This window comes from Tersicoccus sp. Bi-70, from assembly GCF_001968825.1.
Lineage (GTDB): Bacteria > Actinomycetota > Actinomycetes > Actinomycetales > Micrococcaceae > Tersicoccus.
This window is the reverse complement of record NZ_MIEU01000002.1, coordinates 114,132-171,802: the sequence shown is the minus strand read 5'-3', so window position 1 is coordinate 171,802 and position 57,671 is coordinate 114,132. Positions and strand designations below refer to the sequence as shown.

Here is a 57,671-nt window from a genome sequence, read left to right as displayed (position 1 = left end):
GGCGGTGCCCTCGAAGACGTCGGAGTCGAACCCGGCGGACTTGACGACGGCACCCTCGGGGGCGAGCGAGCCCTTGAGGATGGTGATGCCGCCCGTCGGGTGGATCGGGTTCGAGAGCGCCCGCAGGATCTTCCCGTCCGGGTCCGGCGGGTTGATGTCGGCGAGGTTCTCGGCGACGGTCTTCCCCGTCACGGTGAGGCAGTCCCCGTGCAGCAGGCCGGCGTCGAGCAGCGCCTTCATGACGACGGGCACGCCGCCGATCTTGTCGATGTCGTGCATGACGAACCGGCCGAAGGGCTTCAGGTCGCCCAGGTGCGGAACGCGCTCGGCGATGCGGGAGAAGTCGTCGAGGGTCAGATCGACCTCGGCCTCACGGGCGATCGCGAGCAGGTGCAGCACCGCGTTGGTCGAGCCACCGAAGGCCATCACCACGGAGATCGCGTTCTCGAACGCCTCCTTGGTCATGATCTGCCGGGCGGTGATGCCCTTCCGCAGCATCTCGACGACGGCCTCGCCGCTCTTGCGCGCGAACTGGTCGCGCCGGCGGTCGGCCGACGGCGGGGCGGCGGAGCCGGGCACGGACATGCCCATCGCCTCGGCGACGGAGGCCATGGTGTTGGCGGTGTACATGCCGCCACAGGCGCCCTCGCCCGGGCAGATAGCCCGCTCGATGCGGTCCACGTCGTCGCGGCTCATCAGGCCGGCGGCGCAGGCGCCCACGGCCTCGAACGCGTCGATGATCGTGACCTCCTTCTCCTGGCCGTCGGAGAGCTTCACGAATCCGGGCATCGTCGAGCCCGCGTAGAGGAACACCGAGGCCAGGTCGAGGCGGGCCGCCGCGATGAGCATGCCCGGCAGGGACTTGTCGCAGCCGGCCAGCAGCACGGAGCCGTCGAGGCGCTCGGCCATCATGACGGTCTCGACCGAGTCGGCGATGACGTCACGGGAGACGAGGGAGAAGTGCATCCCCTCGTGCCCCATGGAGATGCCGTCCGAGACGGAGATGGTGCCGAACTCCAGCGGGTAGCCGCCTCCGGCGTGCACGCCCTCCTTGGCCGCCTGCGCGAGCCGGTCGAGGGAGAGGTTGCAGGGGGTGATCTCGTTCCACGAGCTCGCGATGCCGATCTGCGGCTTGGCGAAGTCGTCGTCACCCATGCCGACGGCGCGGAGCATGCCGCGCGCCGCCGTCTTCTCGAGACCGTCGGTCACGTCCCGGCTGCGAGGTTTGATGTCCACCGTGTTGTCAACGCTCATGCTCGGAGTCTATGCCGCGCGGACCTGCGGCCCCGCGCCTGTGCGGCTCCATGACGGGCCGGCGCACCGCCTCGGATCGAGCACGTCGACGGGCCACCGGACCGGGCGACGGAACTCCCGCGGATCGCTCCCGGACTCGGCCGGCCCGGCGGGCGGCGGGAATTATCCTGGCCCGCAACTGTTCGCCACGGTATGGACACCACCACGAGCACGACCATGAAGGCCGTCGGCGTCGACACCTACGGCGGCCCCGAGAACCTGACCATCCACGAGGTCACCGCGCCCCACGCGGGCCCCGGCGAGGTGCGGATCCACGTCCGGGCCGCCGCCGTGAGCCCCACCGACACCAACGTGCGCGAGGGCGCCTACGGCGAGAGCGAACTGCCGTTCCCGGTGGTGCCCGGCATGGACGCCGCCGGTGTCATCGACGAGGTGGGCGACCCGGACACCGCGCGCGGGCTGGACACCTCCGGCTGGTCCGTCGGTGACGAGGTGATGGCCATCGCGCTGCCGCGCCAGGGTCACGGCGGCGCGTACGTGGAGTACCTGATCGCGGACGCGGACTCCCTGACCCGCATCCCGGCCGGTTCCTCGCTCGAGGAGGCCTCGACCCTGCCGATGAACGGTCTGACCGCGGTCCAGGCCCTCGACGAGCTGGCCATCCCCGCCGGCGGCACCTTCGCCGTCACCGGTGCTGCCGGCACGCTCGGCAACTACGCCGTGCAGCTGGCCAAGCAGCGCGGCCTGACCGTGATCGCCGACGCCGCCGAGAAGGACCGCGACCTGGTCGCCGGGCTCGGTGCCGACCACATCGTCGAGCGCGGTGACGACGTCGCCGAGCGAATCCGCGCGATCGTGCCCGAGGGCGTCGACGGGCTGCTCGATGCCGCCGTGATGAACGAGAAGGCCCTGCCGGCGGTCCGGTCCGGCGGCGGCTTCGCGACGGTGCGCAACTGGGGCGGCGTCGAGGGCAGCGACGTCACCGTCCACCAGATCTGGGTGTTCCGGGAGTACCACTCGGCCGCGAAGCTCGACGCCCTGCGTCAGGCGGTCGAGGACGGCGTCGTGACGCTGCGGGTGGCCGACACGCTGCCCGCCGAGCAGGCCGCCGAGTCCCACCGTCGTCTCGCCAGCGGCGGCGTCCGCGGACGGCTCGTGCTCACCTTCTGAGCGCACCTGCGCCCTGACGAGGGCTGATACCGGCGGTCGGTCCCCCACGGGACCGGCCGCCGCTGTCGTCCCGCCCGGTGCGGCCCCGCGCCGCGCTCGGACCACCCGTCACACACCGTCTTCCGGGCAGCGTTCTTTCCTACACTGGGAGCATCCCCCACACCCACGGAGTGCGGCCGGCGCAGCCTGTCCGGACCGCGATCCGGAAAGGCGCGATGACTGCCGACGACGGTGCCCGGCTCAAGGCCGACCTGCACCAGATCTTCGACCGCCAGGTCTCCACGTTCGGGTCCTACAACCTGATCTACGGGTACGGCTCGGCGGAGTATCCCGAGCCCGGATCCGGAGCGCGGGGCTCGCGGCGGGACTTCATCGTCGGCTACTGCATGAAGCCCGTGGAGGTCGTGTTCGCGCCGTTCCTGCTGCCGGACCTCGCGCCCGTCGAGCGGGCGACCGCCGTCAACGCCACCAACCTCGCCTTCGCCGAGATCGGCACCGACTCCTGGTACGCGGTCGAGACCAACATCGGCGCCCGCTTCGGCGTCACCGTCCGCGGCCGCGTGCGGCTGACCGTCGGCGGGTCGACGACGTGGCTGGAGCAGGATGCCGATGCCGAGGACTTCGCTCGGTTCATGGCCGACGAGTTCGCCGTCCTCTAGGGACCCGGCGGGGCCGGCCGAGCCGGGCGTGTCCTGATTCGATCCATCCCGATCCGTCAGTGCGAGGCGCGCCGGACCAGGGTTGCCGGCTCCTCGCCGCGTGCCAGCTCGCCGAACGTGCGCCGGAGATGCTCCACGATGCGCGGTTCGAACGCCGAGGCGTTGCCGCCCACGTGCGGGGTGATCAGGGCGTTCGGGGCGGACCACAGCGGGTGGCCGGCCGGCAGCGGTTCGGGGTCGACGACGTCGAGGGCGGCGTGCAGCCGTCCCGCGGTCACCTCGGCCGTCAGTGCCTCGGTATCGACGACGGCGCCGCGGCCGACGTTGACGACGAGCGCGTCGTCCGGCAGGGCGGCCAGTACCCGCGCGTCCACGAGGTGGTGCGTCTGCTCGCTCAGCGGGGTGATCGCGATCAGGACGTCGTGATCGGCGGCCAGGTCGATCAGCTCGTCCGTGCCGTGCACCGGTCCCCGCTCGTCCGTCCGCGCGTGCGAGGCCACCCGGGTGAGCGTGACCTCGAAGGGGTCCAGCCGGCGGGCGATCTGCTCGCCGATGCCGCCCACGCCCACCAGCAGCACCCGGCGGTCCGCGAGCGAGCGGCGGCGCTGCGGGCGCCACCGTTCCTGCGCCTGGTCCCGCGCGGCGACGTCGATGCCGCGCAGCGAGGCGAGGACGAGGGCGACGGCGAGCTCGGCGGTCGCGGCCGCGTGCACACCGGCGGCGGTGACGATGGCCGGCCCGTCGCCGACCTTCTCCGCGACGCCGTCGTAGCCCGTCGTGGTGGTGAGCACGGTGGCCAGGTGCGGCAGGGCACGGACGACCTCCCCGTCGTAACCGCGGGCATAGGGCAGCACCACCGCCTCGAGCCGGTCCGCGAGGTCCTGCGGCGCGGGTCCGGTGACGTCCCACACCACCACGTCCGCGCCGGGCACATCGCCGATGCTCTCCTGCATCCAGCGTTCGGGGACGGAGACGGTCAGCGTGCGCGTCGGGCTCATGTCGTCCACCCTAGCCATGGCCGCCGCCCGTCCCCCCTCGGCCCGGGCTCCTCCGGCGATGTCCGCCGGAGAAAACGGATCGGCTCGGGGAACGGTCGGGGACGCCGCGTACCATCGCCGTACCCGAGACGGAGGACTCCCATGGGACCCCACGCGTCGACCCGCTGCAGCACCCACCCGGGCACCGGCACGCGCGCTCGCCCCTCTCCCGCCCGCGACTCCCGGGCTTCCGGGGCCGCCCTGGCGGCCTCCCTCGTGCTCGTCTCGCTCCTGCTCGGCGGGTGCACGGCCGGCAACACCGCGACGTCGCCCGTCACGTCGACACCGTCCTCGTCGTCGTCCGCGTCCCCGGCCTCCTCGCCGTCGCCGTCGTCATCAACCGGTCCCGCCCGGACGGCCGAGCCGCAGGTCAGCACCGTCGTCGACCGGATCGAGACCCCGTGGGCCGTCGCCTTCCTGCCCGACGGCGGCGCCCTGGTGACCCAGCGGAACCCGGCGACCGTGTCCCTCGTGCGGGACGGCGCCGTGACGGAGGTGGGCCACATCGACGCCGCGCGGCCGGCCGGCGAGGGCGGTCTGCTCGGCATCGCCCTCTCCCCCACGTTCCGCACCGACCAGCGCGTCTTCCTCTTCTACACGGCAGCCGAGGACAACCGGGTGGAGTCCTTCCGGTACGCCGACGGCCGGCTCACGGACGGCCGCGTCATCCTCTCGGGCATCACGAAGAACACGACGCACAACGGCGGTCGCCTCGCGTTCGGGCCGGACGGCTTCCTCTACATCGGCACCGGCGACGCGCAGGATCGCAGCGCCCCGCAGAACCGCACCGCCCTGAACGGCAAGATCCTGCGCGTCACGGCCGAGGGGCAGCCGGCGCCCGGCAACCCCGTCCCCGACTCCCCCGTGTACAGCTACGGGCACCGCAACGTGCAGGGCCTGGCGTGGGACACGGCCGGGCGGCTGTGGGCCACGGAGTTCGGGCCCACGGTGGACGACGAGGTGAACCTGATCCGGGCGGGCGGGAACTACGGCTGGCCGGAGGTGACCGGTGCCCCGCACCGGTCGGAGTACCTCGACGCGGCCGTCGTGTGGCCGTCGACGGCGGACAGCTCGCCGTCCGGCGCGGCCATCGTGGACGGCGCGCTCTGGGTCGGGGCTCTGCGCGGGGAGCGGCTGTGGCAGATCCCGCTCGACGGGGACCGGGCCGGCGAGCCGGTGGCGCACCTGCAGGGCCGCTACGGGCGGATGCGCGACGTGGAGCGCGCACCGGACGGGTCGCTGTGGGTGCTCACCGACAACGGCACCGAGTCGGCGATCCTGCGGGTCACCCCCTCCTGACACCGGTCGGCGGCGCCGCTGCCGGAGTCGGGGACGAGGAGACGGACACCGGTCGCCGGTCCGGGATCGAGCGCCGGGTCAGAGCAGCCGGGCGAGATCGCGGACGGCGTCCCCGGCCGGGCCGGTCCGCGCCTTCGTGTACCCGGTGCCGGCCCACAGGTGCACCCGGTCCGGGTCCCCGGCGTCCGCCGCGGCCCGGCGGAGCGGCCGAGTGAGGTGATGGATGGCCGGGTATCCCAGGGGGGCCGCCGACTCGTGCGCGTCGATGAAGCCGTTGCGCAGGCCGCGGGCGGGCCGGCCGGTGAAGGCGCGGGTGATCACGGTGGGGCCGAGCGCCGGGTTCGTCAGGGCGTTCCGGTGGGTGGGCGTGGTGCCGGCCTCGTCGGTGCGCAGCAGGAGCGTGCCGACCGCGACGGCCTCGGCGCCGGCGGCCCGCAGGTCCCGGACGGCGTCGGCTCCGTCCACACCGCCAGCCGCGATCACGGGCAGGCCGGCGGCCGCCACCACGTCGCGGACCAGGTCGGCCGTGCGCACCGGGGTGATCGTGCGGGCCGGGTCCCAGGTACCGCTGTGACCGCCCGCGGCCGGCCCCTGCACGACGAGTCCGTCCACGCCGGCGTCGCGCGCGGCGCGGGCTTCCTCCGCAGTGGTCACGGTGGCCAGCACGCGGGAGCCGGCCCGGCGCAGCGCCGCGATGTCCGCGGTCGCGGGCAGGCCGAAGGTGAGGGAGACGACGGTTACGGGGTCGGCGAGCAGCTGCTCGAGCTTCTCGGGCCACGCGTCGCGGTCGCCGGTGACCGGTCGCGGGTCCAGGGTCAACCCGTGGCGTCCGGCCTCGGGTTGCAGCCGGGCGGCGTACGCGGCGAAGGCCGCCATGTCGAGTTCGTCGTCGGCGGCATCCGCGGGCACGAAGAGATTGACGCCGAAGGGGACGCCGAGCGCCTGGACGGCGCGCACCTGCTCGGCGAAGGCGGCGCCGGTCAGGTAGCCGCCGGCCACGAACGGGAAACCGCCGGCCGCCGCGACCGCACCGGCCAGCGCCGTCGAACCCGGACCGCCCGCCATCGGCGCGGCGACGATCGGCAGGTCGGTGGCGAGGAGATCGGAGGTGTCGGCCATGTCGCCGATCCTCTCATCGTCGTGACCCGGAGATCCGTCGTGCACGGACAGAAGGATCCGGACAGCAGAACACCCCCCGGCCCGATGGACCGGAGGGTGTTCCTGGTGGGGTGCGCCCCCTCGGACTCGAACCGAGAACCCATTGATTAAGAGTCAATTGCTCTGCCAATTGAGCTAGAGGCGCATGTTCCGTGCGGCGTCGCGAGCGGTTCCCGGCCCCGTCAGGGCCGCCGTCCGACGTCGTCGGCAACAGCATGAAAGCCTAGCAGCAGGTTCGTCCGTTCACGAAATCGGCGGACGACCCGGGCGGCAGGGCCTCAGGATCCGGCGACCGACGAGAGATCCTCGTCGTCGGGCAGCATGCCCGAGTTCTGCCACCGGGCGTCGCCCAGACTCGCAATGATGTCCACCAGCTGGCCGCGCAGCTCGTCGCTCGTGCGGTCGCCCCCGGGCAGCTGCTCGCGCTCGATGCGCCGGGAGCGCTCGAGGGCGGTGCGACCCGCGTCGGTGATCGTGACGACGTGACTGCGACGGTCCTGCTCGTCCCGCTGCCGACTCACGTGTCCGTGGATCTGCAGGCGGTGCAGGGTCTTGCCCATGGTCTGGGCCTGCACCTTCACGAGCGAGGCGAGACGCGCCTGCGTCATGGGGCCGTAGGTCGCCAGGACGTCGAGCGCGATCACACCGGCGTGCGTGACGCCGATGGACGCGAGATTTTCATTCCAGGAGTGTTCGACCAGACGGGCCGCCGTCGACAGAAGGCGGCTCGTCGGCCAGAGTGACGGCTCAGGCATGCCTAGAATTATAGCGTTTGTCAGCCGACTGATGGTTCACGACGCGCGGACCGCCCTCCTTCCCCGCGATCACGCGGGATACGCTGGTCGCGGCGACGTCGCCACCTCCCGCCCGCTCCGGCCGAAAGTGCGCAACCATGCAGCGATTGAGCAATGGCGACTCCGCCCCCGAGTTCACCCTCACCGATGCCACCGGCACGGACGTGCGGCTGAGCGACCTGCGCGGACGCAAGGTCGTGGCCTACTTCTACCCGGCCGCCGGCACGCCCGGGTGCACGAAGGAGGCATGTGACTTCCGCGACAGCCTCGCCTCCCTCACCTCGGCCGGCTACGCCGTCGTGGGCATCAGCCCCGACCCGCCCGCGAAGCTGGCGTCCTTCACCGACAAGGAGGCGTTGACCTTCCCGCTGCTCTCCGACGGCGATCATGCGGTGGCCGAGGCGTGGGGCGCATGGGGCGAGAAGAAGAACTACGGGCGGACCTACGAGGGGCTGATCCGCTCCACCGTGGTCCTCGACGAGGACGGCGTCGTCACCAACGCGCAGTACAACGTCCGGGCCACGGGCCACGTCGCCAAACTACGGCGCGACCTCGGCATCGACTGAGGTCCGGGCCGGTCGGCGGTCCCCGACGAGAGCGCCGTCGGTAGACTGACGGCGCTCTCCGAGCGCGCGAGTGGTGGAACTGGTAGACACGCAGGATTTAGGTTCCTGTGCCCCTGGCGTGCGGGTTCGAGTCCCGCCTCGCGCACCCTCTCCCGGTGCCCGGCCGTGTTGCCGGCACGTGAATTCCTCCGGCGCAGCCGTGGCGGTCGTCCGCCGAGCGGCGGCGCGCGGGTTAGGCTCCTGACCAACGTGAGGCGCGCCACAGCCGCCCACGGGGCGGGCCGCAAGGGCGGACGCCATTCACTCGCATCGGAGGAGATGCCATGTCAGCAACACCCCCGGCCAACCGCCGGAGGCGCTCGGGTGCCCGCGCGGTGGGGGCCACCGCGGTCCTCGTCGCCAGCGCTCTCGCGCTCTCGGGCTGCGTGCAGAGCCAGCGGACGGAATCCGGCAACGGCGGCGGCTCCGTCAACTCGACGTTCGTCTTCGCGGCGTCGTCCGACCCGAAGACCCTCGATCCCGCCTTCGCGAGCGACGGCGAGTCGTTCCGCGTCAGCCGGCAGGTCTTCGAGGGCCTCGTCGGCACCAAGCCCGGCACGGCCGACCCCGCGCCCCTGCTCGCCGAGTCCTGGAAGACGTCGGCCGACGGCCTGACCAACACCTTCGAACTGAAGAAGGGCGTCAAGTTCCAGGACGGCACCGCGTTCAACGCCGCGGCGGTCTGCGCCAACTTCGACCGCTGGTACAACTTCAAGGGCATCCAGCAGTCCGAGAACCTGGCGTACTACTACACGTCGCTGTTCAAGGGCTACAAGGACAAGCCGCAGAACGCGGTCTACAAGTCCTGCACCGCCTCGGGCGACAACCAGGCCACGGTCACCCTGGCCAAGCCGTTCGCCGGCTTCATCGCCTCCCTCTCGCTGCCCGCGTTCGGCATGCAGAGCCCCACCGCGATGCAGAAGTACAGCGCCAACACCGTGGCCGGCACCGCCGATTCGCCGCAGCTGAGCGAGTACGCGAAGGGCCACCCCGTGGGCACCGGGCCCTACAAGCTGGACAAGTGGGACGTCGGCCAGCAGATCGAGCTGTCCTCCTACGACGGCTACTGGGGTGACAAAGGCCAGGTCAAGAAGATCATCTTCCGGGTGATCGACGACGCGAACGCCCGTCGTCAGGCCCTCGAGTCCGGCAGCATCGACGGCTACGACCTGGTCGCGCCCGCCGACACGCAGTCCCTGAAGAACAAGGGCATGAAGGTCATCCAGCGCGACCCCTTCAACATCCTCTACCTGGGCTTCAACCAGGCGAAGAAGGAGCTGAAGGACGTGCGCGTGCGTCAGGCCATCGCCTACGCGATCGACAAGGATGCCCTCGTCAAGCAGACCCTGCCCGAGGGCACCAAGGTCGCCAACCAGTTCGTGCCCGAGTCGGTCAACGGCTACAACAAGGACGTCACGACCTACCCGACGGACAAGAACAAGGCCAAGGAGCTGCTGAAGGAGGCCGGGTACCCCAACGGGTTCACGATCGACTTCAACTACCCGACCAACGTGTCGCGGCCCTACATGCCGACCCCGGAACAGACGTTCACCAACCTCAGCGCCCAGCTCGCCGAGGTGGGGATCAAGGTCAACCCCAAGCCGCTCAAGTGGTCCCCGGACTACCTGGACAAGGTGCAGGGCACCGCGGACCACGGCATCCACCTGCTCGGCTGGACCGGTGACTACAACGACACGGACAACTTCGTCGGCGTGTTCTTCGGCCACGAGAAGCCCGAGTTCGGGTTCACGAACCAGAGCCTGTTCGACGAGCTGACCAAGGCCCGCGGCGTCAGCAAGCTGGAGCAGCAGACCCCGCTGTACGAGAAGATCAACGACGACATCATGAAGTACGTGCCGGGCATCCCGCTGGCGCACCCGGCGCCGTCGCTCGGCTTCGCGTCCCGCGTGGAGTCCTACCCCGCCAGCCCCGTCCAGGACGAGGTGTTCAACGAGATCAAGCTGACCAGCTGATCCGCACCGTGGGCCGCCGGTGGTCATCCGCCGGCGGCTCACGGCCGTCCTGTCTCCGTGGCCCGGGCTCCACCCGGGCATCCGTCCCTGGCCGTCGGCGGCCGTCCTCGTGACGCCGCCGCCCGCCGTGCCCCGAGGAGCACCGTGCTTCGAGTCATCGGCAAACGCATCGCGCTGCTGATCCCCACCCTCATCGGGTTGTCCATCCTGCTGTTCGCGTGGGTGCGGTCCCTGCCCGGCGGGCCCGCGACCGCCCTGCTCGGCGATCGTGCCACCCCCGAGGCCGTCGCCCAGATCAACGCCGCGTACGGCTTCGACCGGCCGATCCTCGAGCAGTACCTCACCTACGTCGGCAAGCTGCTCTCCGGCGACTTCGGCACGTCGATCACGACGAGCCGTCCCGTCCTGGAGGAGTTCGCCACCCGGTTCCCGGCGACGATCGAGCTGACCATCGTCGCCCTCATCTTCGCGATCGGCATCGGCATCCCGCTCGGCTACGTCGCCGCGCGTCACCGTGGCCGCGTCGTCGACCACGGGTCCGTGGTGCTCAGCCTGCTCGGCATCACCGTGCCCGTCTTCTTCCTCGCGTTCATCCTCAAGTGGATCTTCGCCATCCAGCTGCACTGGCTGCCCACCGACGGGCGCCAGGACCCGCGGATCGACGCGACGCACGCCACCGGGTTCTTCGTGCTCGACGGTTTCCTCACCGGCGAGTACGACTCGGCCTGGAACGCCTTCACGCACCTGATCCTGCCCGGCATCGCGCTCGGCACCATCCCGCTGGCCATCATCGTGCGCATCACCCGCGCCTCCGTGCTCGAGGTGCAGAACGCGGACTACGTGCGCACCGCGCGCGCCAAGGGGCTGCGGCAGTCCACCATCCGTAACCGGTTCGTGCTGCGCAACGCGCTGCTGCCGGTGGTGACGACGATCGGTCTGCAGCTCGGCCTGCTGATCTCCGGCGCGGTGCTCACCGAGACCGTCTTCGCCTTCAGCGGCGTCGGCCGCTTCCTGCGGGACGCCATCTTCAACCTCGACTATCCCGTGCTGCAGGGCTTCATCATCCTGATCGCGATCATGTACTCGCTGATCAACCTGATCGTGGACGTCAGCTACGGCCTCATCGACCCCAGGGTGCGTGTGCAATGAGTGCGACTCTTCCCCCGTCCTCCACCCCCACCTCGGGCCTGGCGCCCGAGACGACGCCCGGCTCCCCGGTCGACGCCCGCGGCGGCGGCAGCCTGTGGCGGGAGGCGTACCTGCGGCTGCGGCGCAATCCGGCCGCGATCGCCGGCGCCGTCATCGTCGCACTGTTCATCCTCGTCGCGGTGCTCGCACCGGTGCTCGCCCCGCACGGTGGCGACGACCTGCCGGGCCGGCAGTACATCACCCCGACCCACATCCCCGGCTTCGGGGAGGTCGAAGGCTTCCCGCTCGGCCTGGACCGGTTCGGCGGCGACGTGCTGTCCAAGCTGATCTGGGGCGCGCAGGCATCGCTGCTGATCGGCATCGTCTCCACCGCGCTCGGCCTGGCCGGCGGCATGCTGCTCGGCCTGCTCGCGGGCGGCTTCGGCGGCTGGGTGGACAGCATCATCATGCGCGTCGTCGACGTCCTGCTCTCCGTGCCGAACCTGCTGCTCGCCGTGAGCATCGCCGCGGTCCTCGGCCAGGGCTCCGCCGCCGTCATGATCGCGATCGGCGCCTCGCAGGTGCCGATCTTCGCCCGGCTGCTGCGCTCGTCGATGCTCTCGCAGCGCGGCGCGGACTACGTGCTCGCCGCCCGGACCCTGGGTCTCTCCCCCGGGCGCATCACGATCAGCCACCTGCTGCCCAACAGCATCGGGCCCGTGATCGTGCAGGCGACGCTGACGCTGGCGACGGCGGTCATCGACGCGGCCGCACTGTCCTTCCTCGGGCTCGGTGGCGGCCGACCGGAGACCGCCGAATGGGGCCGCATGCTCACCTACGCGCAGAACGAGCTGGCGGTCGCGCCGCAGCTGGCGTTCCTGCCCGGCATCTGCATCGCCATCACGGCGCTGGGCTTCACGCTGCTCGGTGAGGCACTGCGGGAGTCGCTGGACCCGAAGACGCGCAGCGTCTGAGGCCCGGTCCCGCCGGGCTCCGCCTTCAAGCCGCCGAATTAGCGGGTTCGTCACGAATGCCAGGGATTTTCCCGGCCTCTTCGTGAAGAACCCGCTAACTCGCTGCCCGGGAGCTCCACGGGGACGACCTACGCCGGCCGTCGGGACCGCGCGAGCGCCGAGATCAACCGCGCGCGCAGGGCTTCCGGGCGTCGGTTCACCTCGACCCAATCGGTCCTGATGACGGTCCAGCCGAGGGCCACCAGCGCCTTCTCGCGCTGCCGCTCCTGGAACAGCACGTCCGCGGTCGGGGTGTCGCCGAAATACTTGACCTTCCCGTCGAACTCGACGATGACCATCGCCCCGGGCCAGGCGAAATCAGCCCGGAAGAGTCCGACCGGCGTCATGATCTCGAACTGGCCGGTCGGCAGCGGGATCGCCCACTCGTGGAAGCGGATCCGGGTCAACGTCTCTCCCGCCGATTCCGCCAGCGGGTCGGCGCGCTCGAGGACGAGCCGCAGCCGGGCCACGCCTCGCCACCCCGGATGCGAGATCGCCCAGGCGTGGACCGGGGCAAGATCCAGCCCGTCGGCGACCAGCTGATCGGCGATCACCAACGCGTCACGGTGCGGCAGATGCCGGGCACAGTCGGTGAACGTGCGCACCGCGTCCGTCGCGCGCAACCCGCTGGACAACAGCACCGCGGGGCTGTCCTCGTCGGCGGCGTGATATCGCAGACCCGCGTGACGAAGCTGCGTCGATCGAGCCGAAGGACAGAGGACATGGACAGCGGTGTCGATGCGCAGCGGGCTCACGCCGTGGGCCAGCGCCGCACTGGCCCGGCAGAGCACGCGGGGGCCCGCCACGGTCGACCCCTGCGCACAGAACAGGCGGACCAGTTGTCGTTCCCTCTCCGGCATGGCCGACCAGGCGGATGCCCGCAGGTAGTAGCCGCGCCACACGCGGACGAGGACCCCGGAACGGACCAGACGGTCGACCCGATTGGCGCTGTAGCCGCTGTTCTCGAGCTGGCTAAGTGACCGGAGACCGAGTTCCGTCGACGTCGGGACCGCGCGGAGAATAGGCATGGCTCACTGTGCCGGAGGACACCGTCACCGCGGAATGGATCGGTCCGAGTTGTGGACAACGGCGGCGTCATGGCAGCCACCGTACCGGAGAAGCCATCGGGCACCGCTGACCTAGCGGGTTCTTCTCGAAACACGCGGGAAGAACATGGGCACGTCGTGAAATGGCCGCTAACTCAGCGGTCGGGCGCCCGAACGCTACGACGCCTCGGCCTCGATGCCCAGCTCGTTGCCCGGGATGGAGGCCAGCAGCGTGCGAGTGTACGGGTGACGGGGGTTGAGGAAGATCTCCTCCGACGTGGCCGCCTCGACCAGCTCGCCGTCCTTCATCACGCACACGTAGTCCGAGATCAGGCGGACGACGGCCAGGTCGTGGGAGATGAACAGGTAGCTCAGCCCGAACTCGCGCTGCAGGTCGCCGAGCAGGCGCAGGATCTGGTCCTGCACGAGCACGTCGAGCGCGGACACCGGCTCGTCGCACACGATCAGCTCCGGCTGCAGGGCCAGTGCCCGGGCGATCGCCACGCGCTGCCGCTGACCGCCGGAGAGCTCCGCCGGGTACCGGCTGATCATCGACGCCGGCAGCGCGACCGCCTCGAGCAGCTCTCGCACCCGCGCACTCCGTTCCGACTTCGACCCGCGGTGGTACGTCGACAGCGGCTCCTCGATGATGCGGCCAATGGTGAACATCGGGTTCAGCGACGAGTACGGGTCCTGGAAGATCGGCTGCACACGCTGCCGGAAGTCCTTCTCGGCGGCCCGGTCCAGCGTCGTGATGTCCGCGCCGTCGAAGGTGATCGTCCCGGCAGTCGGCTCGATCAGCTTGAGCAGCATCCGGGCGGTCGTCGTCTTGCCGGAACCGGACTCGCCGACGATCGCCACCGTCGAACCACGCGGGATCTGCAGGCTGACCTCGTGCACGGCGCGGAAGTCCTCGGCCCCGGCGCGGCCCTTGAAGATCTTGGACAGCCCGTCGATCTCGACGATGTTGTCGGTCGGCCCGGTCGCGGGGGACGACGCAGCCGACGCAGCCGACGACCCGGCGGCGGGAGACGACGCAGCCGACGCGCCGGAGGACGCGGCCGAGGAGAGGGCCGAGGGAGACGCGGCCGACGCTTCAGCGGCGGAGCCGGCATTAGACCCGGCGCCCGACGCCACGGACGCCGCGGGAGTCCCGTCCGCCTCGACCGCCGTCAACCCGTGGGCGAACGCCGCCGGCTGCAGCCGGGCGACGCTCACCGACGGCGCGGCCTTGACCAGCTGCTGGGTGTAGGGATGCTGCGGGTCCTGCAGGATCTGCTGCGCCGGCCCCTGCTCCACGACCCGGCCGCGGTGCATGACGACGACGTCGGAGGCGCGTTCGGCGGCGAGCCCGAGGTCGTGGGTGATGAGCAGCACCGAGGTGCCGAGTTCCTCGGTCATCGCGCCGATCTGGTCGAGGATGGTGCGCTGGACGGTGACGTCGAGCGCACTGGTCGGCTCGTCGGCGATCAACAGCCGCGGGCGGCAGGCCAGCCCGATGGCGATCAGCGCCCGCTGCCGCATGCCCCCGGAGAACTCGTGCGGGTACTGCTTGGCCCGCTCGGCGGCGTTGGGCAGACCGGCCGCCTCGAGCACCGCGACGACCTTCGCGTCGACGTCCTTGCGCGTCGCCAGCCCGTGCACCAGCAGCGTCTCGGCGACCTGGGTGCCGATCTTCGTCACGGGGTTGAGGTTGGACATCGGGTCCTGCGGCACGAGGCCGATCTGCCGGCCCCGGATGGAACGCATCCGCGACTCCGGCAGGCCGACCAGTTCCTGACCGTCGAAGGCGATCGAGCCGCCCGTCACCCGCCCGTTGCCGGGCAGCAGGCCGATCACGCTCATCGCCGTCGTCGACTTGCCGGACCCCGACTCGCCGACGATGGCCAGCGTGCGTCCACGATGCAGCGTGAGCGAGGCGCCCTGCACGGCCGCCACCGGCCCGTGCGCGGTGCCGAAACTGACCGAGAGGTCGGTGACGCTCAGCAGCGGGGAGGCGGTCGGATCCGTGTCGGCCGTCGTCGGCACCGTGTTGTCCATGTCACCATGCTGCCTCACAACCGCGCCGACCCGCCGCATCAGTCCGTCTCGGCGCCCTCGTGCCGGTCCGCGGACACCGCGGACAGCACCGGTCCGGACGGCCTCGGCTGCCCCGGACGAGCCGGTCCGCTGGGCTAGACTGGCGCCTTGTTCCCCCCGCTCATCCGCACGCGCCGGTCCCGGCCGTCTGCCGGTCGAGCGACCCCCGACGCGAGAGGAGACGGACGGTGACGCGCCCGCCTGCTCGACGCCGTGCGCGAGGACACCTGGCCGTCGCCTCCGCCGCCGTCGCCGCGCTGCTGCTGACCGGCTGCACGGGGGGCCAGCCCGCGCCGAGCCCGACGTCCTCGACGACGACCGCCGCCGGCCCCACCGCCTCGTTCGTGTTCGCCACCCCGGCCGCGCCGTCGAGCCTCGACCCGGCGTTGACCCGGGACGTCGAGGCCACCCGGGTGAGCCGGCAGGTGATGGAGGGCCTGGTCACGGCCGACCCGAACACCGCCGAACCCAAGCCGTCGCTGGCCCAGTCGTGGACCACGTCACCGGACGGACGCACCTGGACCTTCACCCTGCGGCCCAAGGTGGTCTTCCACGACGGCACCCCGCTGACGGCCGCCGCCGTCTGCACCAACTTCCAGCGGTGGTACGGCCTGCCGGTGTCCCTGCGCTCGGACCGGGCGAGCCTGACCTTCAAGAACGTGTTCGCCGCGTACTCCGACCAGGCCGACCTCTCGACCTACCGGGGCTGCCGGGCGCAGGGCGCGACCACGGTGGTGCTGAGCCTGAACGACCGGTTCCCTACCCTGCTCAAGGCGCTGAGCGCTCCGGCCTTCGCCGTCGCCTCTCCCGCCTCCCTGACGTCGATGAAGGCCGACGAGCTGACGCAGCGGCGCAACGGCCGCCCCATCTCGGCCTTCGGCCAGCACCCCGTCGGCACCGGGCCGTACCGGTTCGTCTCCTGGACGGGACAGGACGTGGTGCTCGAATCCAACGCGTCCTACTGGGGCGAGCGCGGGCAGATCCGCTCGCTCACGTTCCGCACCATCCGGGATCCCCTGCAGCGGCTCGCCGCCCTCAGCGCGGGTACGGTGGACGGGTTCGACGGCGTGACCCGCGACGCCTTCGCGCCGCTCGCCCAGACCGGCCAGCAGATCATCCAGCGGGACCCTTACTCGGTGGCCTACCTGGGCATCAACCAGGAATTCGGCCCGCTCTCGGACCTGAAGGTACGCCAGGCCATCGCCTACGCGATCGACAAGCAGACCCTGCTGCGGAACTACTTCATCGACGGCACGGACTCCGCCTCGCAGTTCGTGCCGCCCCGACTCGCGGTGACCAGTGACGACGTGCAGGAGTTCAACACCGACATCACGAAGGCGAAGCAACTGCTCGCCGCCTCGAAGTACCGGGGTCAGGCCATCCCGTTCTACTACCCGCGCAACGTGACCCTGCCGTGGATGGCGTCCCCCGAGAAGGTCTACGCCGAGCTGGCGCGCCAGCTGACCGTCGTGGGCCTGAACATCAAGCCGGTGCCGGTCGCGTGGGCGGACGGGTACGCCGACGACGTCGTCGCGGGCGCCGGCCACGGGCTGCACCTGATGGGCCTGACCGGGGCCTACCGCGATCCCGACAACTTCCTCGGGCCGCTCTTCGGCGCCGCCACCCCCGAGTTCGGTTACCGCAGTGCGCAGGTGGTGACCAAGATCGCCCGGGCCCGCACCCTGCCCGACGGCGCCGACCGGACCGCCGCGTACCGCAACATCGCCGACCAGATCTCCTCGGACCTGCCCGCGGTACCGCTCGCCTTCCCCATCTCCGCCCTCGCCCTCTCCCCGCGGGTCGCCTCGTACCCGGTCTCGTCGACCTTCAACGAGGTCTTCAACGCCGTCCGGCTGAACTGATCCCCCGGCCCCGGACGCGGTCCGGTGCGGGGCGCGACCCGGGCTCGGTGCGGGTCCGATGCGCAGCAGCCGGTTCGGAGCGGTCGGTGCCAGACGGTAGTCTCGTCAAGCGAGCAATACTGCTGATGGAGGGTTGTCAATGTCCGGAGAACCAGGCACCGAGAAGGCCGACGTCGTCCTCATCGGGGCGGGCGTGATGAGCGCGACGATGGGCACCATGGTGCAGCAGCTCGAGCCCACCTGGACGATCCGGATGTTCGAGCGGCTGGACCGCGCGGGCAGCGAGAGCTCCGACCCGTGGAACAACGCCGGCACCGGCCACTCCGCCCTGTGCGAGCTGAACTACACGCCGCAGGCCAAGGACGGCTCGGTCAGCGCCGACAAGGCGCTCGTCATCAACGAGCAGTTCCAGCTCTCCCGGCAGTTCTGGTCCCACCTGCTCGACACGGGCGTGCTGCACGACCCGAAGAGCTTCATCAATCCCGTCGCCCACATGAGCCTGGTGTTCGGCGAGGACCACGCCCGCTACCTGAAGACCCGGTACGAGGCGCTCAAGCCCAACAAGCTGTTCGAGACCATCGAGCACAGCGACGACCCCGACGTCATCGCCCAGTGGGCCCCCCTGACCATGGCCGGTCGCGGCCGCGGTGAACGCGTCGCCGCGTCCCGCGTTGTCGGCGGCACGGACGTCAACTTCGGCGAACTGACCCGTCAGCTGACGGACAAGCTCGCCGGCAACGGCGCCGAGGTCGCCTACGGCCACGAGGTCACCGACATCACCCGCGGCACCAACGGCCGCTGGCAGGTCGCCGTCAAGAACCGTCTGACCGGCGCCCGGTCCACGGTCGACGCGCGGTTCGTGTTCATCGGCGCCGGTGGCGGCGCGCTGCACCTGCTGCAGCGGTCCGGCATCCCCGAGGGCAAGGGCCTGGCCGGTTTCCCGGTCTCGGGCGAGTTCCTGCAGTGCACCGACCCGGTGATCGCGAACCAGCAGAACGCGAAGGTCTACGGTCAGGCGTCCGTCGGTGCCCCGCCGATGTCGGTGCCGCACCTGGACACCCGTTTCGCGGACGGCAAGCGCTCCCTGCTGTTCGGGCCGTACGCCGGCTTCTCCACCAAGTTCCTCAAGACCGGCACCTACCTGGACCTGCCGCTGTCCATCCGCACCAACAACATCATCCCGATGCTCGCGGTCGCGAAGGACAACATGGACCTGACGAAGTACCTGGTCACCGAGGTGCTCAAGTCCCGCTCCGCGAAGAACGACAGCCTGCACCAGTTCTATCCCGAGGCCGATCCGGGCTCGTGGGAGCTGATCACGGCCGGTCAGCGCGTCCAGGTGATCAAGAAGGACGCGAAGCGCGGCGGTGTGCTCCAGTTCGGTACCGAGCTGGTGACCAGCTCCGACGGCTCGATCGCGGCACTGCTGGGCGCCTCCCCGGGCGCCTCGACGGCGACGTCGATCATGATCGACCTGCTCAAGCGCTCGTTCCCGGCCTACGCGGACCGCTGGGCCTCGAAGCTGACCGAGATGATCCCGTCCTACGGCCAGAAGCTCAACGACAACCCGCAGCTCGCCGACGAGGTGCTCGAGGCCACCAACCGCGCCCTGGCGCTCGCCTGACCCACCCGCCCCGGACGCCACCCGTGTCCGGGGCTCGGCCCCGCACCGAAGGGCACCACCGTGTTCCGCCTCGCCCATCTCTCGCTCGCCAACCGGGCGCTGATCGCGCTGGTGACCGTGCTCGCCTCCGTCTTCGGCGTGATCACGATGAGCTCGCTCAAACAGGAGCTCATCCCGTCGATCGAGTTCCCGCAGGTCTCGGTGATCACGTCGCTGCCCGGCTCCAGCCCCGAGGTGATCGACAAGCAGGTCAGCGAGCCGCTGGAGGCCGCGCTCAACGCCGTGGAGGGCCTGGACTCCTCGACGGCGACGTCGCGCTCCGGGGTCTCGACGATCAACCTCCAGTTCGTCTACGGCACCAACCTGGACCGGGCGCGCAGCCAGGTGGACCGGGCCATCTCGAACGCCCGTCAGCAGCTGCCCGACGACGCCGATCCGCAGTCCATCACCGGCAGCATCTCCGACCTGCCGATCGTCTACCTTGCGGTCTCCTCCGGCGACGAGTCGCTCAGCGCTCTGCGGCAGCGCCTCGCCACCAGCGCGGTGCCGAAGCTGCAGAAGATCGACGGCGTCCGGTCCGCCGACGTGGCCGGTGGCGCCACCCAGTCCGTGCGCATCCTGCCGGACAACGCCAGGCTCGCCCGCGCCGGCCTGTCCGTCACCGCCATCCGCGACGCGCTGCAGAACAACGGCGACCTGGTGCCCGCCGGCACCGTCCGACAGGGGAAGAACGCGCTGGACGTGCAGTTCGGCTCGCCCATCACCTCGCTCGCCGCGGTCAGGGCCCTGCCGGTGTCCGGTCGGACCGACCCGACGGTCGTCACGATCGGCGACGTCGCTTCCGTGGCCCTGACGGACGACACCGCCACGTCGATCACGCGCACCAACGGGGAGGCCACGCTGTCGGTGGCCGTCACCAAGAAGCCCGAGGGCGACGCCGTCGGCATCTCCCACGCGGTCCGGGACCTGGTGCCGGAGCTGCAGGCGGAGGTCGGTGGCAACGCCCGGTTCATCACCGTCTTCGACCAGGCGCCGTTCATCGAGAAGTCGATCAAGGACCTCACGACCGAGGGCCTGCTCGGCCTCGGCTTCGCCGTCCTGGTGATCCTCGTCTTCCTGCTCTCGGTGCGCTCGACGCTGGTCACCGCGATCTCCATCCCGCTGTCCCTGCTGATCACCTTCATCGGCATGGCGGGGCTGAAGTACTCGCTGAACATCCTCACGCTCGGGGCGCTGACGATCGCGATCGGCCGCGTCGTGGACGACTCGATCGTCGTGATCGAGAACATCAAGCGGCACCTCGAGTACGGCCAGCCCAAGCGCCAGGCCATCCTCGAGGCCATCCGCGAGGTGGCCGGGGCCGTGACCGCGTCGACGCTGACGACGGTCGCCGTGTTCGCCCCGATCGCCTTCGTCGGGGACCTCGCCGGTGAGCTCTTCCGGCCGTTCGCCCTGACCGTCACCATGGCGCTCCTGGCGTCCCTGATCGTGGCGCTGACCATCGTCCCCGTGCTCGCCTACTGGTTCCTCGGCGACAAGCCCGTCCGGGGCACCCGCGCCGAGCGCCGCGCCGCCCGCCGCGGACGGAACCGGCCCGCGACGACGGGCGCACCGGCGCACGCCGCTCCGGTCGCGGGTGCGTCGGCCGCGAACACGACGACGACCGCGTCGACGGCGACGACGTCCGTCGACGCGCCGGAGGACCGCGGCCGCGGGGGCCGGCTGCCCTGGCTGCAGCGGGCGTACCTGCCGATCCTCGGCGGCACCCAGCGCCATCCCGTCATCACGGTCGCCGCCGCCGCGCTGATCCTGGCCATCACTGCGCTGCTGCTGCCCATGATGAAGACCAACCTGCTGGGCGACAGCGGTCAGAACAGCTTCTCGATCAAGCAGGCGCTGCCCGCCGGGACCAGCCTGCAGGCCACCAGCGACGCCGCGAAGCGGGTCGAGTCGACGCTGCGCGGCATCGACGGCGTCCGCACCGTGCAGGTCAACATCGGCAACGCCAGCGGCGGGCTCTCCACCTTCCTGACCGCCGGCGCCTCCACCGCCCAGTACACCGTCATCACCGACGAGAAGCGGGACCAGACCGCGCTGCGGGAGACCGTGCGCCGGACGGTCACGGACCTGCGCGACGTCGGGACCGTGACGCTCTCGACGCAGAGCGGCGGGTTCGGCACCAGCAGCACCGTCAACGTCACGATCAGCGCGGCGACCTCGGACCTGCTCACCAGGGCCAACGACGTCGTCGTGAAGGGCCTGACCGGGGTCTCCGACGCGCGGGACGTCTCCAGCAACCTGGCCGCCAACCAGCCCGTCGTCCAGGTGTCGGTCGACCGCGCCGCCGCCGCGCGGCTCGGCGTGAACGAGAACGCCCTCGCCGGCATCCTCGCCGCCCGCCTCTCCCCCATCCCCGGCGGCACCGTGCGGCTGAACGACACCGACTACCAGGTCAAGATCGGCAACCCGCCGGCACTGACCAGCGTGGACACGCTGCGGAACCTGCCCATCCCGGCCGGCCCGACCACCATCCCGCTCAGTCGGCTGGCCGACGTCAGCGAGAAGCAGGTGGCCACGAGCATCACCGTCTCCACCGGTCGGCGCACCGCGGTCGTCTCCGTCACCCCGGCGGGCACGGACCTCGGCGCCGTCAGCCGCAGCGTCCAGGACCGGCTGTCCACCCTGACGCTGCCGACCGGCGCGGAGGCGACCATCGGCGGCGCGGCCGTGCAGCAGGCCAACTCGTTCCGGCAGCTCGGTCTCGCGCTGCTGGCGGCCATCGCCATCGTGTACGTGATCATGGTCGCGACCTTCAAGTCGCTCGCCCAGCCGCTGATCCTGCTCGTCTCGGTGCCGTTCGCGGCCACCGGCGCGATCGGCCTGCTGGTCGCCACCCAGATCCCCCTCGGCCTGGCGTCCCTGGTCGGGCTGCTCATGCTCGTCGGCATCGTGGTCACCAACGCCATCGTGCTCATCGATCTGATCAACCAGTACCGCCGGCCCGCACCCGGACGCCCGGCGATGAGTCTGTCCGACGCCATCTCCACCGGGGCCCGGCGGCGTCTGCGGCCCATCCTCATGACGGCGCTCGCGACGATCTTCGCCCTTATCCCCATGGCGCTCGGGATGACCGGGGGCGGCGGGTTCATCTCCCAGCCCCTCGCCGTCGTCGTGATCGGTGGCTTGGTCTCCTCGACCGCGCTGACCCTGGTCCTCGTTCCGGTCCTGTACCGGCTGCTCGAGGGCTGGCGTGAGCGCCGCGCGGCCCGGCACGGGCAGAGCGGCGAACCGGACGCGCTGACGAACGACGCCGACGGCACCACCCCCGGTGGCGGGGCAGCACCGGAGTTCGCCGGGGCGGCCGGAGCGGCCTCCACCGCCGCCGCCCACCGAGGACGCCATGCCGCCGAGTGACGGCGCGGCCGGAACGGGCGGCACCGGCCCTGACGGCCCCGGCGCTGACCACCCCGGCGCTGCTGACACGGGCGCTGAATCCGACGCGGCCGAATCCGGCCCGTCAGCGGACGGTGGGAGCGACCTGTCCGTGCCTCCCGGGCGACCGGCGGCCCGCTCCGATCTCCGATCGGCCGACCGGGCGTGGGAGTCCCTGTTCCGGGCCAAGGTCGAGGTGATGCGCCACCTGCTCGCCGACGACGCCTTCGCGACGTTGACGATGCGCGAGTACGACGTCCTCTACAACCTCTCCCGCTGCGACGACTGGATCCGCCAGCACGAGCTGAACGCCGGGCTGCTGATGAGCCAGCCGAGCCTGAGCCGGATGCTGGAGCGACTGGACGAACGCGGCCTGGTCGAGCGTCGCCGTGCTGCCGAGGACGCGCGGGGCGTGCAGGTCCGGCTCACGGACGCCGGCGTCCAGACGCAGCGTCAGGTCGGCCGGCTCCACCTGCGCACCATCGGCCGGCTGTTCTCCGGCGCCCTGACCCGCGACGAGATGGACGCCCTGGCCGACCTCACCGATCGGCTGCGGGCGGGACTGCCCGACCCGGGCTGACCGGGGCGGGCGCTCCACCGGCGGCCGCCCGGCGGTCATCAGGGCCGGCGTCCGGGCCGGCGTCTTTCCGCGTCCCGCCCGGCGCCCGGCCCCTTCTGTCCCAGCCCTCCGCGGCGTGTCAGCCGAGGACGACGTCGGGCGCGCCGGTGTCCGCCGGCCAGTCGCCCTCCGCCGTCGCCGTGACGTTCAGGTCCCCGAAGGTGAACGGCCCGTCGATCGCGGTGAGGAACGCGGTGTCCGCCGCGTCCCGGCCCGTCGAGATCCGCACCAGCTGGTGGCGCTGTGACATCCGCGTGGGGTCCAGCAGGTACCAGGCCCCGTCCAGGTACGCCTCGGCGACCGCGTGGAAGTCCATCGGCGACAGCCCCGGCGCGTACACGGCCACCAGCCGTGCGGGCACGTTCTTGCCCCGCAGCAGGGCGACCGCCAGGTGTGCGAAGTCCCGGCAGACACCGCGGCGCATGAGCAGCGTGGACACCGCGCCGTCGGTGGGGCGGCTCGACCCGGAGACATAGGCGAGCTCGCGGTGCACGAAGCGGGTGACGGCGTCGAGCAGCTCCGGGCCGCGCAGCTGGGCGAACTCCGCCCACGCGGTGGGCATCAGCATGTCCGACTCGCAGTACCGGCTGGGCCGCAGGTACTCGATCAGATCCAGGTCCCGCACCTCGTCCACGGTGGACCGGCCGGAGACGCTCGCCCGGTAGTCGAGCACCACCTCACCGGAGACGCCCGCGGTCACCGCGTGCAGGCGGCCGCCGTGGCTCTCGCGGATCTCCGTGACGTCCACCTCGTGCCCGTCGATGGTCACCGACAGCTCCTCCGCGAAGTGCTCGTACCCGGGGTTGTCGACGGCGGCCACGGCGAACACCAGCCTCGTGCCTTCCCCGACCCGACCGGTGATGTGGGCGGACACGTCGCGTTGCATGGAACCTCCGAAGGTCGTCAGCAGGGTGATGAGTGTGTACTAGCCTGAGACCACGATCTCACTGCTCGGGCGATCGCGGTCCCGCGGTCTCCCCCGATGGACCAGGAGCGACCATGACGACCACCACCTCGACCGCCGACGACGCGCACACCGCGCGCGGCAAGGCCGACGCACCGGACCCGGACGACGCACGCAAACCGGACTCCCCCACCGAGGTGTCCAAGCCCTCGTGGGGCTACGTGTTCAAGCGGACCATCAGTGAGTTCGGCAAGGACAAGTGCACCGATCTGGCGGCCGGTCTGACCTACTTCGCGGTCCTGTCCCTGTTCCCCGCCATCCTGGCCCTGGTCTCCATCCTCGGCGTCGTGGGTCAGGCGGAGACGACGACCAACGCGGTGCTCGACCTGCTGCGCCCCATCGGCGGCCAGGCGCTGGACACCATCGAGCCGACCATCAAGGAGTTGACCAGCTCCACCGGCGCGGGCTTCACGCTGGTCATCGGTATCCTCGGCGCCCTCTGGTCGGCGTCCGGGTACGTCGGTGGCTTCGGGCGCGCCATGAACCGCATCTACGAGGTGGACGAGGGGCGGCCGATCTGGAAGCTGCGTCCCGTGATGCTGCTGGTGACGCTGGTGATGGTGCTGCTCATCGCCGCCACCGGCCTCATGCTCGTCATCTCCGGCCCCATCGCTCAGCGTATCGGCGAGGTGATCGGCCTCGGCGACACGGCGGTCACGGTGTGGAACATCGTCAAGATCCCCGTGATGCTCATCTTCGTCATCGTGGCCATCGCCGTCCTGTACTGGGCCACCCCGAACGTCAAGCAGCCGAAGTTCCGGTGGATCTCGGCCGGCGCGATCATCGCCATCGTCGTGCTGATCATCGCGACCATCGGCTTTGCGTTCTACGTCGGGAACTTCGGCAACTACAACAAGACCTACGGGTCCATCGCCGGCGTCATCATCTTCCTGCTGTGGATCTGGATCGCGAACATCTCCCTGCTCTTCGGGGCCGAGTTCGACGCCGAGCTGGAGCGGGGCCGGCAGCTGCAGGCCGGCATCAAGGCGGAGGAGACCATCCAGCTGCCGCCGCGTGACACCAAGCAGTCCGACAAGCTGGCCGCCAAGACGGAGAACCTCGTCGAGCAGGGCCGTGAGCTGCGGGTGGAGAGCGAGCAGGACGGCACCGCGGGTGCAGGGTCGGACGGTCAGCGTGACTCCTCGCGCGATCACGGACACGACGCGCACGGCCGGGCCGGCAACGACGGGAAGAGCGACAAGAAGGCGAAGAAGGGCAAGGGTTCCGGCGACGACGAGACCGGCGCCACCGTGGTGCCGGAGGCGGTGCTGAAGAACCAGCCCGGCAGCCACCAGTACGGCACGCGCCGCGAGGACGTCTGAGCCGGGTGGACGACACGGAACACCCCGCCGGTCCGGACGCCTCGCGCGTCGGCACCCTCGACCACGAGCTGGTCGAGGGTGTCGACGCCGGGCTGCACGTCGAGCGGTTCGCTCCGGAGGAAGGCGAGGCGCTCGACGCTCCCCCGGTCCTGCTGATCCACGGGTTCGCCTCGTCGGCCGAGATGAACTGGGTGCGGCCCGGCTGGGTGCGCGAACTCACCCGGGGCGGGCGCACCGTCCTGACCGTCGACCTCCCCGGCCACGGTCGCTCCGCCGCGTCGACGGTCGAGGCGTGCCTGCCGTCCCGCATCCGGGCGGACCTGCTGCAGATCCTCGCGCAGGAGGGCGTCACCCCGATCGGCCCGGACGGTGGCGGCGCCGACCTCGTCGGCTACTCCTTCGGAGCGCGGCTCGCCTGGGAACTGGCGGCGGCCCAGCCGGAGCTGGTGCGCCGCGTGGTGCTCGGGGGCGCAGCCGCCGACGACCGTTTCGTCGAGCTCGACCTGGCCGACGCTCGCGCCAATCTGGAGTCCGGAGCGGACATCACCCACGACGAGACCCGGATGTTCGTCTCGATGGCCCAGGCGGCCGGCAACCCGATGGACCCGATCCTCGCGTTCATCAGCGCTGCCCAGCAGGAGCCCTACCACCCGGAGTCGATGGTGCCCCGCCAGCCCGTGCTGCTCGCCGCGGGGGAGAACGACGAGCTGGCCGCCGGGATGGACCGTCTCCTGTCCCTGCTCGAGGACGCCGGCGGCACGCCGGAATCGCTGCGGATCCCCGGCCGGGATCACCTCTCGACCGTCACGAGCCGTGCGTTCAAGGATGCCGCCCTCGCGTTCCTCGCCTGACTCGCGCCCGTCCCGCCCCCACTCCGCCCCGCACCACTGGCTCCTTCCCCCGCCAGCTCGTCATTTGATGTCTGCAACCGGCCGATTCTGGGCCGTTTCGAACATCTATCGACGAGCTGGCGAATTCGTTGCGCTGTCAGGGGTTGACAGTGGCGCCCGTCACGGCGACACTGGATCGTATACGATTTCATTGCTGATCTCGCCGACGCGTCCACCGCGCACGCGAGGCCGACGGGATCGGCCACCGATCGAGGAGGAGCGGATGCACGACGTCACCGACCAGGTGCTCCAGGACATCGGCACCGTGATCGCGGTGCACCTGAACTACCCCAGCCGCGCCGCCCAGCGCGGCCGCACCCCGGAGCACCCGTCCTACTTCCTGAAGCCGGCGTCCTCGCTCGCGCACAGCGGCTCCACGGTCGAGCGGCCGGCGGGCACCGAGCTGCTGGCCTACGAGGGCGAGGTCGCGCTCGTCATCGGCACCCGCACGTACCGGGCCACGCCCGAGCAGGGCTGGAACGCGGTCTCCTGGGTCACGGCCGCCAACGACTGGGGCCTGTACGACATGCGCGCCGCGGACAAGGGCTCCAACCTGCGGAACAAGGGCGGCGCCGGTTTCACCCCGCTCGGCCCCGCGCTCATCCCCGCCGACCAGGTGGACCCGGCGGGCCTGCGCGTGCGCACCTGGGTCAACGGGACGATCGCGCAGGACGACACGACCGACACCCTGCTCTTCGGCTTCGGCCGGCTGATCGCGGACCTCAGCCAGTGGATCACCCTGCAGCCCGGCGACGTGATCCTCACCGGTACGCCCGCCGGCTCCTCCGTCGCCCAGCCCGGCGACGTCGTCGAGGTCGAGGTCACCACGGCCGACGGAGCCCTCAGCTCGGGCCGGCTGATCAGCCGCGTCACCGAGGGCACGGTGCCGGCCGACCCGTCCTACGGCATCACCCCGACGATCACCGACGACCAGCGGGTCGAGGCGTGGGGCAGCGAGGAGGCCTGGCGCGCCGGAACGGCGAACGCCGCCACCGCGCCGGAGCAGGCCGCCCCGGAGCAGGCCGAGCACGCGGCACCGCCCGCGCCGGACGCGGCCCCGTCCGAGCCGGAGACCGCGGGCTCCGTCCTCTCCCCCGACCTGCGGCGCAGGCTCGAGGCCGTCGCCACCGCGACCCTGAGCTCCCAGCTGCGCAAGCGGGGCCTGAACAACGTCTCCATCGACGGGCTGCGCTGCACGCGCGACGACGCCAAGGTCGTCGGTCTCGCCCGGACCCTGCGCTACGTGCCCAACCGCGAGGACCTGTTCGCCGAGCACGGGGGCGGGTACAACGCCCAGAAGCGGATCGTCGACGACCTGCACGAGGGCGACGTGCTCGTCATGGAGGCCCGCGGCGAGAAGGGCGCCGGGACCCTCGGCGACATCCTCGCCCTGCGCGCCCAGGTGGCCGGCGCCGCCGCCATCATCACCGACGGCGGGGTCCGGGACGCGGCCGTCGTCGCCGGCCTGGAGCTGCCGACCTTCTACGCCACCGCCCACCCCGCGGTGCTCGGCCGCAAGCACGTGCCCTGGGACACGGACGTCGCCGTCGCCTGCGGCGGCACCACCGTGGTGCCCGGCGACATCATCGTCGCCGACGCCGACGGCATCCTCGTCATCCCGCCGGCCCTGGCCGAGGACCTGGTCGAGGAGTGCCTGCAGCAGGAGCACGAGGAGACGTTCATCTACGCGCAGGTCGAGGCCGGCGAACCCGTCGACGGGCTCTTCCCGCTGAACGCCGCGTGGCGCGCGGCGTACGACGCGTGGGCCGCCGAGCACCCGCGGGAGCTCTGACCGCCGTGACCACCACCGAGAAGAGCACGGCGACGAACCCCGAGAAGAACCCCGCGACGGCGAGCAAGTCCGAGACGGCGTACCAGTACGTGCTGGACCGGATCCGCTCGGGAAGCTACGGGCCGGGCTACCGGCTGGTGCTCTCCCGCCTGGCCGACGAACTGGACATGAGCGTCGTGCCCGTCCGCGAGGCGATCCGGCGGCTCGAGTCCGAGCGGCTGATCACCTTCGAACGCAACGTCGGCGCGACCGTCACCGGCATCGACCCGACCGAGTACCTCTACACCATGCAGACCCTCGCGCTCGTCGAGGGCTACGCCACCGCCCTGTGTGCGCCGCTCGTGACGCCGGCCGACCTGGACCGGGCCCGCGAGGTCAACCGGCAGATGCGCGAGCGGCTCGCTGACTTCGATCCCCGCACCTTCACCGAGCTCAACCTGCGGTTCCACGCGATCCTGTTCGAGAACTGCCCCAACCCGCACGTCCTCGACCTCGTCCACCGCGGCTGGAACCGGCTCGGCGCGCTGCGCTCCTCGACGTTCGCGTACGTGCCCGGCCGGGCCGCCCGGTCCGTCGACGAGCACGACGCCCTGCTCGACGCCCTGGCCGCCGGCGACGACGTCGGGACGATCGAACGGATCGCCCGGCAGCACCGCCTGGCCACCCTCGAGGCCTACCTGGCCCACGCCGGCACCTGAACACGACCGACACCACCCCTCCCGATCCTCCCCACCGACTCCCCGATCCATCCCTCGAAGGAGAGACCCGTGACCAGCCACGCCAAGCCCGACAACCTCCCCACCCTCCTGCAGCACTACATCGGCGGTCAGCACGTCGACTCGATCGACGGCGACACCTTCGACGTCCTCGACCCCGTCACCAACGAGCCGTACCTGAAGGCCGCGTCCGGAAAGGTCGCCGACATCGACGCCGCCGTCGCGGCCGCGAAGGACGCTTATCTGAACGGGCCGTGGCCGGGCATGCTGCCCCGCGAGCGCTCCCGCGTCCTCAACCGGATCGCCGACATCGTCGAGACCCGCGGCCACGAGCTGGCCGAGATGGAGTGCTTCGACACCGGCCTGCCGATCACGCAGGCCCTGGGCCAGGCCCGGCGCGCCGCCGAGAACTTCCGCTTCTTCGCGGACCTGATCGTCGCCCAGCACGACGACGCCTTCAAGGTCCCCGGCCGACAGGCCAACTACGTCAACCGCAAGCCGATCGGCGTCGCCGGCCTGATCACCCCGTGGAACACGCCGTTCATGCTCGAGTCCTGGAAGCTGGGCCCGGCGCTGGCCACCGGCAACACCGTCGTGCTCAAGCCGGCCGAGTTCACGCCGCTGTCCGCGTCCCTGTGGCCGGGCATCTTCGAGGAGGCCGGCCTGCCCGCGGGCGTCTTCAACCTCGTGCACGGCTTCGGCGAGGAGGGCTACGCCGGCGACTCGCTGGTCAAGCACCCGGACGTGCCGCTGATCTCCTTCACCGGCGAGTCCCGCACCGGTCAGCTCATCTTCGCCAACGCCGCTCCCTGGCTCAAGGGCCTGTCGATGGAGCTCGGCGGCAAGTCCCCCGCCGTCGTCTTCGCCGACGCCGACCTGGACGCGGCGATCGACGCGACCATCTTCGGCGTCTTCTCCCTCAACGGGGAGCGCTGCACCGCCGGGTCCCGCATCCTGGTCGAACGCAGCATCTACGACACGTTCGTCGAGCGCTACTCGGCCCAGGCGAAGCGCGTGAAGGTCGGCTACCCGCACGAGAAGAGCACCGAGGTCGGGGCCCTCGTGCACCCGGAGCACGCCGAGAAGGTCCTCTCCTACATCGAGATCGGCAAGGGCGAGGCGCGGCTGACCGCCGGCGGCGGCCGACCCGAGCAGTTCCCCGACGGGAACTTCGTCGCCCCCACGGTGTTCGCCGACGTCGCCCCCGACGCCCGCATCTTCCAGGAGGAGATCTTCGGCCCCGTCGTCGCGATCACCCCGTTCGACACGGACGAGGAGGCGCTCGCTCTGGCCAACAACACGAAGTACGGCCTGGCCGCCTACATCTGGACGAACGACCTCAAGCGCGCGCACAACTTCGCGCAGGACATCGAGGCCGGCATGGTCTGGCTGAACTCGAACAACGTCCGCGACCTGCGCACCCCGTTCGGCGGCGTCAAGGCCTCGGGCCTCGGCCACGAGGGCGGCTACCGCTCGATCGACTTCTACACCGAGCAGCAGGCCGTCCACATCAACCTCGGCGAGGTGCACAACCCGGTCTTCGGCAAGGCCGAGGACGCCGCCGCCGTCGACGACGCCTGAGCCACTCCCCTTCCCGACCTTTTCTCGACCGCTCTCTCGATGAGGAGAAGACCCATGAGCACCACCCCCCATCCCTCCACCGATCCCTCGGGCACCGGCCCGGCCGTCGTCGAGCAGGACGACGTGGTCCGGCCGACCGTCGCCAACCCCATCGCCACCCCGTCCGCTCCCGCGCCCGACATCCTGCGCTGCGCCTCCATGGAGTTGGTCGTCACCGACCTGGCCGCCTCCCGCGCGTTCTACGTCGACCTGCTCGGCCTCATCGTGACCGAGGAGGACGAGAACGCGATCTACCTGCGCACGATGGAGGAGTTCATCCACCACAACCTCGTGCTGCGCCAGGGGCCGGTCGCCGCCGTCGCCGCCTTCTCCTACCGGGTCCGCACGCCCGAGGACGTGGACCGGGCCGAGGCCTGGTACCAGGAGCTCGGCTGCCGCACGGAGCGCCGCAAGGACGGCTTCGTCAAGGGCATCGGCGACAGCGTGCGCGTCGAGGACCCGCTGGGCTTCCCCTACGAGTTCTTCTTCGAGGTGGAGCACGTGGAGCGCCTCGCCTGGCGCTACGACCTCTACGGTGCCGGCGCCCTGGTGCGGCTCGACCACTTCAACCAGGTGACCCCGGACGTGCCCCGGGCCTGCCGGTACATGGAGGACCTCGGCTTCCGGATCACCGAGGACATCTCGGACTCCGACGGCGTCGAGTACGCCGCCTGGATGCGGCGCAAGCCCACCGTGCACGACACCGCCATGACCGGCGGCAACGGCCCCCGCATGCACCACGTCGCGTTCGCCACGCACGAGAAGCACAACATCATCTACATCTGCGACAAGATGGGCGCCCTGCGGATGTCGGACCGGATCGAGCGCGGCCCGGGCCGGCACGGCGTCTCCAACGCCTTCTACCTCTACGTCCTCGACCCGGACGGGCACCGCGTGGAGATCTACACGCAGGACTACTACACGGGCGACCCGGACAACCCGGTGGTGCGCTGGGACGTGCACGACAACCAGCGCCGCGACTGGTGGGGCAACCCCGTCGTCCCGTCCTGGTACACCGAGGCGTCCCTCGTCCTGGACCTGGACGGTAACCCGAAGCCGGTCGTCGACCGGGAGGATCCCTCCGAGATGGACGTGACCATCGGTGCCGACGGCTTCTCCTACACCCGCGCCGGCGACGACGACGGAAGCTACCGCGGCGAGGCGGCCAAGGGCTTCAAGCTCGGGAACCAACTCTGATGCTGGAGGAGACGACGATCGCCGCGATCGCCGACGAACTGGTCGAGGCGGGACGGACCCGCACCCCGGTGCCGCTGCTGCACACCCGCCACCCCGACATGACGGTCGAGGACTCCTACGCCGTCCAGCAGCTGTGGTCCTCGCGCCTGCAGGAGACGGGCCGGACCGTGGTGGGCCGGAAGATCGGGCTGACCTCGAAGGCGATGCAGGACGCGACCGGCATCACCGAGCCGGACTACGGCGTGATCCACGACGACATGGTCCTGGACAGCGGCGTCGAGATCCCGTGGGAGCGCTACACCCACCCCCGGGTCGAGGTGGAGCTGGCGTTCCGGTTGGGCTCCGATCTGGGCAGCGCGGATCCGGAGGCGCCGCCCGTGACGATCTTCGACGTGCTCACCGCGACCGAGTACGTCGTCCCGGCACTGGAGATCCTCGACTCCCGGATCGAGATGAGCGGGCGCACGATCGTGGACACCATCGCGGACAACGCCGCAATGGGGGCCATGGTGATCGGCGGCCGCCCGGTCAAGGTCGATACGGTGGACCTGCGCTGGGTGTCCGCGCTGCTGTACCGCAACGCCGGGATCGAGGAGACCGGCGTCGCGGCCGGCGTCCTGGGCCACCCGGCGTCCGGCGTCGTCTGGCTGGCCACCAAGCTCGCCGCCCACGGGCAGCGGCTGCGGGCCGGGGACCTCATCCTGGCCGGCTCCTTCACCCGGCCGATGTGGGTGTATCAGGGCGACGCCGTGTTCGCCGACTACCGAGAACTGGGGACCGTGACATGCCGATTCGTGTAGAGGAACCGAGGCCGACCCTGGCCGCCGCGCTCGCCGCCGCCGACCGGCCGCTGACCGGCATGTGGGTGTGCTCCGGGTCCGCCCTGGTGGCCGAGATCTGCGCCGGCTCGGGCGTGGACTGGCTGCTCGTCGACGTCGAGCACGGGCCGAACACCCTGACCTCGACGCTCGCGCAGCTGCAGGCGGCCGCCGCGTACGACGTCGTCTCCGTGGTGCGGGTGCCGTGGAACGACCCGGTGCAGATCAAGCAGTACCTCGACGCCGGGGTGCAGAACCTGCTGGTGCCGATGGTCGACACCGCCGAGGCCGCGGCTGCCGCGGTGGCGGCGATCCGGTACCCCGGCACCGGCGGTGCTGCCGGAAACGGTGGCGCGGGCATCCGCGGCGTGGGTGCGGCGCTGGGCCGCTCCTCCCGCTGGGGGCGGATCCCGGACTACCTGGCCCGGGCGTCGAGCACCCTCAGCCTGACCGTGCAGATCGAGACCGGCACGGCGGTCGAGAACGTCGAGCAGATCCTCGCCGTGGACGGCGTGGACGCGATCTTCCTCGGCCCCTCGGATCTGGCCGCCTCCCTCGGGCTGCTCGGCCAGCAGGAGCACCCGGACGTGCTCGCCGCCGTCGAGCGGTGCGTGGCCGCGGGACGCGCGGCCGGCAAGCCGGTGGGCATCAACGCCTTCAACCCGGAGCGGGCCCGGGCGTACGCCGAGACCGGCGTCGCGTTCGTCTCCGTCGGTTCGGACGTCACCCTGCTCGCCCGCGGCAGCGAGGGGCTCGCCGCCGTCCTGGGCTGAGCTCGGTCAGGACGACGCCGCCAGGAACGGCAGCAGTTCGTCGAGCACCGGGCCGGCCGGGAACAGCGTGGTGCCGTGCGTGCGGCCGGGCAGCTCGACCACCCGCGCGTGCGGCATCAGCTCGGCCGCCCGGTGGGCGTCCGCGAGGCGCTGCGCGTCCCGCGTGCCGGCCATCAACAGCGCCGGCAGCGTCAGGGTGCGCAACACCGACTCGGGCAGGCCCGGCTCCTCCTCGGTCCCCGTGAAGCACGCGGCCAGGGCGGACGCGTCGTTGGCCAGGAACGCCTGCCGGGTGGTCGGGTCCAGTGACCCGGTCGCGGCCTCGAAGCCCTCGACGAATGTCTCGATGCGGCCGGTGCGCAGCGCGTCCAGGTAACCGGGAAAGAACAGCGCCTCGACCTGGCCCGCCTGGGGCCGGTGCGAGCCGCCGAGTGCCGTGAGGCTGAGCGCGCGCTCGGGCCGCTCGGCCGCGACCGCGAAGGCCGTCCGCGCCCCGAGCGAGTAACCGACCCAGTGCGCTGCGCCAATGCCCTCGGCGTCCAGGACGGCCAGGACGTCACTGACGTGCCGGGGCATCCGGTAGGACTCGACGTCGGCGGGCTTGCCGCTGCGCCCGTGCCCGCGCAGGTCGATCCGCACCGTCCTGTACCCGGCCAACGCCTTGACGTAGCCGAGCCCGCGCCAGATCGCCTTGGACAGGGCCGAGCCGTGCAACAGCACGACGGCGGGCCCCTCACCGGAGACGTCGTAGGCGATGGTGGTGCCGTCGGCGGGGTTCACGGTCGTGCTCACCCCGTCACGTTACCGGCCCGGCCGGTCGGCCAGGCCTTTACCTCCGGCACTCGACCCAATATCCTATAGGATATTGGACCCGTACACGGACTCGAAGGCGAGGACCCATGACCCGGCTCTGGAACGATCCCAGCGACTTCGCGGACGAGATGGTCGTGGGCTTCGTGCGCGCGAACGGCCGCTACGTCCGCCAGGTCTACGGCGGCGTCGCCCGCTCGACGGCCGGCCGCGAACCCGAGGTCGCCGTGGTGATCGGCGGCGGCAGCGGCCACTACCCCGCCTTCGCGGGGCTCGTCGGCCCGGGTCTGGCCCACGGTGCCGCGATGGGCAACCTCTTCGCCTCCCCGTCCGCGCACCAGGTGGAGTCCGTGGTGCGCGCCAGCGAGCGCGGCCGCGGCGTCCTGCTGAGCTACGGCAACTACGCCGGGGACGTCCTGCACTTCGACGAGGCGCAGGAGACCCTGCGCGCCGAGGGCATCGACTGCCGCACGGTCACGGTGACCGACGACATCTTCTCCGCACCGGCCGACGACCGGGGCAGTCGCCGCGGCATCGCCGGTGATCTGCCCGTGTTCAAGCTGGCCGGCGCCGCAGCCGCCCGGGGGGACGATCTCGACGGCGTCGAGCGCGTCGCCCGGCTGGCGAACGAACGCACCCGGTCGATGGGTGTGGCCTTCTCGGGCTGCACCCTGCCCGGTGCGGAGGAGCCCCTGTTCTCGGTCCCCGAGGGGCGGATGGCCGTGGGCCTCGGCATCCACGGCGAACCGGGGCTCGACGAGACCGACGTCCCCACGGCCGCCGGCCTGGCCGAGCTGTTCATCGACCGCCTGCTGGACGAGGCGGAGATCCCCGAGGGCGTCTCGCCGCAGGGCGCCCGCGTCGTTCCCGTGCTGAACGGGCTGGGCTCGGTCAAGACCGAGGAGCTCTTCGTCGTCTACGCCCGGATCGCCGACCTCGCGCAGGAGCGCGGGCTCACCCTGATCGATCCGCAGGTCGGCGAGTTCTGCACGAGCTTCGACATGGCCGGCGTCTCCCTGACGCTGCTGTGGCTGGACGACGAGCTGGAGCAGCTGTGGTCCGCACCCGCCGACACGCCGGCCTGGCGCTCCGGCGCCGTCGACACCGCCGCGCTGACCGCCCTGGATCCCGACGCCGACCTGGAGCCCGAGCGAACCATTCCCCCGGCGGGTGAAGCCTCCCGCGCCGCGGCCGGCCGCATCGCCGAGCTGTTCGTCGCCGTGCGCGACGTCATCGACGAGCACGCGGACGACCTCGGCCGGCTCGACGCCATCGCCGGGGACGGCGATCACGGCATCGGGATGCAGCGGGGAGCTCGCGCTGCCGCCGACGAGGCCGCGACCGTCGTCGACCTCGGCGCCGGAGCCGGCACCGCGCTGACCAGCGTCGCCGACGCGTGGGCCGACCACGCCGGCGGGACGTCCGGCGCCCTCTGGGGCGTGGTGCTGCGGGCGCTCGGCGAGCGCGTCGGCGACGACGAGTCGCCCACCGGCGCCACCCTCGCCGAGGCCGTGACCGCGGCCTCGGACGCCGTCAAGGAGCACGGCCGGGCCGAGATTGGGGACAAGACGATGGTCGACGCCCTGGCCCCCCTGGCCAGCACGTTCGCCGAGGCCGTCGGCCGCGGGGACGACCCCGCCTCCGCGTGGCGCGCCGCGGCCGAGGCCGCCACCCGGGCCGCCGACGAGACGGCCGACCTGCTCCCCCACAAGGGCCGCGCCCGGTCCCACGGGGAGAAGTCCCGCGGCACCGCCGACCCCGGCGCCGTCTCCCTCGCCCTGATCGCGACGACCATCGCCGACCGGCTCCCCCGTTCCTGAACCACTTCTCCCGAACCCACTCCACGAGACAGACAGACAGACAGACAGACAGACCTGGAGGTCACCATGGCACCGCAGTGGCGGATCGTCGTCGGCTCCGACGACGCGGGCTTCGACTACAAGGAAGCCCTCAAGAAGGACCTGGAGGCCAGCGACCTGGTCACCACCGTGACCGACGTCGGCGTCGACGCCGACGGGCACACCAACTACCCGACCATCGCCACGACCGCGGCCGAGATGGTCGCCCGGGGCGAGGCGGACCGCGCCCTGCTGATCTGCGGCACCGGCCTCGGCGTCGCCATCGCCGCGAACAAGGTGCCGGGCATCCGAGCGGCTACCGCGCACGACGCCTACTCGGTCGAGCGGGCCGTGCTCTCGAATGACGCGCAGGTCCTGTGCATGGGGCAGCGCGTCGTCGGCCTGGAGCTGGCCCGCCGCAATGTCGCCGAGTGGCTCACGTACGAGTTCGACCCGACGAGCAAGTCCCAGGAGAAGGTGCAGGAGATCACGGCGTACGAGGGCGCGTGATGGCGCCCCGAGTCCTCGGGGTCAGCCTGAAGATGTACTTCGGGCACGAGCGCGCGCTCGCCTGGTGCCGTGACGTGGCCGACCTCGCCCGGGAACATCCCGCCGTCCGATCCGGTGCGGTCGAGCTGGCCGTGATGCCGACGTACCTGGCGATTCCGGCGGCCCTGCGGATCCTCGACGGGGTCGCCGTCGTGGGCGGTCAGGACCTCGCAACGGCCGACGAGGGGGCGTACACCGGGGAGGTCAGCGGCGCCGAGCTGGCCGAGATCGGCTGTCGCGTGGTCGAGGTCGGCCACGCCGAGCGGCGCGCCCTGTTCGGGGAGACCGACGCGGTGGTCTGCGCCAAGACCGCCGCCGCCCTGCGCCACGGACTCACCCCGTTCCTCTGCGTGGGCGAGACCGACCGCGGCGAACCCGCGGACGCCGCCGCCGCGTGCGTGCGGCAGATCGACGACGCCCTGCGCGACGCCCCCGGCGACAGCAACGGCGGCGCCCCGATCGTCGTCGCGTACGAACCCCGCTGGGCCATCGGGGCCCCCGAACCTGCCGAACCCGCGTACATCCGCGCCGTCTGCTCGATCCTCCGGTCGCACGTGCGGAGCCTGGCCGCGCACCCGCGCTCCCGGGTCGTCTACGGGGGCAGCGCCCGGCCCGGCCTGCTGAGCGCGGTGGCCGACGACGTCGACGGGCTGTTCCTCGGGCGTTTCGCCCACGACCCCGCCGCCCTGGCGTCCATCCTCGACGAGGCGCACGCGCTCGCCGGTGTCCCCGACGCCCCGCTTCCCACCGAATGAGGTGCCCGTGATCCGCGAGGACGACCTGCACACCGCCTTTCCTGCCGACACCGAGGTGCCGGCGGCACAGGTCGCCGCGTCCTTCGCCGCCTCGGGTCAGGTGCTCGTGGTGCTCGACGACGACCCGACCGGCACGCAGTCCGTCGCCGGCCTGCCCGTGCTCACCCGCTGGGAGGTCGACGACTTCACGTGGGCCTTCGCCACGCCCGACCCCGGCCGGCCTGCGCCCGCCGTCTACGTGCTCACCAACACCCGCAGCCTCGACCCGGACGAGGCCGCCCGGCGCAATCGCGAGGTGGTGACCAACGCCCTCGCCGCCGCGCAGGGCAGCCGCGCCGTCACCTTCGTCAGCCGGAGCGACTCGACGCTGCGCGGGCACTTCCCCCTCGAGCCGGACACCATCGCGGCGACCGTGCAGGAACTCACCGGGCGGACGACCGACGGCGTCGTCGTCGTGCCCGCCTTCCCGGACGCCGGACGGATCACCGTCGGCGGCACCCACTACGCCCGCGGAACCGACGGCGCCCTGACCCCGGTCGCCGACACCGAGTTCGCCCGGGACGCCACCTTCGGCTACCGCACGTCGGTCCTCGCCGACTGGGTCGAGGAGAAGTCCGCCGGGCGCCACCGGGCATCCACGGTCCTCGGCATCGACCTGCGGGTGCTGCGCACCGGGTCCCCGGATCAGAGCGCCGTCGCGATCGCGGACGTCCTGGACGGCGCGACCGACCGGACGCCGGTGGTCGTCGACGCGGTCACCGAGAACGACCTGCGCCGGCTCGCGCTCGGCCTGGCCGAGGCCGAGCGCCGCGGCCGGAGCTTCATCCACCGGGTCGGGCCGCCGTTCGTGCGCGCCCGGATCGGGCAGGAAGTCGCCGCACCGCTGACCGCGGAGGTGATCCCGACGCCGCCGGATGCCACGGCGGGCGGCCTGATCGTCGTCGGCTCCCACGTCGGCCAGACCACCCGGCAGCTCGAGGCCCTGCGCCGGCGCCACTCGCGGCTGCGCGTCGCCGAGCTGGACGTGCAGCGCCTCCTCGCCGGTGCGGGCGATCCGGTGGCCGAGACCGCGCAGCGCATCTCCGCCGACCTGGGCGCGGGCGACGTCGTCCTCCACACCAGCCGCACCCTCGTGACCGCCGGGAACCCGGCGGGGAGCCTGGCGATCGCCCGGCAGGTCTCGGCCGCCCTCGTCGCGATCGTGCAGCGCGTGGTGGCGGACCGCCGTCCCCGCTTCGTCATCGCCAAGGGCGGCATCACCTCCTCCGACGTCGCCGCGCACGGGCTGGGCATCGTCCGCGCGATCGTGCGCGGCCCGATGCTGCCCGGGATCGTCTCCCTGTGGGAGCCCGCCGACGGCCCCGCCCGCGGCGTCCCCTACGTCGTCTTCGCCGGGAACGTGGGCGACGACGAGGCGTTGGCCGTCGTCGTCGCCACCCTGAGCACGACCATCGAACCGAGCAGCACCGCCGACGACGCCGACCTCTCCGACCCCGACCCCCACCCCCACCCCCACCAGGAGTGACCGCCATGACCGAGCACCCCTCCGGCTACACCGTCGCCGTCCTGGGCCTGGGCGCGATGGGCGTGCCGATGGCCACCCGCCTCGCGACCGGCCTGCGCGTGACCGGCTACGACGTCGCGGACGCGCGACTGGCCCTGGCTCGTGACGCCGGGGTCGAGACCGCCGGGACCGCCCGCGCCGCCGTGACCGGCGCCGACGCCGTGCTGCTCGCCGTGCGCAACGGCGCCCAGCTGGACGAGGTGCTGTTCGGCGACGCCGGGATCGCGGGCAGCCTCGCCCCCGGCGCCGTCGTCCTGGTCACCAGCACCGTCGGCACGGACGCGGTCCTCACCGCGGCAGCCCGACTCGGCGAGGCCGGCGTCGACATCGTCGACGCCCCACTCTCCGGCGGTCCGGTGCGGGCGGGCAGGGGCGACCTGCTCGTCGTGGTCGGCGCCACGCCGGCGGCCCGGGAACGTGCCCGCCCGGTGCTCGACCTGCTCGCCTCGACACTGACGGTCGTCGGCGACCGGCCCGGAGACGGGCAGGCGCTCAAGACCGTCAACCAGCTGCTGTGCGGGATCCACATCGCGGCGGCGGCGGAGGCTCTCGCCCTGGCGGAGGCGCTCGGCCTGGACCGGGAGGCCACGCTGGCCGCCCTCACCGCCGGTGCGGCCGGCTCCTTCATGCTCGGCGACCGTGGACCGCGCATGCTGCACGAGCCCGGCGAGGCGGCGGACGTGTTCAGCCGCCTGGACATCTTCGTCAAGGACCTCGGCATCGTCGGCGACGCCGCCCGGGAGGCATCCGTGCCCACCCCGGTCGCGGCGGCGGCCGAACAGCTCTTCCGGCTCGGAGCCGCCGCGGGCCTCGCCGCCGCGGACGACTCCGCGATCATCGACGTCATGCGTCCGGCTGATCGTCGCCCTTGACGGCTGACGTGATCTGCGCCACTCTATATCCTATAGGATTTACGATCGGCTGATCCGGCTCGAACGGAATCCGCGCTCCGGAAGGACTTCACGACCCATGCCGCAGACGCCGCCGTACATCGCATCGACGTGGCCCATCGCCACGTGCCTGCACGCGTTCCCCGTCAAGGACGCCGCGGGCGTGAGCCTGCACGATGCCGACCCGGCGGTCTGGGACGACATGTTCACGCAGGTCGCGGAGGCCGGCTTCACGCTCGCCGAGCTCGCCGACAGTCACGTCCGGCCCGCCGACCTCGAGCCGTCCCGGCGGGACGAGTTCCTGGCGATCGCCGCCTCGCACGGCGTCGGCATCCCCTCGGTGCACCTGCAGCGCCAGAGCGTGATCATGCCCGGGCACGAGGAGCGCAACCTCGCCTACGCCCACCGGACCATCGACGCCGCGGCGGCGTGGGGCATGCAGGTCTTCTCCACCGGCCTGCACCAGCCCTTCTCCGAGGCGCAGCGACGTGCCCTGTGGTTCTGGACCGCGGAGGGGCCGAAGGATCCCGACGACCCCGAGCGGTGGGACCTGGCGGTGCGCTCCATCCGCGAACTCGGCACGCACGCCGCCGAGGTGGGCCTGCCCGTTGCCCTCGAGCTGTACGAGGACACCTATCTCGGCACCGCCGACAGCGCTGTGCGCTTCGTCGAGGAGGTCGGCCTGGACAACGTCGGCCTCAACCCCGACGTCGCCAACCTGATCCGGCTGCACCGGCCGGTCGAGCACTGGCAGGAGCTCTACGCGAAGACCCTGCCGTATGCCAACTACTGGCACGTGAAGAACTACGCGCGTGACGAGGCGGCCGACGGCAGCTGGGCCACGTCCACCCCCTCCACCATGGAGACCGGGCTGATCAACTACCGCCAGGTGATCCGCGACGCCGTCCGCGACGGGTTCTCCGGGATCTTCCTGACCGAGCAGTACGGCGGGGACAGCCTCGGCGTCTGCGCCACCAACCAGCGCTACATCCGTTCCCTGCTTCCCCGCGACGAGCACGCACCGCGCGCATCCGCCGCAGGCGTTTCAACAGCAGGCGACTCAGCAGGAGCCGAAGGAGAGTCCGCATGAGCCCCCGCACCATCGCCGTCGTCGGATCCGGGTACATGGGCGGCGGTATCGCCCAGTGCCTCGCCCTCGCCGGAGCCACCGTCCGCATCGCCGACATCAGCGAGCAGATCGCCGTGGACAACCGTGCCCGCCTGCTCACCGAGGCCGAGGCCTTCGTCGCCGACGGGCTCTTCCCCGCCGACGCCGTCGAGCGCATCGACGCGCACCTGACGGCCGCCGCCTCGATCGAGGAGGCCGTCGCCGACGCGGAGTTCATCGAGGAGGCCGTCCCGGAGAAGATCGAGATCAAGCACGAGACGCTGCGCCGGATCAGCGCGGCGGCCCGGCCGGACGCCATCATCGGCTCGAACACCTCGACCATCCTGATCGGCTCCCTCGCCGAGGCCGTCACGCACCCGGAGCGGTTCCTCGGGGTGCACTTCTCCAACCCGGCGCCCTTCATCCCGGGCGTCGAGTTGATCCCCCACGCCGGCACGGACGAGGCGATCCTGCCCGTCGTCGAGGAGATCGTCGCCTCGACCGGCAAGGAGACCGCCCGGGTCAAGGACGCGACCGGCTTCGTGCTCAACCGCCTGCAGTACGCCCTCTTCCACGAGGCCACGCAGATCGTCGAGGAGGGCATCGCCACCCCCGACGACATCGACACGATCGTGCGCACGACCTTCGGGTTCCGGCTGCCCGCGTTCGGGCCGTTCGCGATCGCCGACATGGCCGGGCTCGACGTGTACGCCTTCTGCTACGCCTCCCTGCAGACCCGCTGGCCCGAGCGGTTCGCGACGCCGGAGTCGCTGCGCGAACTCGTCGACGCCGGCAAGTTCGGCACCAAGACCGGCGCCGGCTACCTCGACGTCCCGGCGGACCGGACGGCCGAGCTCGTCGCCTACCGCAACAAGGCCTACGTGGCGATCAAGAAGGTCATGGACGAGCTCGGGCCCGCCCCCGTCGCCGGCCCGGTCGAGCCGGCCACGTCGCAGCCGACGACCTGAGCCCATCCCCCTTCGATGCCTTCCCCGCACGCCGAACAGGAGCTGCCATGACCGACTTCCCCGAATCCCGCACCGTCGTCCTCACCGGTGCCGCCTCGCCGCGCGGCATCGGCCGCGCCTCCGCCCACTACCTGGCCGAACGCGGCTGGAACGTCGGCATCATCGACCTGGACGCCGACGCCGCCGCGCAGGTCGCCGAGGAGATCGCCCGTGAGCACGGCGTCACGGCCGCCGGTGCCGGCGCCGACGTCGCCGACGAGGCGCAGGTGCGCGCCGCCTTCGACGAGCTCGAGGCCGCCCTCCCCCAGCTCGTCGCGCTGGTCAACCTGGCCGGTGTCTCCTCGCCCGTGCCGTACCTGGAGGTCAGCCCCGAGGAGTGGAACCGGGTGCTGGACATCAACCTCGGCGGCACCCACCACGCGACCCGCCGGGCGGTCGAGACCATGGTCCAGCACGGCGTCGGCCGCGTCGTCAGCCTCTCCTCCGTCTCGGCGCAGCGCGGCGGCGGCACCTACAGCAAGACCGCGTACTCGGCCGCCAAGGCCGGCATCATCGGGTTCTCGCGCAGCGTGGCCCGGGAGCTGGGCCCCTCGGGCATCACGGTGAATGTGATCTCCCCCGGCCCGATCGACACCGACATCATGGGCGGCACGCTCACCGAGGAGCGCAAGACCGCCATGGCCGCGGACGGGGTGCTGCCACGCATCGGCACGCCGAAGGACATCGCCGCCGCGGTCGCCTACCTGATCAGCGCCGACGCCGGCTTCGTGACGGGCCAGACCCTGAACGTCGACGGCGGCCTCTACATGCACTGACGCCCACCGCACCGAGGAGCACCCATGAGTCCCCGCCCGCGCACCTGGACGACGTCGCGTCTCGTCTTCCTCGCCATCGGCATCGTCCTCGTCGTGTTCGGCGTGATCTCGATCGTCAACGGCCACTAGTCCGACCTGCACCACCCCGTTGGAACCGCACTGGAAGAACCCGCACCGTTCGAACCCCGCACTGTGAACCCGCACTGTTGAACTCGAAGGAGAGCCGACGTGTCCCACTCCGCTGAGGGGACGGTCACCCCGTCCCTGCACGACGCCTCGCTCAAGAGCGCGGTGGCCAAGGCCGCCCGCCACTTGATGCCCATGCTCGTCATCCTGTATTTCGTCGCCTTCCTGGACCGGACCAACGTCGGGTTCGCGGAGGCCGCCCTGCGCACCGACCGTGGCGTCAGCGACGGCGCGTTCGCCCTCGGCGCCGGCATCTTCTTCATCGGCTATGCCCTGTTCGAGATCCCGAGCAACCTGCTGCTCAAGCGTTTCGGCGCCCGCTTCTGGCTCGCCCGCATCGCCATCACGTGGGGCATCGTCGCGGCGGCGTTCTCGTTCACGACGAACGACACCATGTTCATCGTCCTGCGCTTCCTGCTCGGCGTGACCGAGGCCGGGCTGTTCCCGGGCGTGATCATGTTCCTGTCGGACTGGTTCCCCAACAAGGTGCGCGTGCAGATGTTCGCGATCTTCTACCTCGCGCAGCCGTTCTCCCAGATGATCGGCGCGCCGCTCAGCGGCGGCCTGATCAGCTTCGGCGACTCGCTGACCCCGTGGCACGGCTGGCAGGTGATGTTCTTCGCCGAGGGCATGCTCGCCGTCATCGCCGGCGTCGCCGCCCTGTTCCTGCTGACCAACAGCCCGGCCGAGGCGACGTTCCTCGAGCAGGACGAGAAGAACGCCCTCTCCAACGCGATGGCGGTCGAGGACCGGCTGCGCACCGAGGACGGCCCCAGCGGCATCTGGCGGGCGCTGTCCAACTGGAAGGTCTGGTACTTCACGATCATCTACTTCGCCCTGCAGATCGCGGTCTACGGGACGACGTTCTACCTGCCGCAGCAGGTCTCCGGGCTGATCGGCCTGAAGGTCGGCTGGCAGGTCGGCCTGATCACGGCGATCCCGTGGCTGGTGGGCCTGTTCGCCTGCTACTTCTTCGGCAGGGCCGCGAACACGCTGACCCGACGCCGGAACTGGGGCACCCTGTTCTACCTGGGCACCGGGGTGTTCATCCTCGGCTCCGCGTGGGCCGGGGCGAACAACCTGCCGCTGCTCGGCATCCTGTTCATCACCCTGGCGGTCTCGAGCTTCCTCTCCGTCGGGCCGATCACCTGGTCCTACCCCACCGCATTCCTCACCGGCACGGCGGCGGCGGCCGGCATCGGCCTGATCAACTCGCTCGGCAACCTGGGCGGATTCGTCGCCCCGCTGATGCGCACCGGCATCAATGCCGCGGTCCCCACCGCGACCGGGGTGTGGGGCGTCGTCTCGCTCGGCGTCTTCGCCTTCCTGGCCGCCCTGATGATCTGGCTGACCAAGTACTTCCGGCGCGCGAAGTCCGACGACCTGCTGCACGACGAGGCCGTCGCGCCGGGACACTAGTCCATCCCGTGGCGTTCGGCAACAGGCCCGTTCGATAGGATCTCGGCATGCCAGCCCTGCCCCACGGACCTCGGCCAGCGAGTCGTCAGCTCCTGGCGGACTACGTCTACCAGGAGTTGCTCTCCTCGCTCATGGACGGTCGACTCGAGCCCGGTTCCGGGCTCGGGATCGACCGCATGGCGGCGGAGTTCGCGGTCTCTCCCACCCCGATCAGGGAGGCGCTCGCCCGCCTCGAGTCCACGGGGCTGGTGCACCGGGTGGCCCTCAAGGGCTACCGGGTGGCTCCGCTCTTCACGCCCGAGGAGCTCGCCGAGCTGATGGACGCGCGGCTCGTGATCGAGCCCGCCATCGCCGAGCGCGCCTGCGCGCACGCGACAAAGGACCTCCTGACCGCGCTGAGGGTTGCCGTCGACGATCTGCGCACGGCGCCGACGGGGCCGACCTTCGCGGAGTACGGCGCCTACTGGGAGGCCGACGAGCGGTTCCACCGGTTGATCGCCGAGCAGGCCGACAACCGGTTCCTGCTCAACGGCTACCGGGCCCTCGGCGGCCAGGTGCAGCGCTTCCGCTTCTTCGGCAACCTCGGGGTGACCGACGCGGAGTGCGCGATCGCCGAGCACACCCGCGTCCTCGAGGCGTTCACCGCCCAGAATCCGGCCGGCGCGCGCGAGGCCATGCGCGCGCACATCCTGCGCGTGCGGGATCGCGCCGTCCACGACGCCTCCGCGACGTCCGCTGCGTCCTGACCCTGCGTCAGGAGGCCGGGGTGGGCTCCTGTCGCCGGGACCGCTCGTCCGCGAAACCGACGGCGAGCGCGCCCAGCAGCACGACGGCCACCAGGCCGAACCCGACCGAGATCGCGTTCGCCCAGCCGCCGGTACCCAGCACGGTGAAGGCCGCGGCGGTGATGACGGCGATGCCCACCGAGGTGCCGACGCGCTGACCGGTCTGCATGATGCCGCCGGCGCTGCCCGCGTACTCGAGCGGCACCTCGGCCAGGGTGAGGGTCTGGTTGGGGCTGACGACGGCGCCCTGGCCGAGCCCGACGAACGTCAGCGTCAGCAACAGCCACCACTCGCTGACCAGGCCGTGCCCGTGCAGCTCGATCACGAGCACGCTCAGGCCGAGGCCCAGCAGCACGCTGATCATGCCGCCGATCACGAGCCGCCGGCCCAGGCGCAGCACGTGGCGGCCGGCCCAGGTGGCGGAGAGGGCGGAGGCGACGGCGTTGGGCAGACCGATCGACCCGCTCTCCAGGGGCGTGTGCCCGAGTCCCTCCTGGAAGTAGAGGGCGATCAGCACCCACACGCTCGTCACGCCCAGGAAGTACAACCCCACCAGGGCCGTCCCGCGGGAGAAACTGCGGGTGCGGAAGATGTCCAGGTCCACCATCGGGCTGTGGCCGCGGCGCTGGTAGCGGCGTTCCCACGCCATCCACGCGCCGCCGAGCACGACGCCGACCGGCACCAGCGCCCACAGCCAGCCGGAGACCTGCGCCCGCGCCTCCATGAACGGCAGCAGGACGGCGAAGATCGCGACGCCGAGCAGCAGGGCCCCCACCGGGTCCAGGGCCCGCACGACGCCGCCCACGGTGCGGCCCGACCGGCGGACGACCATCGGCCGCGGGAACCACAGCAGGGCCAGCACGATCGCGAGGATGCCCACGGGCAGGTTGATGAAGAAGATCCAGCGCCAGCCCTCGTGCACGCCGCCGAGCTGGATCAGCAGGCCGCCGAGCAGCGGCCCCACCCCGACGGAGACGCCCACCGCGCTGCCGAAGGCACCGAAGGCGCGCCCGCGTTCGGCACCGCGGAAGTACTGCTGGATCATGCCGACGCCCTGCGGGTTGAGCAGGCCGGAGCCGATGCCCTGGATGAACCGGGCGACGACGAGCATGGTGGGGTCCGTGGCCAGGCCGGCCGCGACCGAGGAGAGGGTGAAGAGGGCGACGCCGCCGATGAAGAGGGGCGCGCGGCCGATGATGTCCCCCGCCCGTCCGGCGGCGACGAGGACGACGCCAAAGGTCAGGGCGTAGCCCGAGAGCACCCACTGCAGCTGGGACTGGGTGGCGCCGAGACCGGACTGGATGGATGGCAGTGCCACGTTGACGCTGCTGACGCTCACCAGCGACATGAAGATCGCCACCAGCAGCACCGCCAGGATCCGCCAGCGCCCGGGGTCCTGCCCCTCGTTCTGCTGCTGCTCTGCTGATCCGGTGTCGCTGGTCATTCGGCGGTGCCCTCTTCGCGTTCGACAGCAGGCTTCGTTTCGACCCGCCACCGACAGGCTATCCCCTCCTCCGGTCCCGCCCGTGCCGTCCGTGCCGTCCTGCCCGGGGAACGACGCCGGCCCGCCACCCCGGGCGCCGTCCGGAACGGATCCGGGGGCGGCCGGTGGGTGACGAGCCGGCGAGGTGTGGCGAGGTGCAGCGAGTGTGTCCGCGTCAGCGGGCGGCGTCGGGCTCCCCTGCGACGCCGAGATCCTCCCGGATCTCCGGGTGCTCGGCGAGGTACTCCTCGTGCACCTCCTTGACGTGCAGGTCCACGCCCTTCGGGTCCTTGACCAGCGAGACCGCGATCAGCGAGATGACGGCCGCGACGGCGATATAGACGCCGATCGGGATCGTCGACTTGTACGACTCCAGCAGGGCCTGCGCGATGGTCGGCGCGAAGGCACCGCCGAGGATCGAGCCCAGCGCGTAGCCGATCGACACGCCGGAGTAGCGGACCTTCGCCGGGAACATCTCCGCGTACAGCGCGGCCTGCGGCCCGTAGGAGAGGCCGAGGAAGACGGTCAGGACGAACACGGCGACGAAGAACAGGAACAGGTTCTTGCTGTCGATGAGGTACCACATCGGCACGGCCCAGATCACGAGGCCGACGTAGCCGATCTGGAAGGTGCGCACCCGGCCGAGCCGGTCGGAGAGAGCGCCGCCGACGAAGGTGAAGATGAGCCAGCCGAAGGCGCCGAGCGTCGTCACCAGCAGCAGGTCCGGGCGCGGGAGCTTCAGCACGGAGCTGCCGTACGAGATGAAGAAGGCGATCAGCAGGTAGCCGGCCGCGTTGTTCGCCAGGAAGATCAGCGCGGTGAGGATGACCTCCTTGGTGTGGTGCTTGAAGAGCTGGCCGAGCGGAGCCGAGGACTCCTTGCGCCGCAGCGCCATCTCCTGGAACACCGGGCTCTCCTCGACCGTGCGGCGCACGACGTAGCCCACGCCGATCAGCACGATGGAGAAGAGGAACGGCAGGCGCCAGCCCCACTCGTTGAAGGCCGGGCCCATCGTGGTGGTGAGGATCCACAGCACGCCGGTGGCCAGGATCATGCCGATCGGGACGCCGATCTGCGGGTAGGCGCCGAACAGGCCGCGCTTGTTGACGGGGGCGTGCTCGACGCTCATCAGCGCCGCGCCACCCCACTCGCCACCGGCGGAGAAGCCCTGCAGCACGCGCAGCAGGATCAGCAGGATCGGGGCGGCGACGCCGATCTGGTTGTAGGTCGGCAGCACGCCGATGAGGGCGGTGGCCGCTCCCATCATGAACAGGGTGAAGACGAGCATCTGCTTGCGGCCGAGCTTGTCGCCCAGGTGGCCGGCGACGATCGCGCCCAGCGGCCGGAAGAGGAACGAGATGCCGATCGTGGCGAAGGCGACGATCTGGGCCAGCGCCGGGTTCGATGCGTTCAGCGGGGCCAGGAACAGCGGGGTGAGCACCACCGCGGTCGCCTGCGCGTAGATGAAGAAGTCGTACCACTCGATCGTGGTGCCGACGAGGGTCGCCCCGAGGACGCGCCGCTCCTCCGCGGTGCCCCCGGTGCGATGCGCCGGGGCGCTGCTGTTGACAGTGGTCATGACTGCTCCGATGTGCCCGGCCACGGCATCGACGGTGATGCCACGGCGTCCCTGTGGTGCGTGGTGAATGCTGCGAGATAGTGACTGAACGGTCAGTCAGTCCGCCCAGCGTACCGCATCGAACGTGACGCGGACCACACTGAACGTCTCGGATGTCGTGTCGGATCACGACCTGGGACGCGCACCCGCTCGCCCGCCCCCCGCCGGACGGGAGCGGATACTGGTGCCGTGGAGGCGTTCCGCCGGCGGCCCGGATTCGAGCTGGCCGATCGGGCCGACGCCGGCCACCGCCTCGCCGCCGCGCTGGTGGAGGCGGCGGAACCGGCGGGGATCGAGCCCGACGGCGTCCTGCTCGGGCTGTGCCGGGGCGGGGTCCCCGTCGCGGTCGCGGCGGCGGCGGACCTGGGGCGGCCGGCCGATGCGGTGGCGAGCCGCAAACTCGGGGTCCCGGGGCACACCGAGGTCGCCTTCGGCGCGCTCGCCTCGTGCGCCGGGCACCGATCCCGCTCGACCGACCCGGAACTGGTCGACCGGATGCTCGGCACCGGTGTCACCGGGAGGCGGCTGGAGGAGATCGTGGCCCGCGAGGGCGTCGCGCTCGCCCGGCAGGAGGACCTCTTCCTCGCGCCCGTCCGGCCGGTCGCGGGCCGACCCGTGGTGCTGTGCGACGACGGCATCGCGACGGGTGCCACCATGCTCGCCGCGATCGACGCGGCTCGGACGGCCGGGGCGTCGCGCGTCGTCGTCGCCGCTCCCGTCGGCTCCCCCTCCGCCGTCCGCCGGCTGCGGACCGTGGCCGACGCGGTGCTGTGCCTGCACGTCCCGCCCGACTTCCACGCGGTCGGCGCCTACTACCGGGCCTTCCCGCAGTGCACCGACGAGGAGGTCCTCGCCGCGCTCGCCGCTGGTCGCGGGGACGGCGGGTGAGGCGCCGCGTTCTATAGTCGAACACGTCGAGCGCCACCAGGACCGCGACGAGGAGAGGCAGCGGATGACGTCACCCGTGCACGAGGACGAAGCGACCACCGGACCGCCACCCGGGGGCCGGTCGACGGCCGGCGGTTCGCACGCCCAGACGCTCTCGCGCGGCATCACGATGCTCGAGATCCTCGCGGACGCCGACGCCCCGATGTCCATCGCCGAGGTGTCCGCCGCGCTCGGCGTCCACCGGTCCGTCGCGTACCGGATCCTGCGCACCCTGGAGGAGCACTCGCTCGTCGTGCGGGACGGTGCCGGCAAGCTGATGTCGGGCCCGGGACTGGCGACGCTGGCCCGCTCGGTGGCGCGGTCGCTGCAGTCGGCGAGCCTGCCCGTGCTCACCGAGCTCTCCTCGGATCTCGGGCTGACGGCCTTCGTCGCCGTGTGGGATCACGCCGACTGCGTGACCCTGGTGACGGTGGAGCCGAACGCGCGCAGCGCCACGATCCGTCCCGGCACCCGGCACTCCTTCTCGGTGGGCGCGCCGGGCATCGCGATCCAGTCGGCCATCAGCGAGGAGCAGTGGCACACGGTCGATGCGACCTCCCCGTACCGGCCCGAGGCCCTGCGCGCCCGGGAGCTGGGCTACGCCGTCAGCCACGACGAGGTGATCCCCGACGTCGGGGCGATCGCGGCGCCGATCCACCGCATCGGCCAGGCCCCGGCCGCCCTCGCGGTGCTCTATCTCGGCGAGCGGGACGACACCGCGCAGATCGGCCGCCGCCTGGTCGAGGCCGCGGGCCGCATCGAGGCCCACCTGGCCTGACCCGCCGGTGCCGCTGCGGCCGTGACGGAGCCGCGCCGCCGGTATCCAGCGCCGATTCAGGTGACCCCACCCCAGGTCCGGCGGGAGCCGCGCCGTCGTCAGGCGACCGCGTCCTCGCTCCGGGCCGCGACCCGGACGGCCACGCGGGAGCCGTTGCGCTGCTTGACCACGTCGAGCTGGACGGGGATGCGGTGCTTGAGATCGGCGACGTGACTGACCACGCCGATCACCCGGCCGCGGTCCCGCAGACCCTCGAGCGCCTCCATCACGTCGTCCAGGGAAGCCTCGTCGAGGGAGCCGAAGCCCTCGTCGACGAACAGGGTGTCGATCTCCAGACCGCCGGCCTCCTGCTGGACGACGTCGGCCAGGCCGAGCGCCAGGGCCAGCGATGCCATGAACGCCTCCCCGCCCGAGAGGGTGCTGGTCTCCCGGCTGATGCCGGTCCAGCCGTCCTGCACGACCAGCGACAGCCCGGACTTGGCGTTGCCCTTGACCCGCGCGTCGCTGTGGTCGAGCGTGTAGCGCCCGCTGCTCATGGTCAGCAGCCGCTCGCTCGCCGCGGCGGCCACCTGTTCGAGCCGCGCCGCGAGGACGTAGGACGTCAGGGTCATCCGGTAGGCGTTCTCCCCGAGCCCCCGCGTGGTGTCCGCCAGGGACCGCAGCATGCGCGCCCGGTCCCGGGCCGGTCCGACGGCAGCGAGCAGATCGGCCTCCTGGCCCACGAGCACCGACAGCCGCTCGTGGCCACGATCCAGGAGCCGGTGGCGCACCTCGGCGTCGGCGACGGCGTCGCGGGCGGCGGCGATGCCGGCCTGCGTCCCGGCCAGCTCCTCCGGTGACGGCGGAACGATCCCGTCGGCCTCCTCGGTGAGGGCCGCGATGACGGGGGCGCTGCCGAAGGCCTCGTCGGCCCGGTCGGAGCGCCGCTGGTGGGCGGCGATAGCCGTCCGGAGCGCCTCGGCGTCGGCGTCGGTGAGGAGGGCGGAGCGTGCCGCGTCCTCGGTGGGCAGGCCGTGCTGGTGGAGTGCCTCCTCGAGGGCGGTGACCGCGTCGGCACGGGCCTCGTCGGCCGTGCACTGTGCGGCCAGGGCGTCGCGCCATCGGGCAAGGCGGTCGCAGCGGGCGGTCAGGTCGACCAGCCGGTCGGCCAGCGTCGGATACCCGGCACGTGCCGTCGCCACCTGGGCGTCGAGGTGCTCGGTGCGGGCCCACGCCTCCTCCAGTCGCGCCGTGACGGCACCGACCTGCTCCCGGGCGCTGTGCGCGGCCCGGCGGGCTGCCTCCCCCTGGGAGCGCACCCGCGCGAGCTCGGCGTCCTGCCGCTCCGCCGCGTCCCGCGCGGCGGTGGCCTCCACGGCGGCGGCGCGCGCCGCCTGGTGGATGCCGGTCGCCGCCGCGACGTCGGCTCCGTCGGCCACCGCCTCGAGCCCGGCGATGCGGCGAGCATGGGCGGCGGCCGCCGTCTGCGCCCGCCCGGCGGCAGCTTCCGCCGCGTCGAATCGGTCCCGGGCGGCCTGCTGGTCCGCCTCGGTGGGCACGTCGGCGTCCTCCGAGCCGGCCGGCTCCGGATGGTCGAGCGATCCGCACACCGGGCACTGCTCCCCGTCGGCGAGCCGGCCCGCCAGCTCGGCGGCGGCGTGGTCGAGGCGGCGTTCGACGATCTCCAGCCACGCCTGCCGGGCGTCCTGCGCCGCCGACCGCGCCGTGAGGGCGTCCCGTTCCGCGACCTCGCCCGCGCCACGCTCGGCGGCCAGACGGGTGGCCGCATCCAGCACGGCGGCGGCCCGGTCGACGGCGGCGGTGCGCGCCTCGTGCTGCACGGCGAGCGCGCGCGTGGCCTCGAGCCGCGTGGAGAGGTCCGCGAGCCGCGCCTCGGCGCCGACGGCGGCGCGCTCCTGCTCGGCGGCCTCCGCGCGCAGCCGGTCCGCGTCCGCGGCGAGGGTGCGGCCGGTGGCCTGGACGGCGACCAGATCCTCCTCCAGCGGCAGCCGGGCCTCGAGGACCGCGGCGTCGGAGCGTGCGGCCGTCAGCGCGGCCTCGACGCGGTCCAGCAGGTCGGGCGTCTCGATGCGGTCCTCCCCCACCGCCGGGACGTCGTCGGACGCGCGCGCGGTCCGGGCGGCCTCGGCCTCGGCCCGCCCGGCGGCGACCAGCTGGCGCTGGGCGCGGTCGAGCGCGGTGAGCTGCCCGCTGACGGCGGTGGCGCGGTGATGGGCGTCGAGCCGGGCCCGGCGCTCTGCGGCGGCGTCCCTCTCGGCCTCCACCGCGGCACGGTCCCGTCGCGCGTCGGCGAGCCGGCGGTGCCGGTCGAAGCGTTCGGTCGCCTCCGCACCGGCACGTTCCGCGTCGGCGAGTTCGCGCCGGCGGTGGACGAGGGCATCGCCCGCGGTGGCGCGGGAGGCGTGGACCGCGTCGCGCAGATCGGTCAGCGTCCGGTCGTCAGCCGTCCGGTCGTCGTTCACCTGCGCGCCGGCCGACTGCGCGTCACCCGACGGCTCCGTGCGCACGCTCGTCTCGTCGGGATCCTCGTCGTCGAGGTCGGCCTGCGGATCGCTCTCACGGCCGGCGGCACCCGTCGGCAGCGGCAGCGGCAGGTCCGTCCACAGGTCCCAGCCCTGCCGGACGAGCAGGTCGAGCCGGGTCTCGTCCTCGCCCACGCGCGCCTCGGCGTCGGCCGCGTCCTGCACGAGACGCTGTTCGAGACGGCCGTAGCGGTCCGTGCCGAACAGCTTCTCCAGCAGGTCCTCGCGCTCGGACGGACGGGCCTGCAGGAAACGGGCGAACTCGCCCTGCGGGAGCATGACGACCCGGGTGAACTGGTCCTTCGACATGCCGATGGTGTCGAGGATCTCGGCGCCCACCTCGTCGGCGCGGGTGCTGCGGGCGGTCCAGACGCCGTCCTCGTGGGCCTCGAGGCTGACCTTCGCGTTCTCGGGCACCATCCGGGCCGCTCCCCGCCGGGCGGGTCGCTCCCAGGCGGGCGATCGGGTGACCCGGAGGCGCCGGCCACCGGCGGTGAAGTCGAGGGCGACGGTCGGGGCGGCGTCGGGGGCGGCGTGGTCACTGCGCAGGTTGCGCGCGTTCTGCCGTTCGCCGGGCACCGACCCGTAGAGGGCGAAGCAGATGGCGTCGAGCACGCTGGTCTTGCCGGCGCCGGTCGGCCCGTTGAGCAGGAAGAGGCCTTGTTCGGACAGGGCGTCCATGTCGATGTGCTGGGCGGCCGCGAACGGGCCGAAGGCCTCGACGTCGAGCGCGTGGATCCTCATCGGGCCGCCTCCGCGAGCGAGGTGGCGTCCAGGGCCGCGGCCAGGGCCACGCGTTCGGCCTCCGACGGCGGCCGGGAGCGCACGTGGTCGAGGAACCCGGCACTGACCTCGAGGTCGTCGGCAGCGCCGGCCACCCGGGAGCTGTACGTGGAGCGCTCGCGCGGTGCGGCGCCCTGCGGGTCGAACTGCAGCACGAGGGTGTGCGGGAAGCGTTCGCGCAGCCGGTCCATCGCCATCCGGGGGCGCTCGGCGTCCGTGAGCGTGACCTGGCACCAGGCGCCCTCGGCGCCCGCGTGCGCGGGGTCCACCAGCAGGTCCTCCAGGGTGCCGCGGAGGATGGCGAGCGGGCGGGCGGTCTCGACCGTCACCGGATCCACCCCGCGCAGGCCGTCCGGGCCGACGTCGAGCAGCCAGCCGCCCTTGGCCTGCCGGGCCTCGGAGAAGGAATAGGGCAGGGGCGAGCCGCTGTAGCGCACGTTCTCGCGGAGCCGCTGCCGGCCGTGCAGGTGACCGAGGGCGACGTAGTCGAAGCCGTCGAACACCGGGATCGGGATCTGGCCCAGGCCGCCGCTGGCGAACTCCCGCTCGCTGTCGGACTCCTCGGCGCCCGCGACGAAGGCGTGGGCCATCAGGATCGATCGAACCCGGGAGGTGGTGGCAGCCGGGAACAGCGCCCCGTCCTCCTCCGACGTCGCCTCGTCCGGGCCGGACTCGCCCCCGACCGCGGGCTCGAGGCCGGCGAGGTGCTTGCGGACGATCCGCAGCGCGGCGGTCATGACGGCGGGGTGCCCGGGACGCTCGACGCCCAGCCGTTCCGCGACGAGCCGGGGCTCCAGATAGGGCACCGCGTAGACGGCGACGTCCGTGCCGTCGGGATCGCTCAGCCGCACCGGGTCCGTCAGGGCGTGCAGCCCGGTGCGCACGTGCACCCCGCCACGGGCCAGGACCCGGTCGGCGAAGCCGAGGCGGATCGGCGAGTCGTGATTGCCCGAGGAGAGCACGACCTCGGCCCCCGCGGCGGTGAGCCGGTCCAGGGCGTCGGAGAAGAGCTGGACGACCTCGACGGAGGGCAGCGCCCGGTCGTACACGTCCCCGCTGATGAGGACTGCCCGGACGTCCTCGCGCTGCACGGTCTCGACCAGCTGGTCGATGAAGCGCCGCTGGTCCGCCAGCATCCCGACACCGTGGAAGGACCGGCCCAGGTGCCAGTCCGACGTGTGGAGGATCTTCATGCTTCCACGCTAGATCCGGCCACCGACAGAACCACGATGCCCCGCCGCGATCCCCGGAACTGCGGGCCGCGGCGGGGCATCGGACGGGTGGCGAGCGGCGTCAGCGCTCCTCGTCCCGGCGGTCGAAGAAGTCGCGCACCTCGTGATCGGGCGCGGCAATCGAGGCATCATCCGTGGTGGAGGCGGCGTGCCGGCCCTCGGACCCGGCCGGAGCGTGCGCACCCGACGCGTCCGGATCACCCGACGCGGCCGGGGCCGGGGTGGTCGGGGCGTCGCGGCGCACCGTCACCGTCGCCGGCTCGGCCCGGTCGGCGCGGTCGGCGGCGCGGTCGACCGGGCCGTCGGTGACCTCGTCGTCGTCGGACGCGACGGCTCCCCGCGGGGCGACCGGCAGGAAGCTGCGGAAGACGAGCCCGGCGAGCAGGCCACCGAGCAGCGGGGCGGCCCAGAAGACCCACAGCTGCTGCACGGCCCAGCCCTCGGCGAAGACCGCGGCGACGGTCGAGCGGATGGGGTTGATCGCGCCGTTGGAGATCGGGCCGGTGACGGCCAGGACGACGGCCAGCCCGAAGCCCGCGGCGAGCGCGGCCAGCAGATTGTTCGCCCGGCGCGCGGTGGCGCCGAGGACGACGGCCACGAAGAGCGCGGTGCCGATGGCCTCCACGAGCAGCACGCTGGTGAGCGGGAACTGCGTCGGCGAGTGGCTGTCGTAGCCGTTGGACAGGGCGGAGAACACGTTCGGCAGCGTGCCGCCGAGCTGCGGGTGGCCGTGCAGCACCAGGTACAGCAGACCCGCCGCGGTAAAGCCGCCGACCAGCTGGCCCAGCAGGTAGAACGGCGTGTGCACCCAGCGGGTGCGGCCGGCGATGGCCGCCCCGAGGGTCAGTGCGGGGTTGAAGTGGCCCCCGCTGATGTGCCCGAAGGCCAGGACGCCCGCGACCATGGCCAGGCCGATCGCCACCGGACCGGGGACGCCGCCGGTGGACACGAGCAGCCCGGCGAGCACGGCACCGAGGCCGCCGAAGATCAACAGGAAGGTGCCGATGGCCTCGGCGCCCGCGCGGGCCCACGGCCCGGCGCTCCGCTCGAGGTCCTCGACGCCGAAGCCCTCCTTGGTCGCGGCGACGGGCACCGGGGAGGCGAGATCGCCCACGCCGGCCGCGCTGAACGACGCGGGGCGTCGCCCGCCGTCGGACGCGGCATCGTCCACGGCCACGTCGCCCGTCTCCGCGGCGTCGGTCCTCACGGCGCCTGTCCTCACGGCGCCTGTCCTCGCGGCGCCTGTTCTCGCGGCGTTCGCCGCGGTGGTGCGGTCGTCGGGCAGGGGGGTGCGGCCAGGATCGGCAGCCATGCAGTCCTCGATTTCATCGTCGGTCGCGGAACCGGCGTCGTCGCGCCGGCGATCACGCGATTGCCCGTCGAGACTATCGTTTCCGTGTGTCCGCTTCGATGCCGTCCCCGGGTGGGGATCTTCACACCACGTCCCAGACCACCAGCACCACCGGCCCCGCCACCGGCCCGGACGACCCCGGCAGTCGGCCCGAGCACGCCGACCGCGTGCGCGGCAGCGTCCTCGCCGGCGCCCTCGGTGACGCTCTCGGCTATGCCGTCGAGTTCGACTCCTGGTCCGCGATCGTCGCCCGCTGGGGCGAGGCGGGCGTGACGGATCCCGCCGGTCTCGATCGCCCGGTCATCTCCGACGACACGCAGATGACCCTGTTCACCCTCGAGGCCCTCGCCGAGGCGCTGCGGTGGGCCAACGAGGGTTCCGCCGCGGACGAGCTGGCGTGCCTGTGGCTGGCCTACCTGCGCTGGTATCGCACCCAGGGCGAGCTGCTGCCCGGCGACGCCCCGCAGCCGCCGGCCACCTGGCTGGAGTCCGACCCGTCGATGCGGCACCGCCGGGCCGCGGGCAACGCGTGCCTCTCCGGTCTCGGCAGCGGCCGGATGGGCACCGTCGAGCGGCCGGTCAACCCGGATTCCAAGGGCTGCGGGACGGTGATGCGTTCCGCTCCCTTCGGCCTCGTTCCGCACGTGCCGGTCGAGGACATGGTGCGCCTCGCCGCCCGTGGGTCCGCCCTGACCCACGGGCACCCCACCGCGGCCGCCGCGGCCGGCGCGCTGGCCGGCATCGTCGCCCGCATCATCCGCGGCGCGAGCCTGGAGGACGCGGTGGCGGCGACCGTCGCGACGCTGGCCGAGGCCGGCGACGGCGCGGCCGAGACCCTCGCGGCGCTGCGGCGGGCGGTCGAGGAGGCCGAGGCGGACCGCGCCGACCACGGCCCCGACTCCGCCCTGGACCCGCCTCGGTTGGCGCAGCGGTTCGGCGGCGGCTGGGTCGCGGAGGAGGCGCTGGCCATCGCCGTGTACTGCGCGCTCGTGGACGCCGACGACGATCCCGCCACCCACCTGCGGCGCGCCCTCGTGCGGGCCGCCAATCACGACGGGGACAGCGACTCGACCGCGGCGATCGCCGGCAACATCGTCGGCGCGTTGTACGGCACGACCGCGCTGGACCCGGCGTGGGTGGAGGCTCTCGTGGAGCGGGACGTGGTCGAGCGCGAGATCGACGAGTTCCTCGCCGCCGTGGGCGGCGCCCGCTGACGACGCCGCCCGCTCGTCGGGGACAGCCCGACCAGCGGCGGGAACCGCTCGACCAGCGGCAGGAACAGCTCGGCCGGCCCTCAGCCGGTCAGGCGCAGACCCTCGCCGACGGCGACCGCGTCCCGGCCGCGGGCGGGCCACACGTCGTCCCGCGAAGACGGCCAGTCGTCGGCGTCGTGCCGGCGGAACCGCCCGTCGACGACGTCGAACAGGGCGAGCTGGCGGGGTCGCGTCGGGTCCGTCGCCGAGCCCGGGCCCCAGGCGGTGACCGGCAGGTCGAGTCGGGCGAACAGCGTCGCGAGATCCTCGACCACGTGCCGGCGGGCGACGTCGATCATGATCCCGGCGCACGCGCGGGCGTCCTCGAGCGGGTCGTGGTGCTGCAGCAGGGGCACCCCGGCCTCGGCGGCGACGAAGGGCAGCGAGTAGGACGGCAACCGGTAGGTGCGCCGGGCCAGGCGTACGGTGCAGGCGGAGCGGGTCGGGGCGACCGTGACCCCGCAGGCGCGGGCGGCCTCGGTGAAGACCCCGAGATCGAAGGCGGCGTTGTGGGCGACCATCAGGTCACCGTCCACGAAGCGCTCGATCCGCTCCAGGGCATGCGCGGTCTTCTCCGCCCGGGCGACGTCGGCGGCGGTGATGCCGTGGATCGCGATATTGGCCGGCTCGAAGTGGTCGACGCCGGGCGGGGGACGCATCAGCCAGGAGGTCTCCTCGACCACGCGTCCGTCGCGGACCTTGACGAGACCGACGGCACACGGGGAGCCGCGGTGGCCGTTGGCGGTCTCGAAGTCGATGGCCGTGAACGCGATTCCCACCCCGCCACGCTACCGCCGACGCCGGCCCGCTCGCGGACACCATGCCGGGGACACCATGCCGCACGCCATTCCGGAGACGCTCCGGACGCAGCGCCGTCGCAACCCCGCCGCGTCGATCGTCGGTCCGGCACGGCCCCGGCTCAGCCCCGCCACAGGGTCGACCCCGTACCCTTGAGCGGTGATCCCGCTGCCCTCCTCCCTCGCCGCGACCCCCGTCGTCGCCGGCATCCTGCCGGACTGGCTCGACCCCAACGTGTTCCTGCGCGACCCGGCCCTGGCGCCGTGGATCGTGCTGCTGGTGTGCGCGTTCGTCTTCGCCGAGACGGGGCTGCTGGTCGGCTTCTTCCTGCCGGGCGACTCGCTGCTGTTCACGGCGGGCCTGTTGACCGCGACCGGGACCATCCAGGTGCCCAT

The 57,671-nt window shown here is 72.1% G+C and carries 47 protein-coding genes and 2 tRNA genes (2 of these 49 cut by a window edge); 34 read left to right on the top strand and 15 right to left on the bottom strand.

Translation table 11 applies throughout. From position 1 onward, the window contains the following. Positions 1 to 1,254, bottom strand: the 5' portion of a protein-coding gene (gene ilvD, locus BGP79_RS00945) for a dihydroxy-acid dehydratase (protein WP_076692814.1). 450 nt of this gene lie to the left of the window's left edge; the window shows 1,254 of its 1,704 coding nt (coding positions 1-1,254); it begins with the start codon at positions 1,252 to 1,254; the stop codon falls past the left edge of the window. 192 nt (positions 1,255 to 1,446) lie between these two features. Between ilvD and BGP79_RS00940 the strand changes: the two genes are divergently transcribed. Together BGP79_RS00940 and BGP79_RS00935 are read left to right on the top strand one after the other, a co-directional pair. Further along, complete coding sequence (locus tag BGP79_RS00940; RefSeq protein ID WP_233120998.1) at positions 1,447 to 2,424, top strand: NADP-dependent oxidoreductase; 978 nt, start codon at positions 1,447 to 1,449, stop codon at positions 2,422 to 2,424. A gap of 215 nt (positions 2,425 to 2,639) precedes the next feature. Next, positions 2,640 to 3,083, top strand: a complete 444-nt coding sequence (locus BGP79_RS00935) for a hypothetical protein (protein WP_076692813.1) — start codon at positions 2,640 to 2,642, stop codon at positions 3,081 to 3,083. Between the two features lie 56 nt (positions 3,084 to 3,139). Here the strand turns inward: BGP79_RS00935 and BGP79_RS00930 are convergent, their stop codons facing one another. Then, positions 3,140 to 4,081: an NAD(P)-dependent oxidoreductase gene (locus BGP79_RS00930; protein ID WP_076692812.1), complete on the bottom strand. Its 942-nt coding sequence runs from the start codon at positions 4,079 to 4,081 to the stop codon at positions 3,140 to 3,142. 141 nt (positions 4,082 to 4,222) lie between these two features. Here BGP79_RS00930 and BGP79_RS00925 point away from each other — a divergent pair, with 141 nt between their 5' ends. Then, complete coding sequence (locus BGP79_RS00925; RefSeq protein WP_083701440.1) at positions 4,223 to 5,419, top strand: sorbosone dehydrogenase family protein; 1,197 nt, start codon at positions 4,223 to 4,225, stop codon at positions 5,417 to 5,419. A gap of 78 nt (positions 5,420 to 5,497) precedes the next feature. Here the strand turns inward: BGP79_RS00925 and BGP79_RS00920 are convergent, their stop codons facing one another. From BGP79_RS00920 to BGP79_RS00910, 3 genes are all read right to left on the bottom strand, one after another. Then, positions 5,498 to 6,538, bottom strand: a complete 1,041-nt coding sequence (locus tag BGP79_RS00920; protein WP_076692811.1) for a nitronate monooxygenase — start codon at positions 6,536 to 6,538, stop codon at positions 5,498 to 5,500. A 111-nt stretch (positions 6,539 to 6,649) separates the two neighbouring features. Beyond that, positions 6,650 to 6,722 (bottom strand) — tRNA-Lys (locus BGP79_RS00915). Between the two features lie 133 nt (positions 6,723 to 6,855). Continuing rightward, entirely contained in the window at positions 6,856 to 7,332 is a 477-nt protein-coding gene (locus BGP79_RS00910; RefSeq protein WP_076692810.1) for a MarR family winged helix-turn-helix transcriptional regulator, read from the bottom strand. 137 nt (positions 7,333 to 7,469) lie between these two features. Between BGP79_RS00910 and bcp the strand changes: the two genes are divergently transcribed. From bcp to BGP79_RS00885, 5 genes are all read left to right on the top strand, one after another. Beyond that, positions 7,470 to 7,937 (top strand): thioredoxin-dependent thiol peroxidase, encoded by a 468-nt coding sequence (gene bcp, locus BGP79_RS00905; protein WP_076692809.1) that lies wholly within the window; start codon positions 7,470 to 7,472, stop codon positions 7,935 to 7,937. A 64-nt stretch (positions 7,938 to 8,001) separates the two neighbouring features. Then, positions 8,002 to 8,082, top strand: a tRNA-Leu gene (locus tag BGP79_RS00900). A 178-nt stretch (positions 8,083 to 8,260) separates the two neighbouring features. Continuing rightward, a complete protein-coding gene (locus tag BGP79_RS00895) occupies positions 8,261 to 9,949 on the top strand; it encodes an ABC transporter substrate-binding protein (RefSeq protein ID WP_083701439.1) in 1,689 nt (562 codons plus the stop codon). A 144-nt stretch (positions 9,950 to 10,093) separates the two neighbouring features. Further along, positions 10,094 to 11,098: an ABC transporter permease gene (locus BGP79_RS00890; RefSeq protein WP_076692807.1), complete on the top strand. Its 1,005-nt coding sequence runs from the start codon at positions 10,094 to 10,096 to the stop codon at positions 11,096 to 11,098. After that, entirely contained in the window at positions 11,095 to 12,051 is a 957-nt protein-coding gene (locus BGP79_RS00885; protein ID WP_076692806.1) for an ABC transporter permease, read from the top strand. Before BGP79_RS00890 ends, BGP79_RS00885 begins: the two co-directional genes overlap by 4 nt. Before the next feature lie 128 nt (positions 12,052 to 12,179). Here BGP79_RS00885 and BGP79_RS00880 read toward each other — a convergent pair whose 3' ends face one another. Both BGP79_RS00880 and BGP79_RS00875 read right to left on the bottom strand, forming a co-directional pair. Then, positions 12,180 to 13,118: a type IV toxin-antitoxin system AbiEi family antitoxin domain-containing protein gene (locus BGP79_RS00880; protein ID WP_076692805.1), complete on the bottom strand. Its 939-nt coding sequence runs from the start codon at positions 13,116 to 13,118 to the stop codon at positions 12,180 to 12,182. A gap of 195 nt (positions 13,119 to 13,313) precedes the next feature. After that, the gene (locus BGP79_RS00875; RefSeq protein WP_076692804.1) at positions 13,314 to 15,176 is read right to left on the bottom strand and encodes an ABC transporter ATP-binding protein; all 1,863 of its coding nucleotides are present in this window, start codon (positions 15,174 to 15,176) and stop codon (positions 13,314 to 13,316) included. A 227-nt stretch (positions 15,177 to 15,403) separates the two neighbouring features. Between BGP79_RS00875 and BGP79_RS00870 the strand changes: the two genes are divergently transcribed. From BGP79_RS00870 to BGP79_RS16270, 4 genes are all read left to right on the top strand, one after another. Continuing rightward, the gene (locus BGP79_RS00870) at positions 15,404 to 17,077 is read left to right on the top strand and encodes an ABC transporter substrate-binding protein (RefSeq protein ID WP_233120997.1); all 1,674 of its coding nucleotides are present in this window, start codon (positions 15,404 to 15,406) and stop codon (positions 17,075 to 17,077) included. 139 nt (positions 17,078 to 17,216) lie between these two features. Then, a complete protein-coding gene (locus tag BGP79_RS00865; RefSeq protein WP_076692803.1) occupies positions 17,217 to 18,701 on the top strand; it encodes a malate:quinone oxidoreductase in 1,485 nt (494 codons plus the stop codon). 60 nt (positions 18,702 to 18,761) lie between these two features. Beyond that, positions 18,762 to 22,115, top strand: a complete 3,354-nt coding sequence (locus BGP79_RS00860; RefSeq protein ID WP_076692802.1) for an efflux RND transporter permease subunit — start codon at positions 18,762 to 18,764, stop codon at positions 22,113 to 22,115. Between the two features lie 130 nt (positions 22,116 to 22,245). Then, the gene (locus BGP79_RS16270) at positions 22,246 to 22,713 is read left to right on the top strand and encodes a MarR family winged helix-turn-helix transcriptional regulator (RefSeq protein ID WP_076693248.1); all 468 of its coding nucleotides are present in this window, start codon (positions 22,246 to 22,248) and stop codon (positions 22,711 to 22,713) included. Positions 22,714 to 22,831: 118 nt separating this feature from the next. On the opposite strand, the gene BGP79_RS00850 is transcribed toward BGP79_RS16270, so the two are convergent. After that, positions 22,832 to 23,638, bottom strand: coding sequence for a transglutaminase family protein (locus tag BGP79_RS00850; protein WP_076692801.1), 807 nt, complete (start codon positions 23,636 to 23,638; stop codon positions 22,832 to 22,834). Positions 23,639 to 23,751: 113 nt separating this feature from the next. Between BGP79_RS00850 and BGP79_RS00845 the strand changes: the two genes are divergently transcribed. The 8 genes from BGP79_RS00845 (at position 23,752) to BGP79_RS00810 (ending at position 32,844) form a co-directional block, all read left to right on the top strand. Beyond that, positions 23,752 to 25,038: a YihY/virulence factor BrkB family protein gene (locus BGP79_RS00845; RefSeq protein ID WP_076692800.1), complete on the top strand. Its 1,287-nt coding sequence runs from the start codon at positions 23,752 to 23,754 to the stop codon at positions 25,036 to 25,038. 5 nt (positions 25,039 to 25,043) lie between these two features. Next, a complete protein-coding gene (locus BGP79_RS00840) occupies positions 25,044 to 25,889 on the top strand; it encodes an alpha/beta fold hydrolase (RefSeq protein WP_083701437.1) in 846 nt (281 codons plus the stop codon). Positions 25,890 to 26,151: 262 nt separating this feature from the next. Next, positions 26,152 to 27,720 carry a fumarylacetoacetate hydrolase family protein gene (locus BGP79_RS00835; RefSeq protein ID WP_076692799.1) on the top strand — a complete coding sequence of 523 codons (1,569 nt, stop codon included), beginning with the start codon at positions 26,152 to 26,154 and terminating at the stop codon, positions 27,718 to 27,720. 5 nt (positions 27,721 to 27,725) lie between these two features. Then, positions 27,726 to 28,418, top strand: coding sequence for a GntR family transcriptional regulator (locus BGP79_RS00830; protein WP_076693246.1), 693 nt, complete (start codon positions 27,726 to 27,728; stop codon positions 28,416 to 28,418). Positions 28,419 to 28,487: 69 nt separating this feature from the next. Further along, on the top strand, positions 28,488 to 30,017 hold the full coding sequence (locus BGP79_RS00825) for an aldehyde dehydrogenase (RefSeq protein WP_076692798.1): 1,530 nt from the start codon (positions 28,488 to 28,490) through the stop codon (positions 30,015 to 30,017). A gap of 54 nt (positions 30,018 to 30,071) precedes the next feature. Further along, complete coding sequence (gene hpaD / locus BGP79_RS00820) at positions 30,072 to 31,253, top strand: 3,4-dihydroxyphenylacetate 2,3-dioxygenase (RefSeq protein ID WP_076692797.1); 1,182 nt, start codon at positions 30,072 to 30,074, stop codon at positions 31,251 to 31,253. After that, positions 31,253 to 32,053 carry a fumarylacetoacetate hydrolase family protein gene (locus BGP79_RS00815; protein ID WP_076692796.1) on the top strand — a complete coding sequence of 267 codons (801 nt, stop codon included), beginning with the start codon at positions 31,253 to 31,255 and terminating at the stop codon, positions 32,051 to 32,053. Before hpaD ends, BGP79_RS00815 begins: the two co-directional genes overlap by 1 nt. Continuing rightward, a complete protein-coding gene (locus tag BGP79_RS00810) occupies positions 32,038 to 32,844 on the top strand; it encodes an HpcH/HpaI aldolase/citrate lyase family protein (protein WP_076692795.1) in 807 nt (268 codons plus the stop codon). Before BGP79_RS00815 ends, BGP79_RS00810 begins: the two co-directional genes overlap by 16 nt. 6 nt (positions 32,845 to 32,850) lie before the next feature. Here the strand turns inward: BGP79_RS00810 and BGP79_RS00805 are convergent, their stop codons facing one another. Further along, positions 32,851 to 33,636, bottom strand: coding sequence for an alpha/beta fold hydrolase (locus tag BGP79_RS00805; protein ID WP_076692794.1), 786 nt, complete (start codon positions 33,634 to 33,636; stop codon positions 32,851 to 32,853). Between the two features lie 107 nt (positions 33,637 to 33,743). Here BGP79_RS00805 and BGP79_RS00800 point away from each other — a divergent pair, with 107 nt between their 5' ends. From BGP79_RS00800 to BGP79_RS00755, 10 genes are all read left to right on the top strand, one after another. Beyond that, positions 33,744 to 35,474 (top strand): dihydroxyacetone kinase family protein, encoded by a 1,731-nt coding sequence (locus tag BGP79_RS00800; protein WP_076692793.1) that lies wholly within the window; start codon positions 33,744 to 33,746, stop codon positions 35,472 to 35,474. A 66-nt stretch (positions 35,475 to 35,540) separates the two neighbouring features. After that, a complete protein-coding gene (locus BGP79_RS00795) occupies positions 35,541 to 36,002 on the top strand; it encodes a ribose-5-phosphate isomerase (RefSeq protein WP_076692792.1) in 462 nt (153 codons plus the stop codon). Beyond that, positions 36,002 to 36,796, top strand: coding sequence for a triose-phosphate isomerase family protein (locus tag BGP79_RS00790; protein WP_076692791.1), 795 nt, complete (start codon positions 36,002 to 36,004; stop codon positions 36,794 to 36,796). Before BGP79_RS00795 ends, BGP79_RS00790 begins: the two co-directional genes overlap by 1 nt. Before the next feature lie 7 nt (positions 36,797 to 36,803). Beyond that, on the top strand, positions 36,804 to 38,321 hold the full coding sequence (locus BGP79_RS00785; protein WP_143588253.1) for a four-carbon acid sugar kinase family protein: 1,518 nt from the start codon (positions 36,804 to 36,806) through the stop codon (positions 38,319 to 38,321). Between the two features lie 5 nt (positions 38,322 to 38,326). Next, the gene (locus tag BGP79_RS00780) at positions 38,327 to 39,232 is read left to right on the top strand and encodes an NAD(P)-dependent oxidoreductase (protein WP_076692789.1); all 906 of its coding nucleotides are present in this window, start codon (positions 38,327 to 38,329) and stop codon (positions 39,230 to 39,232) included. 97 nt (positions 39,233 to 39,329) lie between these two features. After that, positions 39,330 to 40,340, top strand: a complete 1,011-nt coding sequence (locus tag BGP79_RS00775; protein WP_076692788.1) for a sugar phosphate isomerase/epimerase — start codon at positions 39,330 to 39,332, stop codon at positions 40,338 to 40,340. After that, positions 40,337 to 41,326 (top strand): 3-hydroxyacyl-CoA dehydrogenase family protein, encoded by a 990-nt coding sequence (locus BGP79_RS00770; RefSeq protein WP_076692787.1) that lies wholly within the window; start codon positions 40,337 to 40,339, stop codon positions 41,324 to 41,326. Before BGP79_RS00775 ends, BGP79_RS00770 begins: the two co-directional genes overlap by 4 nt. Positions 41,327 to 41,373: 47 nt before the next feature. Beyond that, positions 41,374 to 42,141 (top strand): SDR family NAD(P)-dependent oxidoreductase, encoded by a 768-nt coding sequence (locus tag BGP79_RS00765; RefSeq protein WP_076692786.1) that lies wholly within the window; start codon positions 41,374 to 41,376, stop codon positions 42,139 to 42,141. 228 nt (positions 42,142 to 42,369) lie between these two features. Next, positions 42,370 to 43,746 (top strand): MFS transporter, encoded by a 1,377-nt coding sequence (locus tag BGP79_RS00760; RefSeq protein WP_233120996.1) that lies wholly within the window; start codon positions 42,370 to 42,372, stop codon positions 43,744 to 43,746. Positions 43,747 to 43,793: 47 nt separating this feature from the next. Then, positions 43,794 to 44,492, top strand: coding sequence for a GntR family transcriptional regulator (locus tag BGP79_RS00755; protein WP_076692785.1), 699 nt, complete (start codon positions 43,794 to 43,796; stop codon positions 44,490 to 44,492). Between the two features lie 7 nt (positions 44,493 to 44,499). On the opposite strand, the gene BGP79_RS00750 is transcribed toward BGP79_RS00755, so the two are convergent. Further along, positions 44,500 to 45,975 carry an MFS transporter gene (locus tag BGP79_RS00750; protein WP_076692784.1) on the bottom strand — a complete coding sequence of 492 codons (1,476 nt, stop codon included), beginning with the start codon at positions 45,973 to 45,975 and terminating at the stop codon, positions 44,500 to 44,502. Positions 45,976 to 46,189: 214 nt separating this feature from the next. Beyond that, entirely contained in the window at positions 46,190 to 47,593 is a 1,404-nt protein-coding gene (locus tag BGP79_RS00745; RefSeq protein ID WP_076692783.1) for an MFS transporter, read from the bottom strand. Between the two features lie 228 nt (positions 47,594 to 47,821). On the opposite strand from BGP79_RS00745, the gene BGP79_RS00740 reads away from it, so the two are divergent. Both BGP79_RS00740 and BGP79_RS00735 read left to right on the top strand, forming a co-directional pair. Continuing rightward, the gene (locus BGP79_RS00740) at positions 47,822 to 48,520 is read left to right on the top strand and encodes a phosphoribosyltransferase (protein WP_233120995.1); all 699 of its coding nucleotides are present in this window, start codon (positions 47,822 to 47,824) and stop codon (positions 48,518 to 48,520) included. A 64-nt stretch (positions 48,521 to 48,584) separates the two neighbouring features. Continuing rightward, positions 48,585 to 49,337 carry an IclR family transcriptional regulator gene (locus BGP79_RS00735; RefSeq protein WP_076692782.1) on the top strand — a complete coding sequence of 251 codons (753 nt, stop codon included), beginning with the start codon at positions 48,585 to 48,587 and terminating at the stop codon, positions 49,335 to 49,337. A 98-nt stretch (positions 49,338 to 49,435) separates the two neighbouring features. On the opposite strand, the gene BGP79_RS00730 is transcribed toward BGP79_RS00735, so the two are convergent. The 3 genes from BGP79_RS00730 to BGP79_RS00720 all read right to left on the bottom strand — a co-directional run bounded on the left by BGP79_RS00730 (position 49,436) and on the right by BGP79_RS00720 (position 55,186). Next, positions 49,436 to 52,603: an AAA family ATPase gene (locus tag BGP79_RS00730; RefSeq protein WP_076692781.1), complete on the bottom strand. Its 3,168-nt coding sequence runs from the start codon at positions 52,601 to 52,603 to the stop codon at positions 49,436 to 49,438. Further along, on the bottom strand, positions 52,600 to 53,835 hold the full coding sequence (locus BGP79_RS00725; RefSeq protein WP_076692780.1) for an exonuclease SbcCD subunit D: 1,236 nt from the start codon (positions 53,833 to 53,835) through the stop codon (positions 52,600 to 52,602). The genes BGP79_RS00730 and BGP79_RS00725 overlap by 4 nt, the downstream gene beginning before the upstream one ends. Before the next feature lie 100 nt (positions 53,836 to 53,935). Beyond that, entirely contained in the window at positions 53,936 to 55,186 is a 1,251-nt protein-coding gene (locus tag BGP79_RS00720; RefSeq protein WP_083701436.1) for an MIP/aquaporin family protein, read from the bottom strand. Between the two features lie 86 nt (positions 55,187 to 55,272). Here BGP79_RS00720 and BGP79_RS00715 point away from each other — a divergent pair, with 86 nt between their 5' ends. Further along, the gene (locus BGP79_RS00715; protein ID WP_233120994.1) at positions 55,273 to 56,439 is read left to right on the top strand and encodes an ADP-ribosylglycohydrolase family protein; all 1,167 of its coding nucleotides are present in this window, start codon (positions 55,273 to 55,275) and stop codon (positions 56,437 to 56,439) included. A gap of 80 nt (positions 56,440 to 56,519) precedes the next feature. On the opposite strand, the gene BGP79_RS00710 is transcribed toward BGP79_RS00715, so the two are convergent. Beyond that, complete coding sequence (locus BGP79_RS00710; RefSeq protein ID WP_076692778.1) at positions 56,520 to 57,257, bottom strand: 3'-5' exonuclease; 738 nt, start codon at positions 57,255 to 57,257, stop codon at positions 56,520 to 56,522. A gap of 178 nt (positions 57,258 to 57,435) precedes the next feature. On the opposite strand from BGP79_RS00710, the gene BGP79_RS00705 reads away from it, so the two are divergent. Next, positions 57,436 to 57,671, top strand: the 5' portion of a protein-coding gene (locus tag BGP79_RS00705; RefSeq protein WP_076692777.1) for a DedA family protein. The gene runs 472 nt beyond the window's last position; only the first 236 of its 708 coding nucleotides appear in the window; its start codon is at positions 57,436 to 57,438; its stop codon lies off the right edge, out of view.

What these genes read in the sequence shown, in the direction of transcription:
- BGP79_RS00940 (WP_233120998.1), top strand. Translation starts at nt 1,447, where the DNA reads ATGGACACCACCACGAGCACGACCATGAAGGCCGTCGGCGTCGACACC.
- BGP79_RS00725 (WP_076692780.1), bottom strand. Translation starts at nt 53,835, where the DNA reads ATGAAGATCCTCCACACGTCGGACTGGCACCTGGGCCGGTCCTTCCAC.
- BGP79_RS00845 (WP_076692800.1), top strand. Translation starts at nt 23,752, where the DNA reads ATGACGACCACCACCTCGACCGCCGACGACGCGCACACCGCGCGCGGC.
- BGP79_RS00930 (WP_076692812.1), bottom strand. Translation starts at nt 4,081, where the DNA reads ATGAGCCCGACGCGCACGCTGACCGTCTCCGTCCCCGAACGCTGGATG.
- BGP79_RS00885 (WP_076692806.1), top strand. Translation starts at nt 11,095, where the DNA reads ATGAGTGCGACTCTTCCCCCGTCCTCCACCCCCACCTCGGGCCTGGCG.
- bcp (WP_076692809.1), top strand. Translation starts at nt 7,470, where the DNA reads ATGCAGCGATTGAGCAATGGCGACTCCGCCCCCGAGTTCACCCTCACC.
- BGP79_RS00810 (WP_076692795.1), top strand. Translation starts at nt 32,038, where the DNA reads ATGCCGATTCGTGTAGAGGAACCGAGGCCGACCCTGGCCGCCGCGCTC.
- BGP79_RS00850 (WP_076692801.1), bottom strand. Translation starts at nt 23,638, where the DNA reads ATGCAACGCGACGTGTCCGCCCACATCACCGGTCGGGTCGGGGAAGGC.
- BGP79_RS00800 (WP_076692793.1), top strand. Translation starts at nt 33,744, where the DNA reads ATGACCCGGCTCTGGAACGATCCCAGCGACTTCGCGGACGAGATGGTC.
- BGP79_RS00775 (WP_076692788.1), top strand. Translation starts at nt 39,330, where the DNA reads ATGCCGCAGACGCCGCCGTACATCGCATCGACGTGGCCCATCGCCACG.
- BGP79_RS00780 (WP_076692789.1), top strand. Translation starts at nt 38,327, where the DNA reads ATGACCGAGCACCCCTCCGGCTACACCGTCGCCGTCCTGGGCCTGGGC.
- BGP79_RS00795 (WP_076692792.1), top strand. Translation starts at nt 35,541, where the DNA reads ATGGCACCGCAGTGGCGGATCGTCGTCGGCTCCGACGACGCGGGCTTC.
- BGP79_RS00790 (WP_076692791.1), top strand. Translation starts at nt 36,002, where the DNA reads ATGGCGCCCCGAGTCCTCGGGGTCAGCCTGAAGATGTACTTCGGGCAC.
- BGP79_RS00735 (WP_076692782.1), top strand. Translation starts at nt 48,585, where the DNA reads ATGACGTCACCCGTGCACGAGGACGAAGCGACCACCGGACCGCCACCC.
- BGP79_RS00925 (WP_083701440.1), top strand. Translation starts at nt 4,223, where the DNA reads ATGGGACCCCACGCGTCGACCCGCTGCAGCACCCACCCGGGCACCGGC.
- BGP79_RS00765 (WP_076692786.1), top strand. Translation starts at nt 41,374, where the DNA reads ATGACCGACTTCCCCGAATCCCGCACCGTCGTCCTCACCGGTGCCGCC.
- BGP79_RS00720 (WP_083701436.1), bottom strand. Translation starts at nt 55,186, where the DNA reads ATGGCTGCCGATCCTGGCCGCACCCCCCTGCCCGACGACCGCACCACC.
- BGP79_RS00880 (WP_076692805.1), bottom strand. Translation starts at nt 13,118, where the DNA reads ATGCCTATTCTCCGCGCGGTCCCGACGTCGACGGAACTCGGTCTCCGG.
- BGP79_RS00935 (WP_076692813.1), top strand. Translation starts at nt 2,640, where the DNA reads ATGACTGCCGACGACGGTGCCCGGCTCAAGGCCGACCTGCACCAGATC.
- BGP79_RS00750 (WP_076692784.1), bottom strand. Translation starts at nt 45,975, where the DNA reads ATGACCAGCGACACCGGATCAGCAGAGCAGCAGCAGAACGAGGGGCAG.
- BGP79_RS00755 (WP_076692785.1), top strand. Translation starts at nt 43,794, where the DNA reads ATGCCAGCCCTGCCCCACGGACCTCGGCCAGCGAGTCGTCAGCTCCTG.
- BGP79_RS00895 (WP_083701439.1), top strand. Translation starts at nt 8,261, where the DNA reads ATGTCAGCAACACCCCCGGCCAACCGCCGGAGGCGCTCGGGTGCCCGC.
- BGP79_RS00815 (WP_076692796.1), top strand. Translation starts at nt 31,253, where the DNA reads ATGCTGGAGGAGACGACGATCGCCGCGATCGCCGACGAACTGGTCGAG.
- BGP79_RS00865 (WP_076692803.1), top strand. Translation starts at nt 17,217, where the DNA reads ATGTCCGGAGAACCAGGCACCGAGAAGGCCGACGTCGTCCTCATCGGG.
- BGP79_RS00920 (WP_076692811.1), bottom strand. Translation starts at nt 6,538, where the DNA reads ATGGCCGACACCTCCGATCTCCTCGCCACCGACCTGCCGATCGTCGCC.
- BGP79_RS00875 (WP_076692804.1), bottom strand. Translation starts at nt 15,176, where the DNA reads ATGGACAACACGGTGCCGACGACGGCCGACACGGATCCGACCGCCTCC.
- BGP79_RS00910 (WP_076692810.1), bottom strand. Translation starts at nt 7,332, where the DNA reads ATGCCTGAGCCGTCACTCTGGCCGACGAGCCGCCTTCTGTCGACGGCG.
- BGP79_RS00730 (WP_076692781.1), bottom strand. Translation starts at nt 52,603, where the DNA reads ATGAGGATCCACGCGCTCGACGTCGAGGCCTTCGGCCCGTTCGCGGCC.
- BGP79_RS00745 (WP_076692783.1), bottom strand. Translation starts at nt 47,593, where the DNA reads ATGACCACTGTCAACAGCAGCGCCCCGGCGCATCGCACCGGGGGCACC.
- BGP79_RS00770 (WP_076692787.1), top strand. Translation starts at nt 40,337, where the DNA reads ATGAGCCCCCGCACCATCGCCGTCGTCGGATCCGGGTACATGGGCGGC.
- BGP79_RS00835 (WP_076692799.1), top strand. Translation starts at nt 26,152, where the DNA reads ATGCACGACGTCACCGACCAGGTGCTCCAGGACATCGGCACCGTGATC.
- hpaD (WP_076692797.1), top strand. Translation starts at nt 30,072, where the DNA reads ATGAGCACCACCCCCCATCCCTCCACCGATCCCTCGGGCACCGGCCCG.